A 57,671-nucleotide genomic window follows, 5' to 3' on the forward strand; every position below is an offset into this window, starting at 1 on the left:
CGAAAACCTGGATCAGAGATGAGCGGCGTACCTGCATCGGAGACCAGCGCAACGGCTCGTCCAGCGCCCAATGCTTCCAAAATTTTGGGAAGTTGCCTGTGAGCATTGTGCTCATGATAGGTCATCATCTGCGTGCGGATGCCATAACGCTGTAACAAAACACCCGTCACACGAGTATCCTCGCAGGCAATAAGATCACAAGCAGCCAAAGTTTCCAGCGCACGGATTGTGATGTCCTGCAGATTGCCGATTGGGGTCGAAACGATGTGCAGTCCCGGTTCAATCCGTTTAGCCGTTAGCGAATGCTCGCCAATGTAGTATTTCCGCTCGGATGCAGCTTCGGAATGATCCATGGTCGCCTCGTGAAAGCTCCAGAATGGAGCAAGTTTTGCACAGTAGAGAGTGCACATCTAACCAACAAACCGCAAAATGACTAATTACAACGGGGAGTTTTTGACAGAATCCTTAAAAAAATCGCGGATTTCCTTGGGTTGAGGCTGTATTAACTGCGATGGATCTGTAGAAATAAACCAAACTAAGGCATATCTCCGAGAAGTGGGGTCCGGTTTTCGGATAAGAGTGTGCGTAAAATAATCGATTAGAGCATGGCGCGGGAACAATCGCGACGAGTTCTAAATTTAAATTGCCGGATTTCGTCCCTTGCAAAATGAGGGATTGATGGAACGGCCTTCGGAATAGATGGGGCATCCATGAGCTTAGGATCAGCCACACTGCGTGGAATGAGCTTCCGCAAACTTGTGACAGGGGCTGCACTTGGCGTCTCCTTCTTGTTGGCTGGCTGTGTTAATTCACCTAACTTCTCATCGGTGAACACTCCTTTTCAGCCTGATTTGAACCCGAACGGCCAGCCGCAGCTGGTTTCAGGCCGTGCCATCGGCAATGGCTCCGTTCGTGTTGGCCTGCTGCTGCCATACTCTGGCGAAGGTCAATCCGCCGCTTCTGTTGCCACTCTTTTCGAAAACTCCGCCAAGCTTGCACTTGAGGATTTTCAGGGAGCTGACATCCAGCTGCTCGTAAAAGACACTGGCGGAACCTCAGAGGGTGCAAGCATTGCTGCTCAGCAGGCGATCAGTGAAGGTGCAGAACTCCTTATCGGTCCGGTTTTTGCCCCAGCTGTTCAGGGTGCTTCCGCTGTTGCGCGTCGCTCTGGTGTTCCAATCGTTGCATTCTCCTCTGATATCAATGCGGCAAAGCAGGGCACGTACCTGCTCAGCTACCTGCCAGTATCTGACGTGAACCGCATTGTGTCTTATGCAGCAGAACAAGAGCGTGGCTCCTATTCTGCACTGTTGCCAAACAATGCCTATGGTGCGGTGGCTGAAGCTGCATTCCGTCAGGCTGTTGGGCAAACAAATGGCCGTATCATCACCATTGAGCGCTACATCCCGGGCAATGCTGAAGACATCCGCGCTCGCGTTGCCAGCCTGAGCCGCTCTATTTCGCAGGTGGACACTCTGTTTGTTCCTGAAGGGGGCGGTGTTCCTCCATTTGTGATGCAGGTGATGACCGAAATGGGTGCAAGCCTTGGTGAAGTGAAGATGATCGGCAGTGGTCAATGGAACACACCGGACATCCTCCAGTCTCCTGTCATGGTTGGCAGTTGGTTCCCGGGTCCGGATAACCAGAGCTTCGAGCGTCTCGCGACCCGTTACCGCGAAACCTATGGCTCTCAACCACCGCGCAATGCGTCCTTGGCTTATGATGCAACAATTCTGGCCGCTGGGCTGGTCCGCTCCGCTGGACCTGATCGCTTCTCTGACCGTGTGTTGACCAATCGTGATGGTTTCCTCGGCATTGATGGTATCTTCCGCTTCCAGCAAGATGGCCTGAATGACCGTGGACTTGCGGTTTATGCTGTTTCTGGCAAGAGGACTGCCGAACCAATTGCTCCGGCACCTCGCAGCTTCTCTGGCCAATTCTAGGCTCCGAAACTTTTGATGTTGAAAGCCTCGCTCGCAAGAGCGGGGCTTTTTTGCGTGTGGCCCTGAAAAATGGCTTCAATTGCACCTGTTATCTTGGGGCTGTGGTGATCGAAAAAGCCTAATCTGCATTGGCAAAATCGCCATTAGAGGCAAGGAGCCATGCAGGAACTACGCTTTCATCATGTCGGTATTCCAACCAGCGAAAAGCTGCCGGAAACGCACCACAACAAAACCCTTAAACTCACTGCAACAGGCTATTTTGAGGGTCCCTATGCCATTGAGTGGATGAACTTTGATGATGACAACCCACTCCCCGAGATAATCAAGACAACCCCTCATGTTGCCTATGTGGTTGATGACCTTACCGAAGCTTTGCAAGGTAAGAACGTTATTTTGTCTCCGGAAAGTCCGGCCAAAGGCGTTTGGGTCGCTTTCATTTTGGAGGGTAGAAACCTCATCGAACTCATGCAATTCGATAAACCCGAAGAGGAAATTTGGCCTCATCCCGGAAAATTCAGGATCTGAAGGCGCTGCACTGTTACCGCGATTTACTCAATGGGACGAAAGGCCTTTAGGAAACTAATGAAATCTGGAGCGAAAACGGATAGAAATACCTCAGGAAATGAGTTGGCGGGCCTGATGGTGATCAAGCCTGCGCAAAAGGTGGTTTTAAAATGCTTTCAGACAAGCGCATTCTCCTCATCATCACAGGCGGTATTGCAGCCTATAAATCGCTGGATCTGATCCGCCGCCTGCAAGAGCGAGGCGCGAAAGTTCGGGCAATTCTGACCAACGGTGGCTCCCAGTTCATCACACCGCTTGCTGTTGGTGCGTTGACGGGCGACACAGTCTTCACCGAGCTGTTTGACAGAGAAGCCGAGCACGATGTCGGCCACATCCGCTTGTCGCGAGAGGCGGATCTTGTCGTCGTCGCCCCAGCCACCGCAAATATCATGGCAAAGATGGCGCACGGGCTGGCTGACGATCTGGCCTCCTGCGTATTGCTGGCCAATGACAAACCGGTCCTCGTTGCTCCTGCTATGAACTCCAAAATGTGGAGCCACCCGGCCACCCAGCGCAACGTTGCTCAGTTGAAAGCGGATGGCCTGAATTTTGTTGGCCCCAATGCGGGTGAGATGGCGGAAAAAGGCGAAGCAGGCTATGGCCGCGTGTCCGAACCGCTGGAAATTGTTGCCGCGATTGAAGATCTCCTTTCTCCCAAAGAACAGCCCCTGAAGGGCAAACGCATTGTCATCACAGCTGGTCCAACCCATGAGCCAATTGATCCAGTGCGTTACATCGCCAATCGGTCCTCCGGCAAACAGGGCTATGCTATTGCAGAAGCCGCCGCGAACGCTGGAGCGCAAGTGACGCTTGTCTCTGGCCCGACAGTCCTGTCAGACCCGAAAGGCGTTGAGACAATTCGCGTAGAGTCTGCAAGCGCTATGCTGGCCGCAGTTGAATGTGCCTTACCAGCTGACATCGCGATCATGGCTGCAGCCGTAGCAGACTGGCGGGTTGCTCACGATAGCAACCAGAAAATCAAGAAAGACGGAACAGGCTTGCCACCAGCTCTGAGCCTTGTCGAAAATCCGGATATTTTGAAAACAGTAGGGCACTTGCAAGGCAAACGACCGAAGCTAGTGGTTGGTTTTGCTGCCGAAACAAATGACCTGATCAACAACGCCCGCGGAAAGCTGGAGCGTAAAGGTGCTGATTTGATTGTAGCAAATGATGTCAGCCCAGAGAATAACGTCATGGGCGGCGACAACAACACCGTCCGTCTCGTGACCCATAACGGCGTGGAAGATTGGCCGAAAATGGGTAAGGACGAAGTCGCTCGCCAGCTTGTCAAAAAGATTGCAGAGCTGGCTTAACCCATTCGCCAAACTGTCTCGTTAGAAGGCCGGTAAGTTCGTACCGGCCTTTTTTCTGTTTAGGCCGAAACCTGTTCGCTCTCGTGTTCTGCACTCAAAAGCGGTTTACCGAGGATCATGTCTGAAGCCTTTTCGGCAATCATGATTGTCGGCGCATTCGTATTGCCTGAGATCAGCGAAGGCATCACAGAAGCATCAATCACTCGCAGGCCTTCCAGTCCGTGCACTTTCAGGTCCGGCCCGACGACCGACATTTCATCTGTGCCCATTTTGCAAGTGCCAACAGGATGATAGATCGTCTCCGCCCTCTCCCGCACCGCTTGCTTGATACTGCGCTCATCACGACCAAATTCGTAGAGCATGTCCTCCCGGTAGTCAGAAAGCTCTGGCCCCTCCAAGATATCTCGCGTCATGCGGACACCCTTCACCAACACATCCATGTCTTCCGGATCTGTCAGATATTTCGGGTCAATACGCGGTGCATCCATCGGATTTGCTGAATTGAGCCCAACTTCCCCGGTTGATTTTGGCCGCAAAACGCAAACGTGACAGCCAAACCCGTATCCACCGTAGAGCTTTCGACCATGGTCATCGATGATGGAGATGACGAAATGTAGTTGAACGTCAGGCCTGTCTAGTTCCGGGTTGGTCTTCAAAAAAGCCCCACCCTCTGCTGCCGGAGAAGCAATTATGCCAGAGCCGTCTTTCCGCCAGCGCAGTATCTCCTTGATCAGCTGAATGCCCGGCTTCAATCCCAATCCCAGCATATCCGTTTTATTGGAGCGATAGCTTATGGTGTAATCCAGATGATCCTGCAGGTTCTTACCCACACCAGGCAGGTCATGCAGGACCGGAATGTTGTGTTTCGCCAGCTCGTCCGCTGGCCCAATGCCAGAAAGCATGAGCAACTGCGGAGACTGGAAAGCACCGGCTGAGACAATAACCTCACGTCCAGCTTTCACCGTCGCAAGTTTACCCTTCTGGCTGTATTCAACACCAACGGCTTTCTTGCCTTCAAACAACACCCGAGTACTGCGGGCATGGGTAATCACGGTCAGATTGGGGCGATCCATAACGGGATGAAGGTAGGCAGCAGCAGCCGAACAGCGCTCGCCTTTTTTATCATCCTCATGGAACTGCGTGACTTGATAAAGCCCAACGCCCTCTTGATCACCGCTGTTAAAGTCATTGTTGCGTTTAATCTGTCTGCCTTCAGCTGCAGCTAAAAAGGCATGCGATATTGGAAGAGGCGAACGTTGCTCGGAAACGTGTAAAGGCCCATCGGCCCCATGCATTCCGCTTTCACCGCGCTGATTACATTCAGATTTTTTGAAGTAGGGCAGCACATCATCAAAGGACCACCCTTCAGCACCCTGCTCCACCCAACCATCATAATCCTGTTTTTGGCCGCGGATATAAAGTTGCGCGTTGATTGCGCTGGAGCCACCCAAAGCCTTGCCGCGTGGATGGAATGTGGTCCTGTCGTTCAGCTCTGTTTGTGGAACCGAGTTAAAAGCCCAATTGTTGATGGCAAAGGGCTTTGCCGAAACCATCGCTGCAATACCAAGGGGTGCTCTTACCAAAACGGACTTTCCTTCACCACCAGCCTCAAGCAGGCAAACGGTTACTGAAGGGTCTTCTGTAAGTCGGGCTGCAAGCACACACCCTGCTGAGCCGCCTCCAACAATCACATAATCAAAATCCATTGCGCCCCTCCCCAGAAACACACCACACGCCCGAAAGCCCTCAACTCTCTCGGAAATGAAACAGCAAAAATGTCTAAAACACTTTTCTCTCGCCCCAATACGGACAAGCTGTTTTATGTTTCAATGTTAGTGAGCCTTTCCCCAAACGGAAACCTGAACATTCTGGTGAGTATGTTATGCGCTAAACTTCTCTGAGGGCGTTCTTTGAAAATAACATTTGAACGCAGAGGCTTGCTGAGGTTCTTCCCCAGTTTATCCCCTGCGCAGGTTTCTCTGGTTCGGGTCAGTCAGATCGTGCAGTCTGTTCGCCGCAGCCTGCGCAAATCGCAAAATCACCGCTTTACGGGTTGCAGCAGAAAGCTTGTGTTCCGGAGCTTCGCGAATGATTTCTGCCATGTAGTCATCAGCCAGAATGAAGCCGGTTTCTTCGGGAAAGATCTCTTGCGGGACATCCGCGCTGGTAGCGAAAAACAGCCGGTCGCAATAATCGCGGTACTCATGCCATTTATTGTCTGCTTTGAAGTCCTCAATGGATGACTTGATCTCGATAATCCAAATCTCGGACTTCTTGCCAAGAACCACCAGATCAGCCCGACGGCCTGACGCCAATGTGATCTCTGGCAGGCTCGTATGACCCAGCACTCGCAAATAGCGTTGCACCCCACGCTGGATTTTCAACGCACGTTCGGACTGACGGCCATCGACCAGCGGATCATCCAGTTGAACGCGATTTGAGCCCTTCACAAATTCCATGAAATCGTTCCCACTTTGTTCTTGGTGATACTATCAAGCTGTCTGACAATTTCAATCCAAGATTAGATCAGGGCTTCACTGAGTTTCAGGCAAAACGAAATCCAGCTTTGCTGCCAACTGCAACATCCGTTCATCAATCGGAAACTGTGCAGCGCAGTCAGCAAGGGCTTCCCGAGCTTTCCTGTGCTCAGAGCAGCTTAAATACAACTCTGCTGCACCTATCAAAAAACTCTTGCGCCAACGCTTTGGTGTCGTCTTCAACACGGCATCACGTTGCAAGGTACTATGCCACTCCTGAAGCAGTTCAGCACCCTCTTGAGGCTTTCCTTGCAACGCAAGATGTTCGGCCTTTAGCAACCCATAGCCCGGATTTGTAGAGAGTGCTCTCGATACATCTGGCAGATGCATCACTCTGCCTTCTGCGAGCGCTTGCCCCAGACGAACAAACTCCGCGCAGTCAGCAAGGTTTGGCGTGATAAGGAGACCTCGCGCCCTAAGCAGCTCAGCAACATCGCGCTGAAACGTCTTGATCAGCTGGCGAATAATGTTGAGAGAGTAGAGCTGATCATGCAACGCATGCGGCCCTGCAACCCCATAACAGAACCGGTTTGCACAATGCGGCAATCGCTGCGCGGCAAGGTATCCGTTCGTATCGACCCAATCGAATAGCCCGAAGAAGAGGTGAACGGGATACTTCATACTCTCTGATAGAAGCGCCAGCAGATCTGCCTTATCAGGAGCAGAAGGTGTCAGGTATGCAGCGCTCTGCGTGCCAACCACACCCAGCTCCAGCTCCGGTGAAAACGCATAAATCTCACCGTCCTGACGCCGCAGGCCGGTCACCAACGCCCCATAAGCCCCCATAGATGCGCCGTAATAGATGACGCGCTCCGGGTTCTCTTGCGCAATCGCTTCGTCAATCGCACGGTCAATGCCTTGTTGAGCACTTAGGTACCATTGTGAATGGATATCATTCAGAAAAACACAGGAATGCTGTGTCTTTGCAAACAAGCGCTCCAGCCCGAATTTACCAGAGGGTATCCGGACCTGAGAGAAAACAACCAGTAACACACCGCTGCGACCACCGGATTGGAACTTTACTTCCAATCCGTGAGATACACTCTGCACTGTCGTAAGCCCCTGCATTGAGCGGAGGCTTAAGGCTTCTTGCGCTTGAGATAAACGCCACCACCGGAAGCAGGCGCTGAAGATGTGTCAGATGACTTGCTTGGCGACCGGCGTGGAGGTGCTTTTTTACTCGGCTTGGCAGAAGATTTGCCCTTTGGCTTTTGAGCGAACTTACCGCCGCCCGGGCCTTTCCGCTGCCCACCAAGCTTCTGTTTTTTGCCCGCTAATTGCGCATTGCTGCGTGCACTTTTCGGCTCGCGATCTGATGGGAAGAAGGTGTATCCATCCATCTCGGGGATCTTCTTACTGATCAGCTTCTGAACAGCACGCAGCATGCCGCGATCTTCTGGCAAACAGAACGTAATCGCGTTTCCGCTCTTACCCGCACGCGCCGTGCGGCCAATGCGGTGCACGTAGTTCTCGGTCGCATTCGGCATGTCAAAGTTGATCACATGCGAAATGTCTGAAACGTCAATCCCGCGGGCTGCAACATCAGTCGCAACAAGGGTTTTCAGCTTACCGCCCTTGAATTTGTCCAGCGTCTTCTGGCGTTCTGCCTGAGACATGTCACCATGAATAGCTTCTGCTGGCACACCGTCTGCGTTTAGCCGGGCAGCTAGTCGCGCACTGCCTTTTTTGGTGAGCGTAAACACAAGAGCGCGCTCGCACTCTTCCGTTTCAAGAAGCGTCTTCAGCAAAGGATACTTGGCGTTATCTTCCAGATGCGCGATCTTCTGAATTACAGCTTCTACTGTTGTTGCTGGTGGCGCAGTGCTCACCTCAACAGGATCGCTTAGGAAGCGACCAGCAAACTCACGAATTTCTGCAGGCATAGTCGCTGAGAACAGCAGTGTCTGCCGTTTTTCCGGCAGCAGATAAGCAATCTCTTCCAGTTCTGCGATAAAGCCGAGATCCAGCATTTGGTCCGCTTCATCGAGAACGAAAATCTCCAACTCATCAAAGCTGACGCCGTTTTTGCGGTGCAAGTCGAGCAGTCGACCAGGTGTCGCCACAAGCACATCCAGACCACGCTGCAAAGCACGGAACTGCGGAGGAAATGGCACACCGCCAACAACGCAGCTGGAGTACATTTTGGTGCGGCCTGAATAGGCTTTGATGTTCTTTGAAATCTGATCCGCCAGCTCGCGAGTTGGCGTCAGAATAAGGCTGCGCACGCTCTTTGGCGCTGCGCGATACCGGCTCTCAAGCAAGCGCTGAAGAAGCGGCACTGCGAAAGCTGCGGTTTTACCCGTTCCGGTCTGAGCAAGACCAAGCAGGTCCTTGCCATCCAGAATGTATGGAATAGCGTTTTCCTGAATAGGTGTTGGCTCGTCATAACCTTTAGATTTCAGGGCGATCTGAAATGGTTTTGCAACGCCAAGTTTGTCGAAGTCGGTCAAAAGTGATCTTTCGAATGAGCAGAGTGTCCGAAGCCGGTTCTGCTGATTTCATCATGTGTTTTTTGCGCGTCCCGGAAAAGTAGAAACCGTTTTTCGATTTAGGATGCGCACAAAACAAGCTTGAAGAAGTTTGCCTTCGAGAAATCCAGCACAAAAGCAGGCAGCTTCAATTAATTCTACTGGAATAGTCTCTGAGGCTCGGTTTGATCGGGCTATTAACATAGACCCGCCACATTATGCTAGAATTATTGCAGGAGAGCATAATATTCTGGTTGTCCCGACAAGAAAAGGACGACAAATTTGGTTAGAGCAGTCCAGCTACTTGCATGTTTCATGTTCTTCTTTATGTATGGGGACCAAGAATAATGACGCTGCTTTTATGGCCCACATCCTATAAATGGCCTGCTGCTAATAACATTAAAGATTAGGGTTCGAGCTTTGATTGATGCAAATTTTGAAGACTTAGAAGAAAACGCTGAGGAAGCTTCGCGGCTTCTTGCTAACATGGCGCATCCCAAGCGCTTGATGGTGTTGTGTCGACTGGTACAGAGCGAATGTACTGTAGGTGAACTTGCAGAAGCTGTTAATCTTAGTCAGTCTGCGCTGTCTCAACACCTTGCCAAGATGCGTGCCAGCAATCTGGTTTCCACCCGTCGTAGCGCCCAGACAATCTATTATTCTCTGGCAAGTGCCGAAGTGGAATCCGTTCTGCAAACTCTCTACGGCCTGTATTGCGCTCCTCAGGAAAAAGCCTAGCAGGGCCTGCTTTAAGGCCCGGCAATGACCACAGAGCTACCATCCCACCTGCGCTTCTCTTCTGCATTCGGTAGCTGGTTGAACATGTGAAGATCCACTGGAATTTCATCTTCAGACTTCAGACCTGAAAACTCACCAAACAGACGGACGGTTTCTTCGTCCAGCGCACCGCCGATATACAGATTGGAAATATCTCCGCTCACATCGGAGAGCTTGAACCGGGTTTCCCAGAGCCAGAACACCTGTCTGTGGTCCTGATCGCTTTCATAAACCATCGTCAGCGCAGGCAGAAAGCCTGCATTAGTGTGTGGTACCGGAGGCAATTCGCCAGCAGGTGTCTCGCCTTTCAGGTATCCAGTCGCCGTTGGAACAGACCATTCCGGAGCCTTGCGCCAACCCAGGTCTGTCAATTGTTTTTCCAACTGTTCCGGCGTGCCGGACCATTGCAGTGTTATCGGCTCTTCCAGTTCACCCGTAATGGATACACGCTTGGCAGGCAGCAAACGCCAGTCCTGCAAGCGCCAGCTGGATTTTTGGATCACAACGGATTCACTGCGCGGCTCATAAGCCTCAGCAGTTGTCTTATAATTGGTGCTGATGTGCCAGACGGAAGCAATCGCCAGTGCACTCAGCGAAATGATCGTCAGCGCAGTTCTGCCAACTTTCTCGTTGTGAATGTGCCCAAACACGAATGAGAAGAAGAAGACCGTACCGGAGCCAAACAAGAGACCAGCCAGCACGTCAGAAAGCCAGTGCGCGCCAAGATAAACTCGTGAGAACCCGATCAGGATCGCAAAGGTTGCCGCCACAGAATAGATGATCGTCTTGCTCAGACGGGAACGATCATGAGCCACCAGAACCGCAATCACCCCGATCAGAACCGTATTGATCGTTGCGTGCCCCGATGGAAATGAAAATGCGTCCGCTCCAGAGTACAGCTCAATCGGACGATCGCGGCCAATCAATGCCTTGGTGATCACCACAAAGATAGAGGAGCTGACAATCGCGATGACAAAGCCTGTCGCTCTGCGCCATGCCTTCCGCCCAAACAGATAAAGCCCAACAGCCAGCGTCACGGTTGCAGTGACATGACCATCGCCCATCATGGTGATCATAACCATGACCTTATCGATGACTGGCGTCCGGGCGATCTGGAAGAAGTTGCTGATCGCAAGATCAGCCCGCGCCATCGGCATTCCCGGCGCCACAGCACCTGTAAACCAGATGAAACCGGGCAGCGTCACAAGCAGGAAGAACGCAGAGACCAGCATTCCCACACTACGTGGGTTTTCAGGGTCATACGTCCGTGCAACCCATTGGCTGAAGCGATCAGGACGGCGGGCAAACCAATTGACAGTTGCCTGATGAGATCCGCCAACGATTGGCAGAATAAACATGATCAGCCAGCGGATCAGGGCCACGGCAATCAAAAGAACCAGCAGCAAGCCACCAAGAATAATCGCCAGACGCGTATTGAACTCGCCAATCGCAAACAGAGCAGAGCCAGCCATCACACCCGGTATCAGATGGATCGCAGCCCAAGCGAAAGCAGATGTCACGTTGAAGAACGTAAAGCGGCCAAAACTCATGTCCGCCATACCGGCAATTCCAGGTACCACAGACTTCACACCCGGCACAAAACGGCCAATGAAGATGCTCTTACCGCCATGTTTGGCAAAATAGTCTTCACCGCGCTGCAGCCAATCCGGATACCTGCTTAATGGCCAGATGGTGCGCACTTTGTCTTTGTAAAAGTAGCCAAACCAGTAGGAAAACGCGTCGCCCGTTACGGCGCCTGCGGTTGTCCATAAAAAGATGCTCAGAAAGGGCAGCTCGCCAAGGCCAATAAGCGTTCCGGCGCCCACAAGAACAACCGTGCTTGGAAACACCAGTCCAATCAGAAAGAGCGCTTCGCCCATTGCGACGATAAAACAGATAAGGCCAGCGAACGCTGGGTTTGCTGCAATGAAATCAACAATGTGGTTGAGGAATGTGGTGACGAAATCGACGTTCACTGAAAAGTCTCTAGCTCTTTCATAAATGACTTAGATCGCTGGGTGACTGCTTGAAATGTATACATAGTGCCAAGGTGACCAAAATAAGGTCTGCATTCTGTTACATTTATATGCAGGCATCTGGCGCTTTGAAAGGGAAATAACAAGCCCTAATCCCTTCAAAAAGCATAATAGTCCCACTAATCAGACCCATACGTTAATTCTGGTGACGAAAAACATCGTTTAGCTCTTTAAGCAATAATACAGAATGGCTATTCTTGGCAGCAAAGCCGAATGAGCAAAAATAACATTTTACGCCATGCCCCAGATGCGAAGGTCACTTGCATGTTTCAGTCTGCAAACATTCCTCAGACAGTTAGCAAAGAGCTGCTTCAAAAAAGACTGCCTGAACTCCGTGAGGAATTGTTGGAAGTTCAGCATAAGCTGAGAGAGAACAAAGCTTTTGCAACGATCATTTTGCTCGCTGGCGTAGACGGCTCGGGTAAAGGCGCGGCGATCTCCCGTTTGTATGAGTGGATGGACACCCGTTATCTGTTCTGCAACGCCTACCATGAAGAGCGTAGCGAGTCTGAAAGCGCTCGGCCAAACTACTGGCGCTACTGGCGTGATCTGCCAGCACGGGGCGAAACCTCCATTGTGTTTGGCTCCTGGTATCAGGAACCTTTGCGTGATGCGGTTATGGGCAAGATTGACGACGCAGAGCTGGAGCGCCAGCTGTCAGCCATCAACCGCTTTGAAAAAATGCTGGCTTACGAGAACATTCTCCTTCTCAAGTTCTGGTTCACTCTTCCAAAGGCAGAGCAGCAGGAACGCCTGCATGATATCGAAGCCAAAGGCAAAAAAGGCCGTAACTTCATTGAGGAATGGTCTGGCTCAGAGCACTATCGCGCCGCGCAGACGGCTGGCGAAAAGGCATCCCTGCAAACCAGCACCGGCTATGCTCCTTGGTTTGTGATCCCCTCTCAGGATCCGGATGTTCGCGATCTCGCACTGGCTGAAACCATCGCACAATCCATGAAGAAGAAGCTGGAAAGCGGCAACGGCAATCCGGTTTCAGCTCCGGCTGTGGTCACGACCCTGTCGCAGGCCAATGCGGTGGATGCGATAGACCTGACAGCAACCATCTCCAAAGAAGACTACAAGGCAGAGCTTGAAGAGCTTCAGGACAAGATGGCGTACCTGACAGATCGCAAGCGTTTCAAAAAGTTCGGTCTAATCTCCGTCTTCCAGGGCAACGATGCAGCTGGCAAAGGTGGTTCAATCCGCCGCCTCACCCGCTCCATGGACCCACGAAACTACAAGGTGCACCCAATCGCAGCCCCTTCCGTTGAAGAAAAGCTGCACCCGTACCTCTGGCGTTTCTGGCGCCGCTTGCCGAAAAAGGGCCACAGCGCCATCTTTGACCGCTCCTGGTATGAGCGGGTTCTTGTTGAACGCGTCGAAGGCTTCTGCTCCGAAGCGGACTGGATGCGCGCCTACAACGAAATCAACGCCTTCGAAAAAGAGCTGACGGATTCCGGCTTCGTCCTCTGCAAGTTTTGGCTTGCGATTTCGGAAGAAGAGCAACTGCGCCGCTTCAAAGCCCGCGAAGAAACCGCCTACAAGAACTACAAAATCACCGAGGAAGACTGGCGTAATCGCCTCAAATGGAACGAATACGCCATCGCAGCTGGTGACATGGTGGACCGCACCTCCACCCGCTATGCGCCATGGACGTTGATCTCTTCCGAGGACAAGCGCTACGCCCGCATTCAGGTGCTTAGAACCACCGTCAATGCCCTCGAAAAGGCGATGAAGAAGAAGGACAAGGAGAGCTAACTCAGCGTCCTTCGTCTTCGACACTCCGCAACAGCTCCTGTCACACTTCGTTTTGTGACAGGACTTCAGCAGAAATCAGGTCAACCTCCTGGCCACCTCGCCAGACATTGATCGCAGCTTCAATCTTCAGCGACTTCTTCACGCCGTCATAGTCAGCAACCTGCTGCTGTTGTTCCTCGAAGAATGGTCCATCGAAGTCCATGGAAATGTCCTTCTCCATGTAGGCCTCAATGCGCAGATCATCTGGCCCCGGCTTGCTGATATCAAACCGCATGTCCTGATTGTTGGACATACACATCACCGCGTCAGAGAGCAGCGGAAACAGCCCTTGATGGCAAACTGCAAAGATGGCGGCACGTTCCTGCGAAGAGAACTGATCAAAGAAGCTCATGTCTTCAATCGGTTTTGAATCGAACGTAAAAGTTCGCTCCTGTCTGCGGTCAAAGTCCTTTTGAAACTGTATGCCCTGCTGCTCGGGGATCTTGATCCCTTCCAGCATGATGTCGTTTTTCAGGTTAGCTTCCACGCGGTCTTCATCAGGACTGCGCACATCAAATTCCAGCTTGAAATCCAAAACGCTGTAGCTGCGATAATGGGAACTGTCATAGACTTTGAAATTGTCCTGATAGTTCGCACCAGCCAGTTCGCGCAGTTGCTCAAAGGCTTTGACCTTGTTTTGGTCCGTCACACTCGGAGAATACAGATCAAACGTCAGTTTCTTCGCTGTTACGCGGTCCGTCCCGCAAAACCAGTCAACAATCTTGTCCCAGAGCCGCGTTGCCGGATTCCCAACATGGTCTCTGTCCGAGGCTCCCTTGATGTTCTCAAGATCCCCCGCTGAGATGTGCGGATTAATTTGCGGTGTGCTCAAAGCAACTGAAGATGACATGTTCCACCCTCCTGAATGCGGTCAACTGGTCATGCAGGGCATTATAAGCCTGACACCAAGGTTGTGCAGGAGGTTGCAGAGTTGCGCTGTTCTGAATGGCACTGGAACAACAAAAACATGCACTAAAAGCACCACATGGCAGCCCATGCAGTGTTGAAGCTAAGGTTCCCAAACTTGGGATGAGCAAGGCGAGCAGGCAGTGCCTGCGCTACTTGTTTAAATATGAGTCTTCGGCAGTGGCTGCTCGCCTCGCCCGGGCTTTCTTGTAATGAACAACGTCGCCTCTTTGCCTGTAAGGCACTATAGCCGGTTTCCCGGAAAGACAATGGCTTATCCAATCAGGTTTCCCTAACCGAACAGTTCCTCCGTCTTTGACAAACGCATCTGCAAAAGCAGGTTTTACTGCCGGTACATTTGCACTTGTCGCCGCGTGATACCCTACAAACTTGGGCCCTTCCCCTCAAACCATGCGGTCACGTTTGAAGTTCGGTTCACCGGACCACCAGAAAGATGCGTTACCTCTTCTGATAGCCCCGCCCAACCCACGCCTCACTGACGGACGGTCCGCCAGCAGCCCGTTGCGTGGGCATGTCTCTCAGAATATGGGAGAAAACTGGGAGGGGAATAAGTTTTAGGGATCACTCGGTTTTGCTCAGAGTGCCTGCTTAGGCATTAAGGCCTTTCATGCCCTCAGGAGTATACCGCTCGCCCACAACAGGAATGCGAGCAATTTCGGCTTCCAGTACTTGCACCTCATCTGAAGTCAGCTCAATCTCAGTGGCAGCAGCGTTCTCTTCCAGATACTTCAGTCTCTTCGTGCCCGGAATTGGCACGATATCGTTTCCCTTTGCCAACAACCAGGCGAGGGAGAGCTGCGCAGGTGTACATTTCTTCTGGTGTGCGGTCGCTGTAATCATTTTCGCGATACCCTCGTTGATGAGCAGGGCTTCTTTCGAAAATCTAGGTAGATTGGCGCGAAAATCGCCCTCTTCAAACTCCGTTTTCGAGTTGAAACTGCCCGTCAAAAATCCTCGCCCCAGCGGGGAATAAGGGACAAATCCAATGCCAAGCTCACGGCATGCAGGCAGGATTGCGCTTTCGACATCACGGGACCACAGCGAGTATTCTGTCTGCACAGCTGCAATTGGATGAACCGCATGAGCCCGGCGCAAGGTCTTCTCGTTGATCTCACAAAGCCCGATATTGCCGATCTTTCCTTCATCAACCAACTGTGAAAGCTCGCCCATCACATCCTCAACGGGTTGTTCCGGGTTAACGCGATGAACGTAGTAAAGATCAATGTAATCAACGCCCAAACGCTTCAGAGAGGCCTCACAGGCCTGCCGTGCGTATTGCCGACTATTCTCGATTGTCCGCTTGTATTCGCCGGGTTTCCGATTGATGCCGAATTTCGTTGCGATTTTGAGAGGCGCTTTCGTTTCCTTCAAAAACCGACCAATCAACTCCTCATTGTGATGAGGGCCATACATGTCAGCCGTATCGAAGAAATCTATGCCCAGCTCAACGGCTCGTGCCATCACACCCAAGGACACGCTGTCATCGTGTGAGCCATAAAACTCACTCATCCCCATGCAGCCCAGACCAAGCGCTGAGACGTTAAGTTTAGATCCAAGTTGGCGAGTTTTCATCAGAAGCTTCCTTGTGTTGCTGCTGAATACTTGCCATGTTTCAAAAATGGAAAATACGAGTAGAAATGGAAAGCTGATTTCCGAATTTGGAAATGAAGTTCTGCGTGACCTTGTATGGGATGACACCAAAGCCTTTCTGGCTGTCGCCAGAACAGGAACACTCAGCGCGGCTGCTCAACACCTACAGATCGGTGTGGCGACGCTGTCGAGAAAGATTGATCGTCTCGAAGAAACGCTGAAAATCCCTTTGTTCGTCAGGCACCAGTCCGGCTATCAGCTCACGGAGGATGGCCGTGAGCTGCTGGCAAAAGCAGAAGCGCTAGAAGCCGCAGCCGCAGCATTTTCTTCCGGCGCAAAGGCTCAGGCCGGCATTTCCGGAAAACTGCGCCTTGCCACAGCTGAAAACCTCGCCACTCACCTGATTTTGCCTGCACTGCCCGAGCTGTGCACCAGCTATCCGGACCTGCATATCGAAATTCTGACCGACGTAAGCTCAGTGAACCTGCACCGCCGTGATGCAGACCTCGCCATACGGATGGTAAAACCGGAAAGCGGCAATGTCACACTTCGCCGCTTGGGAACACTCGGCTTCGGCCTTTATGCAAGCAAAGAATATCTGCTCAAGCGAACAGAACTCGAAAAGCCTGAGAGCTATGAGGACGATGACTGCATATCCTGGAGTGAAGCGCAGGCTCACCTTGCCGCAGCACAATGGATTCGACGTGCTTTAAAAGGCCGCGAGCCCGCAGTTTTAACCTCATCACTCGCGACGCAAGTGGTCGCTGCCAACGCCGGGCTCGGTCTTGCGGTTCTCCCTCACTTCCTTGCAGCAGAAGCCGGGCTTGTCTGCGTAGAAGCCAACATCGGCGTTGATCAACAAATTTATCTGGTCATGCACTCTGATCTCGCCCACTCCCCCCGAATGCGCGTTATGGCAGACTTCCTCGCCAACCTGATCATCAAAAACCGAGCCAGATTAAGCGGCCCACCTCAGTAGACCGCTCTTCTTAAACCACATTCCGCTCAATCAGCGGATTGTTTGCGGTCAGGCGCTCAACACCAAGCTCGGAAAGGTCCAGCATCTCGTAGCGTCCTGTTACGATATGTTCGGCAAGGCCGCGTCCCACCGCAGGGCTTTGCTGAAGGCCGTGACCGGAGAAGCCCAGCGCGATGTAAAAGTCTTCAATGCCGGGCACCGGACCGGTAAATGCGTTGTGATCAAACAGGTTCACATCATAATGTCCTGCCCACGCCGCACCGGGCTTGATGGCTTCAAATGCAGGAATACGATTGGCGAGTGTTGGCCAAAGGTGTTCCTCAAAGAAGGAATAATCAACATCATAGTCGAAGGAATCCGGGTCTTGCTCTTCATCTGGTGAGCTGCCGCAGATAAAGCCTGTCCCTTCAGGGCGTACATAGGTTCCATTTGGATCAACCAGCAACGGCAGACCCGAAACCTCATCGCGGCATTCAAAGGTGAAAATCATGCGCTTTTTGGAGTGCACAGGCGCTTCAAAACCTGCTTCCATGCAAATCTGAGTACCACCTGACGCGCCTGCAGCGTTCACCACAACACCAGCTTCCACCTGTTCTCCGTTGGAGAGTGTCAAAATCCAGCTGCCTCCCATGATCTTTTCAAGATGAACCACTTGATACGGCTCATAAGGCACGTTCAGGGAGCGCGCTTTGCGGCGGAAAGCCTGCATCAGGCCATAGCCGTCAAACCAGCCTTCGCCAGAAAGACCGTGACAGCCAGCAGAAAGATCAGAGACGTTGAGCCACGGAAATTTGGCTTTCAGCGCATCAGAATCCAAAAACCCAATATCCGCACCCATCTTCTGTTGAAGCGCGTGGTTCTCTTCCAAAATGCTGCGCTTGTCTGGCGTTGCGAGAAATAGATAACCGCCCTCAACCAGATCAATGCGTGGCTGTTCGCCGTCAACTTCCAGAAGACTGCCAATATCGCGCAGGAAATCGATGCCGTAGAGCGAAATGTCGATGTTCACGGCAGAGGAGAACTGTTGGCGAATAGAAGCGGCAGAAAGCGCCGAAGCGCAATGTTGGTAAGACGGGTCTTTCTCAAAGACCGCAATGCTACCCTTGAAGTCGTCGCGTTGTGCAAGATGGTACGCCACCGATGACCCGATGACAGCCCCCCCAATAATAGCAACATCCACTGAAGCTATCGCCATAGTCACACCTGAATACTGAGAAATGAAAAAGGTAAGAACCGACGCCCGAAACAATTAGGCGGGTATTTGCGAGCGCCGGTCTAAAAGGGAGGCGAAACGCCTCCCAAGAGCATCATGCGTAATCTCAAAAAAAGGCCTCCCAGCACTTTCACGAGATTACGATGCTGATCAGGGCTTAAAAGAAAGCCTGAAGGCCAGTCTGCGCACGACCCAGAATAAGGGCGTGAACGTCATGTGTACCTTCATAAGTGTTGACGGTCTCAAGGTTTTGAGCATGGCGCATCACCATAAACTCCTCAGAGATGCCGTTACCACCGTGCATGTCACGTGCCTGACGCGCAATATCCAGCGCCTTGCCGCAGTTGTTGCGCTTCACAATGGAAATCATCTCAGGAGCAACGCGGCCTTCGTCAAACAGACGACCAACACGCAGGGAAGCCTGAAGACCGAGGGTAATCTCGGTCTGCATGTCTGCCAGCTTCTTCTGGAACAGCTGTGTCTGTGCCAGAGGACGGTTGAACTGCTTGCGGTCCATGCCGTACTGGCGAGCACGCATCCAGCAATCTTCCGCAGCGCCCAGCGCACCCCAGGAGATGCCATAGCGAGCGCGGTTCAGACAGCCGAACGGACCTTTCAGGCCAGAAACGTTAGGCAGCAGCGCATCTTCACCCACTTCAACGTTGTCCATCACGATTTCACCGGTGATGGAAGCACGCAGAGACAGCTTGCCTTCGATCTTAGGGGCGGAAAGACCTTCCATACCCTTTTCAAGAACGAAACCGCGGATCTGGTTGTCATGCGCTTCAGACTTCGCCCAAACCACAAACACGTCTGCGATTGGGGAATTGGAAATCCACATCTTGGAACCAGTGATGCGGTATCCGCTCTCGGTCTTCACAGCGCGGGTGCGCATGCCAGCTGGGTCAGACCCTGCATCCGGCTCGGTCAGACCAAAACAGCCAACGTATTCGCCAGAAGCAAGCTTCGGCAGATACTTCATGCGCTGCTCTTCAGAGCCGTAGGCGTAGATTGGGTACATCACCAAGGAGGACTGCACACTCATCATGGAGCGGTAGCCACTGTCCACACGCTCAACTTCGCGGGCAACAAGGCCGTAGGCCACGTAAGACGCACCTGAACCACCGTATTGCTCTGGAAGGGTCACGCCAAGCAGACCCTGTTCCCCCATCTCGTTAAAGATGGAGCGATCAGTCTTCTCTTCGCGGTAGGCTTCCATCACACGTGGCAGAAGCTTTTCCTGAGCGTAGGCACGCGCGCTTTCCATGATGAGGACTTCGTCTTCATTCAACTGGTCGCGCATGAGGAACGGGTCTTCCCAATTAAAGACGCCTCCGCCGGTTGGATCACTACTCATGCTCAAAATTCCTTATTCAACGTCAAACTTCACACCCTGCGCCAATGGAAGAGCGCCAGAGTAGTTGATGGTATTGGTCGCGCGGCGCATGTATGCCTTCCAGGCATCAGAGCCAGCTTCACGACCACCACCAGTTTCTTTCTCACCACCGAATGCGCCGCCAATTTCAGCACCGGATGGGCCAATATTGACGTTTGCAATGCCGCAATCAGAGCCAACAACAGAAACGAAGGTTTCAGCTTCACCCATGTCTTTGGTGAAGACGGAAGAAGACAGACCAGCACCAACACCGTTCTGAATTTCAATCGCTTCATCAAAGTCGCTGTAGCGAACGACGTAGAGGATCGGAGCAAAAGTCTCTTCCAGTACAGGACCAACCTGACCTGGCATTTCAACAACAGCAGGCTGAACGTAATAGGCATCCGGATACTCGTCCGCCATCACGCGCTGGCCACCATGCACGGTGCCGCCAGCTGCCCTCGCAGCTTCTAGAGACTTCTGCATGTTGTCATAAGCGTCTTTGTCGATGAGCGGACCGATCAGCGTGCCTTCTTCGGTCGGAATGCCGATCTTCACAGAGGCATACGCCTTGATAAGACGTGGGATCAGCGCATCATAAACGCTGTCATGTGTGATCAGACGGCGAAGAGTAGTACAACGCTGACCGCAAGTACCCATTGCAGAGAAGGCCACGCCGCGCAGGGTCAGGTCCAGATCAGCAGATGGGGTCACGATCGCTGCGTTGTTGCCGCCCAGCTCAAGGATGGACTTGCCGAAGCGCTGTGCAACACGTGGACCAACCTGACGACCCATGCGAGTGGAACCGGTTGCGGAGATAACAGGCACGCGCTTGTCGTCGACCAGCGTCTCACCGATTTCACGACCACCTACAATAACTTCCAGCAAGCCCTTCGGCGCATCATCACCAAACTTGGCAACCGCACGCTCAAACAGCGCAGCACACGCCATTGCTGTCAGAGGAGATTTCTCAGATGGCTTCCAAACAACGGAGTCACCACAAACAAATGCCAGTGCTGCGTTCCAGGACCAGACCGCGACTGGGAAGTTGAACGCGGAGATCACACCAATAACACCGGATGAGTGCCAGGTTTCCATCATACGGTGACCCGGACGCTCGGTCGCGATGGTCAGACCGTACAGCTGACGCGAAAGCCCAACTGCAAAATCGCAGATGTCGATCATTTCCTGAACTTCACCCAGACCTTCAGAGGTGATCTTGCCTGCTTCCAGGCTCACCAGCTTACCAAGGTCATCTTTATAAGTGCGAAGCTCTTCACCCAGCAGGCGAACCAGTTCGCCACGACGAGGGGCTGGCAGCTTGCGCCACTCTTTGAAAGCATCGTGAGCACGACCAATCGCAGCGGTGGTTTCCGCGGCGCTGTCTTCTTTGATCATCGCCAGCGTTTCACCGGAGTTTGGAGAAGTTGCAGCAAGTGTGCCCCCTTCCAAAGCAGCGCGGGCTACACCCATACGCTCCATGAGTTCAATTGTTTCTTTTGCGAATTGCGCGGTATCCAGACCTACGGTCATTGAAGCCCCCAAAGAGTGAGAAACAGTCAGTTCGAAATTTGAGCAGAGTTTCTCTTGTCCTGTTCACGGGTAAAAGCTACGTCTTTTCCATTATTCATTCGCATATGGAATGACTGATAATTTCGCTTGGATCTTGCGCTAGTGAGAAAACTGCTTAAAATCAGTAGGATAATAATGGGTATCGGCCTATTTGAGATTCTGTTTTAAGAAGGAGATGATGCCAGATAGAACGAAATTTAATCGTGTTGGGTGTGCTTAACCTCGCGATTTCAGGAGTTTCGAGCTGTTCACGGCATCATGAGAGGTCAGGATGAAGCGTGGTTTTATCCCCCCGATAGACTGTTTGATCGCATTCGAAAGCGCAGCGCGGCACGGCAGTTTCACGCGTGCAGCTGAAGAATTGTTCCTGACGCAAGGCGCAGTCAGCAAACAGGTGCGCCTTTTGGAAGGTCGCTTGGGTGTTGAGCTGTTCAAACGGATTCGCCAGCGCATTGTTCTGACGGATGCCGGGCGTATCTACCTGCATGACATCCGCGGCACGCTGGAAAAGATGACCAGCGCGACCCGTCAGGTGATGTCCTTTGCGGGCAGTGAGGATGTGCTCAACGTCGCCGTCCTCCCAACCTTCGGCACCCGTTGGCTCGCCCGCCGCCTCCCCCGTTTCCACGAGCGCTACCCGGAAGCCAGCTTCAACCTCTCCGTCCGTCTGCGCCCCTTCGATTTCTCGGTAGAACCGTTTGATGGAGCGATCCATTACGGAGAACCTGTCTGGGCAGGAGCCATCGCAGAGCCGCTGTTTCAGGAAGAAGTCATTCCAGTCGCCTCCAGAGCATTCCGCGACAGACACAGCCTGCGCACACCGGAGGACCTGATCGACGTTATGCGCCTGCACCAGTCAACACGGCCAGATGGATGGCAAAAATGGTTCTCTCTGGCAGGTGTAGAAACAGATGGCGCCTTTCAGGGCCCGCGTTTCGATCAGTTCACCATGATCTCACAGGCTGCTGCTTCTGGCCTGGGCGTTGCGCTGGTGCCAAAGTTCTTTATTGAGGAAGAGCTCGCCGCAGGCACACTGGTCCGCCTGTTTGACATCAGCCTGAAACTCTCCTCCGCCTACCACTTCGTCTACCCCGAAAACCGCACCCTGCGCCCAGTCGTAAAATCCTTCAAAGCATGGCTCCAGGAAGAAGCCCACGAACAGCAACTGGACCGAGAGACGTTGTTGCCACAGTAGGGAGTGGCCTAAACCGCCTTTAGATAGATTGTGAGTCGGTTTGTGAGTTATCAGTTTGCTACTGATGTGAAACAGATATGATCTCGGCCAATCCAAATTGAGATAGGTCTTCTCCAGAAATATAATACATCTGATTAGGAGGCGTTTTTCGAACCTGTTCTAAAAGGAAGCTGGGCGTACCCAGAATCTTTAGTTGTGAAATAAACTCTTCAGTTGCGATTTTTCCATAGAAGCTCCCCATTTGGCTATCTAGGCTTGCTGCTGTGCTAGCCTGATGAAAACCAAACCGGGCGTCAGGAGAAACATAGAGTTCTGAAGCTGACAATGCGATCAAAACACAAGCACTTGCGCAGTGAGATTTGACGAGCACTTCAATGCCCTTGTCGTTTATAAAGGCACCAATCCTTTCTGCGCTTGTGATGTCTCCTCCACCACTACGCAACTCTATTGAATGAATTGGGGCTTTTGAGTGGGCCATCTTGAGAGTATCAAATGTCTTAGAGCCAATTTCGCCATAAAGCACAGCACTGCCTTTGTTCTGAACAGAAACAACAACACCTTTCAACTGAGCAGGCGCTTGGGCAATTTGTAATGAAGCTTCAAAATTGAAGATAGTGCCCAACGCTGCACCACCTTGTAGAATCAGTAGTATCAGGAGGAAGAGATCATTCAATGAATGAGGTGCTTTAATATTACCTGATTGATTTATAGAACTGGCAATTACTATTGACGCAGTAATTAAGAAAAAGAAGCAACAGGCTGCGGTTAAGCCCACGTGGCCCCAAAAGACATCGTTAGCAAGATAGCTATAACCTTGTGTCATAAACCACGCTACTACGCCGCTAACAAAAGATGCTAATGCGAAGAGCGTTTTTAGTACTCTATATTTCATAAACGCTTATAGCTGCTCCATAGCGCGCACCATGGTCAAGATTAGGAAAAACAGGCCGATACCGATCACATTGAGAATGTATTGCCCAATTCCGCTGGGGCGATGCCAAGCAGTATATTTTTCTGTATCCCAACTTGTTGTTTTATTTGACTTTAGTCTTTGATAGGAGCCCCACATAGTAAACAGGGCGACTATTGGAATTCCGAGTCCCAACCCTCTGAGTAAAACGTTGAAGTCACGTTTTAAGCCATCCCAAAACCCAAGAAGTTGGCCATCGGTCCGAGTTATTTTTATCCCAAATATAAATTTTCCAAGAGTAGTGCCACTGACGCCGATTAAACTTCCACCCAATACAGAGGCAGCACTTGCGGTAAACATTAAATCTATCAGACGGCCTCCAGGACCATCAAACAATGAGAAGAACTCATCAGCTGCAGCAGGCGCAATAGCGTAAAAAACAAAAGCCAATAGCATGACTAAAACAACGCCGTTAAAGGTCGTGTCAAATAGCCGGGCTGCATATCTTCTCCAAGGTGTAGGCGGGTTCGCAAGCCATCCCTTGGGGGCAGTGCCTACTTCTGATTGTGATGATTCTTCATGAAGGGGTGCATGCAAAGTTGGAAACAGGTTTTCCGACGCTGGGCGAAGTTTTAGAATCTGGTCGGTATTTACTTCTGTATCATCTAAACTTAGGTTCTGCTCAATTGTTGCCGAAGTACCTTCATTATCGAGAATTTGACCAGCAGATGTCCAATCATCGCCATTGGTAGAGCGAACAAGCGTACTCTCCGTTATCAAACCGTTCTGCCGAAGTATGCGAAGATTACGGACATCAAACGGCCCTACTTCATGCTTGCCGTCATGATAATAATACACTGAACCTCTCCCGTGCTTCCTAGTGTAGACTATAGCTATCTGCTAGAAAGTTGGGAAGAACTGCTTGTGTTAAAGAGTGATATCTATTCTAGGTTGTGGATACGTATTTTGATGCAAAATGTGTCGTAAATCGCTTCGTAGTTGTCTTGCCGCTTCTGTCCATCCACTTCTACCCCAGCTCATAACTCGCAAAGCTGTAGATCTTGTCGAGGGGGAGGTTGGGGTCTTGGCCCTTATACATTCTGGCGGTAGCGAACACGGGTGATAGGTCGTAGCGCTCTGCCAGTTCCACGGCTTGTTCATTAGGCAAAGGCAGATCAATGTTGATCATCTGCCCTTTGGCGCTACCAGCAAGGGCGCGGAACAGCAGGTCAGCCCCTTCTGGAGTTTCAGCGGCCATTGGGCCGATACGATACCCATCACGGGCCGCACGGATTACGCCATAACCGCGAACAATTCCCTCTTCAACCAGATATAGGCCCCGGCGCATAGGGTTCATTGGCTCCATCCAGCGTTCCAGAAAGGCGGAGCGCTCTGCGGGAAAGTAGTTGCGGTCATATTCTATAATGCTCGGCAAAATGCCCTTGCCAATGATGGAAATCCGCTGATCCATAGGCATGGTGACATCAGATAGACCGCTGTAACGCATATTCTGATGAACGAGCCTGAAGCCGGACTTCGCGTAATTGTCTTGCTCTTCCACCACGCCATCAAGGCCAATCGTCCGTCCTTCTAGCCGTTTCATGGCGGCATTCCATATAACGGCCCCGAGGCCCTGCCTGCGAAACTCCGGATGACAGATGTAAAAGCCGAGAAAGCCATAGGCCTCACCGTATTGAACGGCAGACACCATAGAAACCAGCTGATTGTTTAGATAGCAGCCAAGAAAACCACCGGGATCCGCTGCATAATAGGATGGAGCATCATCTTCACCTGGATTCCACCCCTCTTGGGCGGCCCAATCCAGCATGGTCAGAATGCCATCTTCATCCATAACGCGAATTTCAGTGTCCAGCGGAGCCATCGGAAGCCTCTTTCATCAACCCGGCAAAGTTATGTGTAAACTAACGTAAGAGAGTCAGCGTAGCGCAGTATGGTTAAAGAGGAGATGAAAGGCTTTCATCTAATTGGACCATGCGGAAACCGCGGACTGCAGAACTTTATGAGGAAAAGAAACCGGACGCGATAAAATGCAGATGGAGCCACGGAAAAATCCGATAATCTGACGCACAAACCGCATACATGGGTAGGAGACGTCGCGATGAAGGTTCATGGTAAAGCATACCGTTCCATTTGGCCGCTGGAAGCTGGAAAATCTGTCGGGATCATCGACCAGACCTGCCTCCCCCATCGTTTTGTCGAGGTTGAACTGCGTAATCTGGAAGATGCAGCAGTTTCCATCAAGGACATGTGGGTTCGAGGCGCCCCACTGATTGGCGCAACAGCCGCCTTTGGTGTTGCACTGGAAATGGCGCGGGACCCAAGCGATGCAGCGCTAAGCAATGCGTGGCAGGTGCTCCATGCAACCCGCCCCACCGCAATCAACCTGCGCTGGGCGTTGAATGACATGCAAGGCCTGCTCTCAGAGCTGCCATTGGAGCAAAGAGCGGCAGCTGCGTGGAAGCGGGCCGTCGAGATTTCTGATGAAGATGTGGCCTGCAACGAGTCCATCGGCAAGCACGGCCTCAAGCTGATTGAAGAGATCGCCGCGCAAAAGAAACCGGGCGAGACCATCAACATCCTGACTCACTGCAATGCGGGCTGGCTGGCGACCGTGGACTGGGGGACAGCCACCTCTCCGATCTATCAGGCCCACAACAAAGGTATCAAGGTCCATGTCTGGGTTGATGAAACCCGTCCGCGCAATCAGGGCGCTGGCCTGACTGCATGGGAGCTGGGAGAGCACGGCGTTCCTCATACGTTGCTTGTCGACAATGCAGGTGGCCACCTCATGCAACATGGCATGGTGGATCTTTGCATCGTGGGAACGGATAGAACAACTGCACACGGCGATGTCTGCAACAAAATCGGCACCTACCTAAAAGCGCTGGCAGCCCATGACAATGGCGTCCCATTCTACGTGGCTCTGCCTTCCTCAACCATCGACTGGACCGTCGCTGATGGCCTGAAGGAAATTCCGATTGAAGAGCGTGGCGGCGAAGAGGTCGCGTGGATCTCGGGCGAAAACGCGGAGGGCAAGGTTGAGAAGGTGCGCATTTGCCCGCCAGAGACCCCTTTGTCCAACTTCGCGTTTGATGTGACGCCATCAAAATACGTCACCGCCCTGATCACTGAGCGCGGTGCCTGTGCAGCAAGCAAAGAAGGGCTCGCAGCGCTGTTTCCAGAGCGGGCAAACACAGACGCCTGATAGAACTAAGACAAACGGATACCTTGCCGCTAAGCCATCACTCTTCAATGTTAGGGCAGAAATCCAAGTTGATTTTATTGGGAGGGACATATGTCCTACGAGAATATTCTGGTTGAGACACGCGGCAAGATTGGCCTGATTACGCTAAATCGCCCGAAAGTATTGAATGCATTGAACAGCGACCTGATCGCTGAGCTTGATGAAGCACTGAACGTATTTGATCGTGACCCTGAAATTGGCGCGACAGTCATCACCGGCTCCGAGAAAGCCTTCGCGGCGGGCGCTGACATTAAAGTGATGGCAGAATACGACTATCCGCAGACCTATCTGATGGACTTCATCACCAGTTGGGATCAGATCGCGCAAAAGCGTAAACCAATCATCGCAGCAGTCGCAGGCTTCGCGCTGGGCGGCGGATGTGAGCTTGCCATGATGTGTGATTTCATTTTGGCAGCAGAATCTGCGCAATTCGGTCAGCCAGAGATCAAACTTGGCGTTATGCCAGGTGCAGGTGGTACACAGAGATTAACAAGGCTTGTTGGCAAGTCAAAAGCAATGGAAATGTGCTTGACAGGCCGTATGATGGATGCATTAGAGGCTGAGCGCGCCGGTCTGGTTTCTCGTGTTATCGCAAATGAAGATCTGGTCGCTGAAGCAATCAAAGCTGCTGAAAAGATTGCAAGTTTCTCGACTCCAATTGTTATGATGACGAAGGAAAGTGTAAACCGTTCTTACGAAGTAACACTTGCTGAAGGCATTCGTTTTGAGCGTCGTTTGTTCCATTCTATGTTTGCAACCAGCGATCAAAAAGAAGGTATGAAGGCATTCATAGAAAAGAGAAAACCTGAATTCGAAGACGGATAAGCCGTTTTTAGGCAGGTCTACACCTTTTTTCGTTGACGAGGCTCAGACTCCCAACTATAAGCGCTCCACAACCAGAGGCGGATTTTGTTCGTCACTGAATTCGTTTGATCGGGGCGGCTTTGGGCGGTCTCGTTCGCGATTTGAAAACAGTTCTTACTGACAGATCAGGACAGAGCCCATGGCCAACACTCCTTCGGCCAAGAAGGCGGCACGTAAAATTGCTCGCCAGACGGCCACTAATAAGGCTCGCCGTAGCCGCGTACGTACATACGTTCGTAAAGTGGAAGAAGCAATTGTCGCGGGTGACCAGACAGCTGCTAACGAAGCATTCAAAGTTGCACAGCCTGAGATCATGCGTGCATCTACTAAAGGCGTTATGCATGCGAACACTGCGTCTCGCAAAGTATCCCGCATGAATGCCCGCATTAAGGCACTCGGCGCCTAATCCAATTTTTTTGGACTAAAAAAGCCCGGTCGTATGGCCGGGCTTTTTTGTTAGCTGGATAAGCTTACCCTAGGATAAAACTGGGGCATTTTCACGGCGGATAGCCTGTGGACTAGTCTCGGAGCCTGTCAAGGAAAATCCTTAAAAAACAATGGATTGGCTCTAGGTTAAAATTGTCACAGTTGAAATGAGCAGATTCTTGGTGAGTCAAGAGATGGCCGGATAAATTTTTTTTATTCGCTTCCCAGGCCCACCATTAACCAAGCGCATATCGAGAAAGTTGTTGAGTTCACTGCTTTTTGCCGAACTTAGCCGTTGACGACATATGAGCTTGACCTTGCGTCACAGAAAGGGCATTTGCGTTTTGTAAACTTTCCGCTATTGCGGGACCAAAATCGGCTGTGTATGGTCAAGAAGAAGTCGGGTTGCTACCCGATCCCAGCATACAAGTTAGAAGAATCGAACCAGGGTCGGGCAAAGCTGGTCAGATGGCGTAAAGTCTAGGCGTTGCATTTTATAGTAATTGCAATTTAGACTACTAGAGTTGTTGCGTCATTTTGCTGCTATTGTTGCTTTTCCTTCTGATTTTTCTTGAATTTCGATTTTGAGTCTTTTTATAGTGGCTTACTCATTTGGGTGAGCAAACGTAATGCGTCTAGGTTAGTAAATGGAAGTATCTATGCATGAGTCCTATGCAGGTGATCGAAGCGTAACGGAAGTTTTCGAGAGCCTTAAAGCTGATGGTTCTGCAATTCTTGTAGATGTAAGAACCAACGCTGAATGGACCTTCGTAGGCATTCCGGATCTTTCCAAATTGGAGAAGGAAGTCATCCTTGCTGAATGGCAGGGTTTCCCATCCAATGGCCCTCATGAGGGCTTTGCGAGTCAACTTTCTGACGCATTGACGCAAAAAGGACTTGACCAAAACGCTGCAATCTTCTTTTTGTGCCGCTCTGGAGTTCGGAGTAAGGCAGCAGCGATCGCGATGACAGCCCTTGGCTACAAAAACTGCTACAACGTGGCAGACGGCTTTGAAGGCGGTCATGATGCTGAAGGTCATCGAGGCTCGGTTTCTGGGTGGAAGGCTCAAGGTCTTCCGTGGAGCCAAGGATAGCTCCCAAGAAATATTAGAATTTAGCAACGGTGTGTGGGCGCCACACCGATGTGATGTTTTTGTCTAATGGCAACGAAATAAAAAAGCGTCTGGTTCAACAAAGCTCGAAATGAGCGCAATAGATTTGATGGTTGAGTATCTGTGGCGGAATACTCAACGGCTGCAAGGAGGCGAGCATGCACGTTCAGGAAGCTCCAGGGCCGGAGCAATGGGATCGCGTTAAGAAACGTCTACGTGTTGAGCTGGGTGAAGATGTATTCTCCAGCTGGTTTGCACGTGTAGACATGGAAGGGCACACCAACGGCACCGTTCGTTTGTCTGTTCCTACGCGGTTTTTGAAGCAATGGATTCAGTCTCATTATTCAGAGCGTCTGATGGGACTTTGGAAAAATGAATGTGATGACATTCATAAGATCGAGCTCACCGTTCGCGGTGCCGTTCGTCCCCGTCCTGCAGCGGCTAAGCCAGCTGCACGCCCAGCACTGGGTGGCAAGACTGATATGCGCCCAATTCAGGTAAATGATCCTGTTGGTCTGCGCGCAACGTCCCCAATGCCATCCATGATGGGCGGTCGAGGTGGTCGTTCCGACCTTTCCTCTAAAGACGTGCTCGAAGGGGCATCCCTCGATCCGAAATACGTCTTCGAAAGTTTTGTTGAAGGTGAATCCAACGTTCTGGCTCTTGCAGCAGCAAAGCAAGTTGCAGGCGGCGGTGTCGTAACCTTTAACCCGCTTTACCTCCATGCTTCTGTAGGTCTTGGTAAGACCCACTTGATGCAGGCGATTGCAAATCAGGCCCGTATGGCTGGTCGCCGTGTTCTGTACCTCACCGCAGAGCATTTCATGTACCGCTTCGTTGCCGCGCTTCAGGCGCAGTCTGCAATGTCCTTCAAGGAAACTTTGCGTTCTATCGATCTTCTTTTGATCGATGACATGCAGTTCCTTCACGGCAAGCAGGTGCAGCAGGAGTTCTGCCACACTCTTAATGCATTGATTGATGGTGCTCGTCAGGTTGTTGTTGCAGCTGACCGCGCTCCGGCTGAATTGGAAAGCCTGGATGATCGCGTTCGCTCCCGCCTGGCAGGTGGTCTGGTCGTAAATATCTCCGAACCAGATTTCCAGCTTCGTCGCGCTATCATTGAAGATCGTATGCGTGCTCAGCAGCGCTCATACCCGAACTTCACTGTGCCGGAGGCCGTTCTGGACTACGTTGCTCGTAACGTAACCTCTTCAGGTCGTGACCTGGAAGGTGCTCTGAACCGTCTCGTTGCGCATAATCAGCTGACAAACTCTCCGGTAACTCTGGAAATGGCTGAAATCACTCTGCGTGATCTCATCCGTGCAGCTGAACCACGCCGCGTTAAAATCGAAGACATTCAGCGCGTTGTGTCAAAACATTATAACGTCACAAAAGCAGATCTGCTTTCTGCACGCCGGACACGCACCATCGTGCGTCCTCGTCAAATCGCTATGTATCTCGCTAAGATGATGACCCCACGTTCTCTGCCAGAGATCGGTCGTCGCTTCGGCAATCGTGACCACACAACAGTACTTCATGCAGTTCGTAAAATCGAAGAGCTCTCCAAGGCAGATAACGGTCTTGCGCAGGAGCTGGAGCTGCTGAAGCGTATGTTGGACGCCTAGAGCGCATTCCATTTGATTGGCTTCAATCAAATGATCTGAATGAGCTCAAGGAAAGAACTTAGAGCACGATGCGTGAATGCAACGTGCTCTAATAAGCGTCCTCTACACGGAGCCATCTGGACTCCTTGCAGGAATTTGGTGATTATTGGGGCGCTGCTTGCAGCGCCCCTCTTGCATTTTGCGAGCTAAACGTGCAGTTTGAACGACCCTGCACGAGGTTAAACTCGGCATAGTGGGCAAGTGCAGACCAAGTGGGCCTCTGCACTGAAACTGGGCAATTTGTATTAGTAATTCGCGGAGTTCGCTGCACCGGCGCGATGCTCCGCCCAGAAGAATGGACGTTTCGCATGAAAGTGACACTTGAGCGGACCGAGCTTTTGAAGTCTCTGACCCACGTACACCGTGTGGTGGAACGGCGGAACACCATTCCGATCCTCTCCAACGTGATGCTGCAGGCTGAAGGTGGCAACCTCAAGCTTAAGGCAACCGATTTGGATCTTGAGGTCGTGGAAAGCATCGCGGCAATGGTCGAAACGCCAGGTGGAACCACAGTGCCAGCTCACATGATCTACGAGATCGTGCGCAAGCTGCCAGATGGTTCTCAGGTTGTTTTGGAAACGTCTGGTGATGACAGCACTATGGAAATTCGCGCCGGGCGCTCCCGCTTCGCGCTGCAGATCCTGCCAGTCACCGACTTTCCTGACCTGACTGCAGGTGAGTTCACTCACAGCTTCACCATGACCGCCGGCGGCATCCGCAAGTTGATCAACAGCACTCAGTTTGCGATCTCTACGGAAGAAACCCGCTACTACCTCAATGGTATCTACATGCACTCTCTGGATATCGGAGAAGGCCTGCGTTTCCGCGCTGTCGCAACGGACGGACACCGCCTCGCTCAGGCTGAGCTTGAGGCGCCGGAAGGCTCCGAGGGTATGCCTGGTATCATTGTGCCGCGTAAAACCGTTGGCGAAATTCAGAAGCTGCTGGATGATCCGGAAGTTGAGATCAAAGTTGAGATCTCTGAAACCAAGATCCGTTTCACCATTGGTGACATCATCCTGACCTCAAAACTCATCGACGGAACCTTCCCGGATTATGAGCGCGTCATTCCAAAAGGAAACGACAAGGAACTGCGCGTTGATCGTGATGCCTTCAAGGAAGCAGTTGATCGCGTATCCACCATCGCATCTGATCGTGGCCGTGCAGTCAAAATGTCCCTGAGCGAAGGCAAGATCGTTCTGACGGTCACCAACCCGGACTCTGGTTCTGCGACTGAAGAAGTTGCAGTTGAGTACGACAACGAAGAATTCGAGATCGGCTTCAATTCCAAGTACCTGTTGGATATCGCAGCTCAGTTGGAAGCAGATTCTGCTCTCTTTACGCTTGCAGATTCCGGTTCTCCGACCCTCGTTCGCGATGAAGGCAGTGATGAAGCGCTTTATGTGCTGATGCCAATGCGCGTTTAAATGTTTTGCCCTCGGTCCTAAGCCGGGGGCATTTTTTCTTCTGCTACATATTCCCGAAAAATGGCGGCCAATTTTCGGATGAGAATATGCTCAAAATTCATGTAACCAAAGAGAGCCTGAATGTCGGATCCAGTGCCTGTGGCGCTTACTCGCCTCGCGCTAACGGATTTTCGAAACTACAACGCAACAAGCGTTGAGTTGAACAGCCGAATGGTCGCTTTTGTTGGCGATAACGGCGCAGGCAAAACCAATATTCTCGAAGCAATCTCCTTTCTCTCCGCTGGTCGAGGTCTCCGCCGCGCAACCCTTGGTGATATCGCCCGGGCCGATGGATCTGGCGGCTGGGCTGTCAGCGCGATTTTGGATGGAGAATTTGGTGAGACCCGCATCGGCACAGGTTTAACTGCCGGAGAACCGGGACGCCGCGTCCGCATTGACGGTGAAGAAGCTCGTTCTTCCGAAGCTCTCCTGGAATACCTTCGTGTGTTGTGGCTGGTCCCGTCCATGGATGGCCTGTTTACGGGCTCAGCTTCTGATCGACGCAAATTTCTCGATCGTCTGGTCCTCTCCCTCAATCCGTCTCATGGCAGAATGGTTGCAAGCTTTGAAAAAGCTTTGCGCCAGCGAAACCGCCTGCTGTCTGAGGGCGGAACACCCGAATATCTGGATGCCATCGAAGCGCAGGTTGCTGAACTGGGCACCGCTGTCGCTCTGGCTCGTAGTGAAACCGTGAGTTTGCTGGCCAAAACACTGGAAGCACAAAAGCAGCTCGGCCTCCCCTTCCCGTCCGCAGAAATCCACCTGCAAGGCGCGTTTGAAACCGCGACCATCGGCATGAGCGCTTCAGATCGGGAAGATTGCTATCGGGATTTGCTGGTGGAAGGCCGCTTCCGCGACCGTGCCGCAGGGCGTACTCTGGATGGTCCGCACCGCTCTGACCTCTACGTGGTCCATAGCGAAAAGCAAATGCCTGCCGCGCAAGCTTCAACTGGAGAGCAAAAAGCGCTGTTGATTGGCTTGGTTCTGGCACATGCAGACCTCACCTCATCAATCTCCGGCATGACCCCGATCCTGCTGCTGGATGAAGTCGCCGCCCATCTGGATCCGGGCCGCCGCGAAGCTCTCTTTACACGGCTAGAAGTTCTGGGTGGTCAGGTTTTCATGACTGGCACCGATGAAAACCTCTTCAAAGATCTGCCAAGTGCGGCACAGATTTTCGAGGTTGCAAACGGTGGTATTGCGCTAAGCTGAAAGTGTCATCATTGAGCTGGCTTGAAGGCAAGCCGCTTTTATCTCGCTTGTCAGAGAAATATCCTTGTGATTAGTCTTGGGCGGTATTCTGGAAAAGCAGAGACAAGCTTTCCGATGAGAATACGCGAACTGCGTTAAGCGCCTTATCTCTGACCTAAGTGATCCCCATGGACTTGCAAATTCTCCTCGTATTTGGGGCAACTCTGTTTGTTGTTGCCATCACACCGGGCCCTGCGATTACAGCACTGGTTTCGCGTACACTCGGTTTTGGGTTGCAAGGGACACTCACATTTGTCTCTGGCATGCTGATTGGCAGCATGTGTCTGTTTATTCTGGCAATCCTGGGCCTCGCAAAACTGGCGAGTACTTATGTACTGGCGTTCACCATCGTTAAATATGCAGGCGCTGCCTATTTGCTGTTTCTGGCTTGGAAGCTCTGGCTTGCCAGTGGTCTCCAGACAGCGCAGGCAACTGAAGGCACCGCCGCCATAACGCCAAACACCAAAAGCAATGCCAAAACACTGGTCTCCGGCATGCTGATCACGCTTTCCAACCCTAAAGGCTTGCTGTTTTATGCGGCTTTGATGCCAAGCGTGGTGCCCATGGAAACCATCACGACCATTGGCTTGGTTGAGTTGATGTTTGTTACGCTTGCCGTGTTGTCACTGGTCTTTACAATCTATATTGGTGTGACCGTACGGGCACGAAGCCTCCTGACCTCAGAAAAAGCCGTGACACGATTGAATAAGAGCGCGAGTGTTGCAATGTTTGGCACCGCTGCCGCAATCGTGGCGCGATAAGAAGAGCAATAAAATGGAATTGGCAGTTCTTTTGTTTTTTGCAGGAACCTTGTTCGCTGCAGCCATCACACCGGGTCCCGGTATCGCCGCTTTGCTTGCCCGTATTTTCGGACAAGGCATGCGTGGCACACCTATGTTCGTTGTCGGCATGATCTTTGGCGATCTGTTTTGGTTTACGCTCGCAATCATGGGGCTGGCAGCCATCGCAACCAACTACGCGATTATTTTCATGGCGCTCAAATGGGTTGGAGCCGCCTATCTGCTATACGTCGCCTGGGGGATGTGGAACTCAAAGGGCGTAGCTCCAACGCAAGATGGTGATGCAGCTGTAGAGGCATCCTCACGTTTTACAGCCTTGCTTGCTGGTCTCTCAATGAACCTGTCCAACCCAAAGGTCGTGATCTTTTATATGGCGCTGATGCCGAACATCGTACCCATGGATAAGATCAACCTGCTGGCTTATTGGGAACTGGCAGCAACCATGGCCAGTGTGTTGTTCATCGTCTTCGGCATCTATGCCTATCTGGCGGTCTCTGCAAAGAAGCTGATTTCGTCGCAAAAAGCATTCCAGCGGCTGAACCGAAGTTCCAGCGTGGTAATGGTCGGCGTGGCAGCAACCATGGTCACCCGCTGAGCAATCAGCCTTTTAATACGGCGCTTGCGGAAGACTGCGACGCCGTAAACTGAAAGTGCTTGTCACCACGAAAGAACCGCTGCAGATTTATGGATGTAACCAGCCTTGCCCTGTTCGGTGGCACGCTTTTCACATTAGCGATCATTCCCGGCCCTGCCGTTTTTGCAATCATCGCCCGCGCTATGAGCTTTGGCAGCAGCGGTGCAGTGCTGTTCTGTTTGGGGCTGTTGAGCGGTGATCTGCTCTGGTTCTCCATGGCTGCACTGGGATTAGCAGCAATTGCCAGCAGTTTTTCCGGAGCCTTCGTGGCTTTGCAGTGGTTAGGTGCTGCGTATCTCACCTATTTAGCCTGGGGCATCTGGAAGAGCGTATATGCAGCTCCTTCCGAGGATGACAGCAACTCAATCCCACCACAATCTTCTGCGAAGACATCCTTGTTTGCTGGGCTATTGTTCAACCTGTCAAACCCCAAGGCAATCATGTTCTACCTCGCGCTGATGCCCAATTTGGTCAGCGTTGAGGAAATGAGCCTGCTGGGCTTTGTTGAACTCGCCGCTGTGCTGTCAGCCATCTTACTGATCATCAACGGTGCCTATTCATTTCTGGCAGTCAAATTTTGCCAGTTCTTGAGGTCAGAAAAGACGATGTACCTGATTAGTCGACTGGCTTCTTTGGGACTTCTCGGCATCGCAGTACTGATGATTACACGGTAGCAATATCACCGATAAGTCGTTTCAATTTTCAGAAAATGCCAGGCACAAAAATGAAAACTTGGGGTGCTAATCGTGCAAGCAAATCCATGGGATGCACGCTAAGGAAATTATCCCCCCTTAAAAATAGTGTTTATGCAATATTTCCCTTGGTTTACGAGCGCTTAAACTCCCAGATTGCTTGAACCATTTGCCCAACCAATTATAACATGAACCCTAATGAAAACCGTTGTGTGAAGTGATTCGAATGAGCGAAACGTCGACCCCTGAAAATGGCGGACCTGAGCAGGAAAATGGCGCAGGTGAATACGGTGCAGATTCCATCAAAGTGCTGAAAGGCCTGGATGCTGTACGTAAACGCCCCGGCATGTATATCGGTGATACCGATGATGGCTCGGGCCTGCACCATATGGTCTATGAGGTTGTCGACAACTCCATCGATGAAGCGCTGGCCGGTCATGCTGATTATGTGACCGTTACGTTGAATGCTGATGGTTCTGTCTCGGTAACCGATAACGGACGCGGTATTCCGGTAGACATTCACTCGGAAGAGGGAATTTCTGCGGCTGAAGTTATTATGACCCAGCTCCACGCTGGTGGTAAGTTTGACAGCAACTCCTACAAAGTATCCGGCGGTCTGCACGGTGTGGGTGTTTCTGTGGTGAACGCACTGTCCACCACATTGGAGCTGCGTGTATTCCGCAATGACAAAGAGCACTTCCTTCGCTTCCATCACGGTGAAGCTGAAGCTCCTTTGAAAGTTGTCGGCGACGCTCCGGGTAAATCCGGTACTGAGGTGACCTTCACTCCATCTCCTCAAACCTTCACTAAAATTGAGTTTGATTACGACACCCTTGAGCACCGCCTACGCGAGCTGGCTTTCCTCAACTCCGGTGCCCGTATCATCCTGACAGATAATCGTGGTGTTGAGCCTCGCGTTGAAGAGCTCTACTACGAAGGTGGTCTGGAAGCTTTCGTTCGTTATCTGGACCGAGCCAAGCACCCACTCATCGAAGAGCCTGTTACAATGATTGCCGAAAAAGACGGCATCACTGTAGAAGTGGCGATGTGGTGGAACTCCAGTTATCACGAAAACGTTCTGTGCTTCACAAACAACATCCCACAGCGTGATGGTGGTACGCACCTTGCTGGTTTCCGCGCCGCTCTGACACGTCAGTTGACCGGCTACGCAGATTCATCAGGGATCCTGAAGCGTGAGAAAGTAAACCCAACTGGCGAAGATTGCCGCGAAGGTCTGTCCTGCGTGCTTTCTGTGAAAGTGCCGGACCCTAAGTTCTCCTCCCAGACAAAAGACAAGCTGGTTTCTTCAGAAGTCCGTCCGGTGGTTGAGAACCTCGTTGGTGAAGCGCTTTCTACATGGCTGGAAGAAAATCCGGCACCGGCAAAGTCCATTGTTTCCAAAGTGGTGGAAGCTGCGAGCGCTCGCGAAGCTGCTCGTAAAGCTCGCGAGCTCACACGCCGTAAAGGCGCACTGGATATCGCATCTCTACCCGGTAAGCTGGCCGATTGTCAGGAGCGCGATGCTTCTAAAGCTGAACTCTTCATAGTGGAGGGTGATTCCGCGGGTGGCTCTGCCAAACAGGGCCGTGACAGATCAAATCAGGCTGTGCTGCCGCTGAAGGGTAAGATCCTGAATGTCGAACGCGCACGTTTTGATAAAATGATCTCCTCGCAGGAAATCGGCACGCTGATCACTGCATTGGGAACAGGTATCGGCAACGAGGAATTCAACCTCGAAAAGCTCCGTTACCATAAGATCATCATCATGACCGATGCGGACGTCGACGGTGCGCACATTCGTACGCTGCTGTTGACCTTCCTCTTCCGTCAGATGCCTGATCTGATCGAAAATGGCTACGTCTACATCGCTCAGCCTCCGCTTTATAAGGTTACGCGCGGCAAGTCCGAGCAGTACCTGAAAGATGAAGCGGCCTTTGAAGAATACCTGATCGGCAGTGGTCTGGATGAGACGTCACTCAGCCTTGCAAGCGGCGAAGTGCGTATGGGCGAAGACCTTCGCAGCGTCGTGAACGAGGCGCGTGAAATCTCCGACGTTCTCAACGGCCTGCATTCCCGCTACAACAAAGCTGTTGTCGAGCAGGCTGCAATTGCCGGTGCGCTGAACTCCGACAACCTGCACAACCACGAAAAAGCGCAGGAAGCTGCTGCTTACATCGCGCGTCGCCTGGACATTCTGGCTGACGAGTTTGAGCGTGGTTGGGAAGGCGAAGCAACTGAAGAGGGTGATCTCATCTTCAGCCGTGTTGTTCGCGGCGTGAAAGAAGTCACCACGATTGATGCTGCCCTACTGGCTTCTGCAGATGCGCGTCGCCTCGACAGCTACTTCAAGCATCTGGATGAGGTCTATCACAAGGCCGCATCTTTGGTGCGTAAAGACAAGTCTGTCGAAATTCGCGGCCCTCAAGCCCTTCTGGAGGCTGTTTACGCGCAAGGGCGTCGTGGCATCTCCATGCAGCGCTATAAGGGTCTGGGCGAGATGAACCCAGAACAGCTCTGGGAAACCACGCTGGACCCGAATGTACGCTCTTTGCTGCAGGTGAAGATCAAGGAAGCTGACGCAGCTGATGACATCTTTACCAAGCTGATGGGCGATGAAGTTGAGCCACGCCGCGACTTCATTCAAACCAACGCTCTCTCCGTTGCCAACCTCGACGTCTAAGCAACGCGTAAGCATAAGAAACAACAAAAGCCGGATGCTTCTGCACTCCGGCTTTTGTTATGCCCAGCTCCAGCTTAAGGCTGGCGACGGTCTAAATGGAAAGACTAAGGAAGGTGTGCTCTGACATCCAGCGGTCAAACAGGAAGCTTACATGCCCACGCGCAGCGTTTGCAGCTTCTTCAGGCGTGCCATTGCAATGCGTTTCGATGATCGCAATATGCTTTTCATGAATGTCAGCACCATTGAGTGGAATGTCTCGGTGAGAGAGCGTCACACGATGCATATGGAGCGCACAACGTTCCAGAATTGGCTCTAGTCCGCGCAAGTTTGCCTGACGGAACAGGGTTGCATGGAAGAGGCGGTCATAAGCGCTGCAAAGAAACACCTCGTTGTCATCGGCTGCCTGACACATAGCATCCAGAATTTCGAAGAGCCGGTCGCGCGTCTCGCCTGAAATGTTGGAGGCAATCATTCGTCCGGCTTGCTCTTCCAGCTGCATGCGGATTTTGACAATCTCGACAGCTTCAGCGCGGCTGATACCCGCAACGCGAGTACCTTTGTAATCGTGCCGTACCACCAAGCCGGACTGCTGAAGTTTAAGCAAGGCCTCACGTACAGTTCCCTGCGCGCAATCACACGCATCAGCTACCGTCTGTTCGGCAATTGCTTCACCAGGCTTAAGAGCACCAACGATGATCTGTTCTTCCAGATAAAGATAGACAGCGTCACTTTTACGATTGCTGGTGGATGACCAGGGAGAAATTCCAAAGCGAGAAACGAGCGAGCGGTCCGAGATCGAGTGCAGCATGACAGAAAGCGCTTTTTTTTGGATAGAGACGAATCCGAGAGCACATTACACTAAATAGCTTCGGATTTCTCATCACAGGAACACCATAAGCACGTATAGCGTGTAAACTATGTTACGTGCAATTGTAAAATATAGTTCCTTAGGGGTAGGGCGTATTGTTGCGCCCTTCATTGTAACTATTATTTAATCGAATAAAAAGACACAATTTCAAAGCTATAAATTCTAATTAATTGGCAGTCTTGAAGAGTTTCAACCAACGGAACAGGAAATATAGCAGACAAAAATAAATTAATTTAGCCAGCTAATTTGTCCACAAAAGAAGGAGCACATAGAGGCGATTATGTGCTCCTATCCAAAACTATGCGATCAGGATTCTGGTTTGATCATCACAGTTCCAGAAGCGTAGGCGTAAATTTTGCCTTCTTCGTCGACGATTTCTCCGGCAGAGATCCCGGTCTGGCGCGTCATGCTGACCACGCGGCCTTCAGCGTAAAGAACCTGCCCTACCTTAATGGGACGTATGTACTTGACGTTGAGTTCTGAGGTGCCGCGGAAATTGAAGGCGTCTTTGAGCTTGGTCTGAACCGCAAGAGAAAGAACGGAATCCAGCGCTGTCGCAGCATAGCCGCCATGCACTGTACCGCCCGGGTTGAGATGATCATTCGTTGGCATGCATTTAAAACGAACCAGACCATCCTCAATGCAATCAAGGTCTACATTCATGGTTTCCGCCATTGGCGGACGATTGCCCGCTTTCTGCATGGCTTTCAGGAACTCCAGTCCTGACATCACTTTTACGTCCATCTTTTCAATCCGTCCTATTGAAAATCTTTGAGATAAAGGCGTAATCCTGCAAGTGATTGCTGGTGTTCAGTCAGATTACGCAATGAAAACAATGCTCAAATGAATTTGAGCGCCCAGCTTAAAGCCGGGTGAGAAGCGCCTTGAGATCGTCCCTCTCACGATCACTCAGCTCCGCAAGAAATCTGGCGTTCGCGTCTTCGGTTAAACTGTCAAGAATTTCGGAAACTTCCTGACCTTGCTTGGTGAGGAAAATATGCTGGGTCCGTCGGTCTTCCGGGCTTGCTTTGCGCTCCAGATACCCGGCGGGGCATAGCCGGTCCAGCACACCGGTAAGTGTTGCATTGTCCAGTTCGGCAGCCTTGCCCAGTTGAGACGTTGTGCATCCGTCTTGAACAGCAAGGGCTTGCAACACAATAGATTGGACCGGTGTGAGCCCCAGTTCTTCCAGTTGCTTCTTGTAAAACCGCGCACCACTTCTGGCGCTGCGGGAAAGCAGATAAAAAATGCAATTATCTAAGCGCATCACAGACACTCCATAAATTTTGCATACAAATAGTTTGCACACAAAATATAGCGGCGCAATTGATACTTTGGACGGGGGAGAAAGGAAGCTACAGCAAGTTGCAGCTTCCAGTCAGGAAGGCTTTAAGCGACTTCGCGGGTCTCGGTCAGGATGACTTCAAAGCCTTCAAAGTGTGGGCCACCCAGATAGAAGTTCATGCGGGTGCCAGCGCCTTTATGAGCAGATGCAAACGCTTCAGACTTCGTCCAGCCGACAAAATTCTCATAGGTATCCCAGGTGGTATGGGATGCATAAAGGGTATGGTCTTCAGCTGTCTCGCCTTTGAGCATACGAAATTCGATGTAGCCGGGAACGGAGCTCAGGTGACGCTCACGATTTTTCCAAACGGTTTCAAACTCTTCTTCTTTGCCCCGCACCACGCGGAAACGGTTCATTGCGATGTACACGCCGGAACTCCTTAGCCAATTAGTACATGAGCCTTTCCAGTCAAAAGCTCAGCAAAGTTTCAGGTCTTCAGAGCCACTCTCAAAACACATACCACAATAGGAATGGGAGGGGTATGCGGAGGCTGGCTAGCGATTTAAACCGCTTGGCTGGCAAAATGGTCTTAACGATGCGCCATTTAAAGGCTCTCGATCCGCGTATGTAGAAAAATATGAATTTAATAGTCAAGTATTATTTCTTATATTTGCCTGTCTTCCTTCCTAGCTCAATTTAGAGATTGACCCGATATATAAATATGAGTATTTCACTCATGTTATTTTGAAAGATAGCGTTTTACGAACTGGGCGAATTTGGGAAGCCAGAAGCCACTCATGCCCGAAGGAATGAAATACCTCCTCTCAAATGGGTGCTACCATGCGTGTTCTAACCAGAGCCCTCGATTCATTTTCTCTCATGCTTCCTTATGTGGCCGCAGCGCTCCTGAGCTTGTTCTTTGGAATGTTTATCGGTCAGGTCCAGGCTGAGGGCACACAAAATGATCAGCGTATTATCTCGATTGGCTCATCTCTGACAGAAATTGTCTACGCACTGGAAGCTCAGGATCGGTTGGCGGCTGTCGACACCACAAGTCTCTATCCCGAGGAGGCAACAAAGCTTCCCAACGTGGGTTACATGAGAGCTCTCAGCGCAGAAGGCGTGCTCGCAACCAACCCAGATCATATCCTCATGATGGAAGGTTCAGGCCCATCAACAGCGGTTGATGTCCTCAAAGCTGCCTCTATCAAGCTGACGGAAGTGAAAGAGGTTTATTCCCCGGAAGGTATTCTTGAGAAGATTGATGTAGTCGGAACCGCATTGCAGCTTCCAGAGGAAACAAAAGCGCTGAAAGCGAAGGTCAAAGCAGATCTTGATGAGGCAATAGCCTACGCACATCTGCAAGCAAAACCGCTCAAAGTTGTCTTTGTCATCTCTGAAGGAGGTGGAAAACCGCTGGTCGCAGGCCGCGAAACAGGGGCTCATGCCGTAATCGGACTGGCTGGCGCAACCAATGTGTTTGCAAACCTGCGCGGCTACAAACCAGTCTCCAAAGAAGCGCTGATTGCAGCGGCTCCTGATGTTGTGATGATGATGTCTCGTCCGGGCTCAAGCGACCAATCAAAAATTCTCAAAGAACCAGGTTTCAACCTCACCCCTGCGGGCCTAAACGGCAATCTCATCGTCATGGATGGCGTCTATCTCCTCGGCTTTGGCCCTCGCACAGCGCAAGCCCTTCGAGATCTGAGCGATCGCTTTGTGAAAATCGCAGCTAAATCTGACGTAAAATCGTGAGGTCAGGCGGCCATGAGTGAGATGACACTGTCTGAGGCGTTCAAGTCACCAGTAACCCATGCAAAAACAAGCAGAGAAATCTGCCAGCAGTACGCAGTTAAGGCACTAACCCTGTTGCTTTTGGTTGTCTGCTTCGTGTCGTTGGCCGTGGGGCCGACAGAGGTTTCCGTCTCACACATATTCGGCGCGATTGATTACTGGCTCTTCGGTGATGAAACCGCACTCACGCTCCGAGACAAAGTCATTCTGATGGATATTCGTATGCCAAGAACGGTACTCGGATGTCTGGTTGGCGCCTCTCTTGCTGCTTCCGGTGCGATGATGCAAGGCTTGTTCCGAAACCCCCTTGCTGATCCGGGTTTGGTGGGAGTTTCATCGGGCGCTGCCCTCGCCGCAGTCTGCGTGATCACTCTGTCTTCCGGTTTGCCTGCATGGATTTTGGATGACTATTCGGTCTACCTCCTTCCGTGGGGCGCTTTTGTTGGCGGTGCTGCAACAACCGCCCTGCTCTACAAAGTCGCAACCCGTCGAGGTCAAACCTCCATCGCGACCATGCTGCTGGCTGGCATTGCGCTTGGCGCATTATCTGGTGCTGTCACAGGGTTTCTCGTTTTCGGTAGCACAGACGAAGAACTCAGAGACCTGACATTCTGGGGCATGGGCGGACTGGGAAGTTCCACGTGGCCAAGAGTTTGGTCCACACTTCCGTTTGCTCTGGCTGTGCTCGCTTCTCTCCCATTCATCGCAAAAGGTTTGAATGCATTTCTGTTGGGTGAGGCTGAAGCCTTTCATCTGGGGTTCAACACACAGCACCTCAAACGTTTGATTATTATTCTGGTTGCGGGTGCAACCGGAGCCTCTGTTGCGGCGGCTGGTGCAATTGGCTTTGTCGGGATTGTTGTGCCCCACGTCTTAAGACTGCTCATTGGACCAGACCACCGCTTCCTCCTGCCATCCTGCGCATTGCTCGGTGCATCCTTACTGGTTGCCGCTGATGTTGTTGCCAGAACGGTGGTCGCGCCTGCTGAACTGCCAATCGGCATCATCACAGCAATCATTGGCGCACCTGTGTTCCTTTCCATCCTGCTTGGCCGCAAAAACCAAGTCCAATTGTGAGGATCCCAGATGCTTGAGGCAATAAACATCACGGTAAGCATTGGCACAAAAAAACTTCTCCGAGACATCTACTTCCGCAGTTGTCCGGGAGAACTGACGGTAATCATCGGCCCCAATGGCGCCGGTAAGTCGACGCTTCTCAAATGCCTGACGGGTGATTTGTCGCCATCGGAAGGCGACGTAATGCTGGATGGAACGTCTATCTGGTCAGTCCCCGCAGTCGAGCTTGCAAGCCGCCGGGCGGTGTTGCCTCAAAGCTCGCAGCTGTCCTTTCCGTTCTCTGTTGAAGAGGTTGTTATGCTGGGTCTGGTCTCCGGCAGTCACGGCCTAAGCGCAAAGCAACTACGCCCGCGTGTTCTGGAAGCTCTGGATCGTGTCGGTCTCACGTCCTACCTGAATAGGTACTATCAGGAACTGTCTGGCGGCGAAAAACAGCGTGTTCATTTGGCCCGTGTGCTTTGTCAGGTTTGGGAACCAAGACAAAATAGCCGTGCCAACTATCTGTTTCTGGATGAACCGACCGCGAGTTTGGATCTAAAGCACCAGATCGACGTACTGGAGACAGGCCGCAAATACGCGAATGAAGGTGGCGGTGTTATCGCAGTCCTTCATGATATCGATCTGGCCTGCGTCTATGCCGACAAGATCTTTGTGCTGGACCACGGCAATCTGGTTGCGCACGGCACGCCGCAGGATGTTGTAACAACCGACCTACTCCGCTCGGTCTACCATCTTGATGACCGCATGCTGGAAACCAAGTGGGGTCATCTGGCAAAGGGCCGGAACCTCGGCAAATCCTGGTCAGAGCTACGTCCGTCCTAAGTACAGCATAATCACGCTTTGCGGCCTGCGTTCCTGGATGGGCAACCCAGGCCGTTTGCTGTTCTGACTATACAAAAACAGAGCAAGCGCCCTTAAAGATCGTCCCGCCGCTTAAGGCGCTCTTTCTCGATCTTCTCTTCTTCTTCACGAATGAGATTAAGCGGGTGGAGGGAAAACTCCCCTTTGATCGGTGCTTTGCGCCTGAGAACCCTATAGCGGGCAGACCACCTGTTTTTCACGGCAAGAAACAAAAGAGCAATGGACGTAGAGCACAGAGCCAAAGCCATGCTGATAGCGATCGTGGCCATAGCTTCCTCCCAGAATGAACTAGTCACCATTCTTATTTTGGGGGCAAATGCCGGTCACTAAAATCAGCAATGTATGCGGGTAGAATTTTAGGGATTGCTTAGGCACTTTGAGTCGGAAGCCTGATAGTGCGTTCAGCACCTGTGATATCCGCATAATTCACAATAATGTGTAGGTACATATCCTAAAGTAATACAAGCCAAATAAGGCAAATAAGGCACCTTAAACGCCAATAAAATACCAAAGATCTTTCTAAATCAATAGAATCGTTAAGCCGCGGAAATACTGAGAGAAAACAGAATCATCAGATTCTAAAAACGGTATTCTGTGATGTAAAACATTGAATCGCAGAGATTTTTTTAAATTCGTCTGTAATAAATACTCCATTTTTCTTTCGAAATTTGGCCCCAATTTCCAGAAAAATCAGCCTCGTCGAACGCGGAAGCGATCAGATGCACTGCAAACAATGCGCTGTTGGAAACGCAAAGATCAAAATTGCAGTCAGATCGCATCAGCGTTCGTTTTTAACGAGAGCGGCTCGGTGAGCCTTCCGGACCTTAGCAATTCGGCTTGCTCCTTTAATTTCGGAGTTGTCTGGGACCTCTCAATAAAAACTGAGGGAATACAATGGACTATCGTGGCACATATGACGAATTCCGTGACGCATTGCGGGCTTTCGAATCCGGTTGGGATCGCGAAAGATACAACGACGGCAGAATTCAGGATTGGCAGCTCACTGAATGGGCAGGCGGTCCGGTGCAAGACTTCTTTCCAGAGTATGACAGTTGGGGGGATCTGAACGACGACCAATGGAGTGCGATGTCTTATCGCTCCACCAACTCACTTGGGTTCGTCGGCTACCAGTTCGGTGAAGCTCTGCTTATCGATCTGGGCTACTATGATGATGATGTCTTTTACGGCAACGGCGCATCCACTAACACTTGGGATGGCACCTGGACCGGTAAAAACGGCGTCGACTCACTAGAAGAGTTTATGACTCCTGAAGCACAGGAAGTTGCCATTCAGGAAGCATTTGGCTTCAATCTCCAGATTATCGAAAACGGATTGTCCAACAGCGGCCAGTCACTGGACGACTTTATTGGACAGGATTTCACCTACGAGCAGAACGGTCAGGATGTCAGCGTAACCCTCACACTGACGGGTATTTTGGCTGCTGCCCACTTGCGTGGCGCATACGGTACACTTGCTCTCCTGCAGGGCGGCAACGTTTCTCAGGATGAATACGGTACCTCTATTCTGCAGTATGTTGAGCAGTTTGGCGGCTTTGAAAGCCCAACTGTTGATGAAGCAATCGACTACTTCCAGGATCGTCTGACTGGTGAAGAAGGCCTGAACGGCACTCTGCCAGGCGTTGGTGTTCCAAAAGAAGATGCCGATGTGGTCGTCACATGGTCCTATGGTGAACAGGAAGTCGTCAACGACTTCGATACAGAAGATGGCGTGATCTTCGTTGACTGGATCAGTGCTGACCAGCTTGAAGTAACCGAAACACCAGACGGTGTGCTCTTCTCTATTCCGTCCAATGGCGGGCAGACGCTGCTCCTGGCCGGCGTTGCACTTGCTGACCTGACACTGGCAAACTTCTCCATTCAGGATGCATCAGCAGCTGAATTGATCAGAGACCTTGTTGGCGGAAACACTCAGCCTGAAGAACCAACCGATCCTGTTGATCCGGTAGACCCTGTGGATCCGGTTGATCCCGTTGAACCGGTAGATCCTGTCGACCCGGTTGATCCAGGTGATGGTGACGATGGTCATGGTCATCCAGGCGATGGCGATGATGGGCATGGTGGCCATACTGGCGACATGTATATGCTCGGTCTGGACAGTGAGTCTCAGGTCATCGCAGACTTCGATCCATCCTCTGACATGATCCATATTCTGGAAGGTGTGACTGGCGAACAGTTTGAAATCTTCGAGGAAAGCGGCGACGCACTCGGACAAACAGTCCGCATTGTGATCACTGATCAGTTCGGTAACATCATGTCCACCACCATCTTCCAGGGTGTGACACTCTCCGATCTGTCTTTGGCAAACTTCTCTGTCGCAGACCAGTCTGCGTTCAACGAAGTTGTCTCTGCCATTGGTGAGACCGTTGAAGTACCAGACCCAAGTCAGGGCGGCGGATACGAGCTTGTTTACGACAACGACGGTTCAAACCCACCAACAGTCACCGGCACGACCGATGAAGGTGGTTCCAAGTTCCGCGCTGACGTAAACGCAGATGATATCGTTGGCTTTGACCCTGATCGGGACGAGCTGGACTTCGGCGGAACATCTGTTCACGGCCTCATCGTGACCAAGTCTCCTGCCGGTGAAATTGTTCTCGACAGCCCGTGGAGCTCTTCTGCACAAATCGTGCAGGGCGTCACCTTCCAGGATGTCGACATCTCAGACTTCGGAGTGGTCGGTAATGAACACCTCCGTCAAGATCTTGGTGGCGTGGTCTCTTGGGAACAAGGCGTGGGCCCTCGCGAAGACGACACAGTCTACATCCGGTCTCATGAGTACGGCGTACACGAAGTTATCTCTGACTTTGACCCATCATCCATGAAGATCAGCTTCCTGTACTACGGTACACGTGAGCGTCTGAGCGTTGAAGAAACCGATGACGGCCTGTTGATCTCTACTCTGCCAAGTGGTCAGAGCTTCCTGTTCGAAGGCATTTCTCTTGATGATCTGGTTCCAGGTCAGCTGGAATTCCACTTCGATCAGGTTATGGAAGATAACCTTGAAGTTCCATTCGGCTTTGATCAGGGTGACGTAACCCTCGTTAGCCGTGAAGGCCTGTTGACTCCGGAAGCGCCAGCTGGCGACACAACGGATGGCCACCAGACCAGACCGGGTGACTTCGGACCAACTGATCCGGTTGACCCAGTCGACCCAACTGATCCAGATCCGGACCCAGTTGACCCGGTTGATCCAGTCGATCCGGTTGACCCAGTTGATCCGGGTACAGGCACTCCAGGTCAGGTTCCTGGTGATGGAGTGGTCGTGTTCACATGGGCTTGGGGTGAAAACAGCGTTATCACCGACTTCAACCCAGCGGAACATAAGATTAGCATTGGTTGGATCAGTGCAGACCAGATTAGCTTTACAGAATCTGAAGACGGTCTCGTGATCTCCCTGCCTTCAAATGGTGGACAAACCCTCCTGCTGGAAGGTGTGTTCCTTGAGGATCTGAATGCCGATAACTTCGACATCAAAGATCCATCTACATTGCAGGAAATCCTTGATCTGCTCAGCGGTGAAGGTTCACAGCCACCTGTCGACCCAACTCCGGATCCAGATCCAACTCCGGACCCAGACCCAACCCCAGATCCTGACCCGGTCGATCCTGTAGATCCAGTGGATCCGGGCGATGGTTCACCTCGTGAGTTCACACTGGATTGGCAGTGGGGCAAGCAGGAAGAAGTCGCAAACTTCAATCCGGAACAGGATACCGTGAACATCGGTTGGATTGGCGGCGGCCAGTTCGAAGTGGAACAGACCGACAATGGTGTGTTGTTCACTCTGCCGGGTAACGGTGGTCGGTCACTTCTGCTGGTTGGCATTGTCGTAGCTGATCTGACAGCAAACAGCATCATCGCAAATGATGCAGCTGCTCAGGCTAAGATTGATGACTTCCTGTCAAATGCTGAAAATCTGGCAGATGTGGGAACTCAGTCCGAAGCTGAAAGTGTAGACTCTACCTACATTCCAGAGGCTCCTGAAGCATCAACCACTGCACAGGAAGCAGCTGCTTCCAATGACAGAGATGATGATGCGGTTGCCGCTTCTGCTCAGGAAGCTGAACAGGAAACTGGACCTCGTGAAGCTCAGAATGCTCCTGAACCAGCTCTTGCAGCTGCGGCCAATGGCAACGGAGCAATCGGAGGCGATACCGTTCAGATCAATTGGGATTGGGCATCAGAAGAAGTCATAACAAACTTCGACCCTGCTACCGACACCATTGATTTCGGTAATCTGAATGCATCACAGGTTCAGATCACGGAAGAGAACAACAGTGTTGTGATCGAGGTTCTGGATAACGGTGGTCACACCTACACCTTGAACGGCATCAGCGTAGAAGACCTCTCTGCGGAGAACTTCGAAGCTGACGACTTCAACACCATCGTAACTGAAGAAGGCGGTGTTGTAGATCAGATGCATTCGGTCAATCAGGACGATAACTTGATCTGATCGATGAGCTAACGAAAAGAACTGCTCCCTCCCGGTCATTACCGGGAGGGGGTTTCTTGCTTTAATTCCCGAAGCAATTGAGAGAAAAGCTTATGCCCGGCAGCCAACGACAGAAAGAATCTGTAATCACCAGTGCATTCAGATCTCTAAGGTCCGCACTGGTTGGAATTGGTGGCGTCAGCATGCTGTTGAATATTTTGATGCTGACAGGACCACTCTTTATGCTGCAGGTCTATGACCGCGTGCTGGCGAGTGGGTCGGTCCCAACGCTTGTCGTTTTAGCAACCCTTGTTGGCGTCCTTTTCCTTTTCTATGGAATTCTGGAAACACTTCGCAGTCGTGTTTTGTCCCGTCTTGGGCAACGTGTAGATGCCCAGCTTTCTGGTGTTTCCTACGAAATCTCAACGAGCCTACCACTTATTCTCGGCCCCAAAGGTGCAAAGATGCGCCCGGTTCAGGATCTGGATCAGGTGCGCAGTTTCCTTTCAGGCCCAGGCCCTGCTGCCATCTTCGACTTGCCGTGGATGCCACTTTATTTCGGTATCGTGTACCTCTTCCATCCCTATCTTGGCATGATGGCAATCGGTGGCGCATTGATCATTTGTGCGCTCGTTGGAGTGAATGAACTTACCTCCCGCAGACCTTCAAGCGAGGCTGCAGCCGAAACAAACCGCCGCTCTGCTATCGTTGAAGCCAGTCGCTCCAATGCTGAAGTCATTCAGGCTATGGGCATGATGGAGACGATGAAGAACAGATGGCACAAGGGCAATGATGCCTACTTGGTCAAGCAGCGCAAAGCGGGTGACCGAGCTGCCTTTTTCTCAACAGCCGTCAAAACCTTCCGCTTCATCTTGCAGTCCGCCATGCTTGGCATGGGCGCATGGCTGGTTATCCAGCAGGAGGTCACCTCTGGTGTCATGATTGCCTCTTCAATCATGTCTTCCCGTGCCTTGGCTCCTGTTGAGCAAGCCGTTTCCCAATGGAAAGGCTTTCTGGCTGCGCGACAAGGCCTCACCCGTTTGCGCAAGGTAGTCGAAAATAAAGATGACACCAACAACGTGATGGAGTTGCCCCTTCCGCATCAGAAAGTTGATCTGGACAGTGTGGCATGCGGTCCGGTTGGTATCCGTCAACCAATCGTGCAAGGCATCTCGTTTAGTCTTGCAGCTGGCGAAGGCCTTGGCGTGATTGGTAAGTCCGGTTCTGGCAAGTCAACATTGTCCCGCTCGATTGTCGGCATCACCAATGCGCTGACAGGGTCAATCCGGTTTGATGGCTCAGAGCTTGATCAATGGACGTCGGAGCGCATCGGTGAATTTGTGGGCTTCTTGCCGCAGGACATTCAATTGTTTGATGGCACGGTTGCGGAGAACATTTCCCGCTTCAAGGAAGATGTAAATCCTGATGACGTCATCGAAGCTGCGAAAATTGCCAGTATCCATGAGTTCATCACAGGCCTGCCGAATGGTTACAACACGATTATCGGTAGTGGTGGTTATGCCTTATCTGGCGGCCAGCGTCAGCGCATCGCCCTCGCCCGTGCCATGTATGGTGAGCCTTTCCTCATCGTTCTGGATGAGCCTAACTCCAACCTGGATTCTGAAGGTGAAGCCTGCCTGACCCATGCGATCAAGCTGATGCGGGGCCGAGGTAAGATCGTCATTGTCATTGCCCACCGCCCAAGTGCGATTGCGGCGGTTAATAAGGTACTCGTGCTCAATGATGGCCGACAAGCTGCCTTTGGTCCGCGAGATGAGGTTATGAAGCAACTTGTAACCCCGGTTCAAACTCAGCAAGTCCCGCAAAAAGCAGCAATTAAAGCTCCTGCCAAACGAGGAGCAGCATAATGTATAATCATTCTGAAAGTGACAAGCAGATCAAGAGTAGCATTAGATTCCATCTGATCTGCGCTGGTCTTCTGGTTGTTATCCTTGTTGGAGGCGTAGGCCTCTGGGGCGGCCTGATGGAAATCCGCGGCGCAATTATTGCTCCCGGTACCATTGTCGTTGAGACCAACACCAAGAATGTGCAGCACATGGAAGGCGGAATTGTCCGCTCCATCATGGTGACTGATGGGGATACCGTTGATGCGGGAGACACCCTGCTCCGCCTTGATGACACGGTGACCCGCGCCAACCTTGCTGTCGTGACCAAACAGCTCGACAATCTTTACTCGCAGGAAGCCCGTTTGATCGCAGAACGTGATGGAGAAAAAGAGATACTCTTCTCAACACGAGCCACAGATGATGCACATTCTCAGGTCCTGAACACCATTCAGGAAGGGCAACGCCGGATGATGGTTGCGAAGACCAAGAACCTGCGTGGCCGACAGGACCAGATGCGTGCTCAGATTCAGCAGTATAGAAAGCAAATTGATGGACTGTCTCAACAAAGAGATGCCAAAGAAATCGAGATCAGCCTGATCGATGGCGAACTGGAAGACCTCAACAAGCTGCTGGCCAAAAGACTGGTCACAGAGTCACGTGTCACAGCTCTCAAGCGCGAAAAAACCAAGCTTCAGGGTGAATATGGGGACTTCATAGCTCAGGTCGCTAAGACAGAAGAAGCCATCGCGGAACGCAATATTCAGATCATGCAGATCGAAGAAGATGTACTGACAAAGACACTGGAACAGCTTCAGCAAGTCCGGGCAGAGGTTGCTCAGCTTGAAGAAAAGAAGATTGCTGCACAGGACCAGCTGATGCGCATGGAAATCAAATCACCTCAGTCTGGCACAGTGCACGACCTGACCATTCACACCATCGGTGGTGTTATCGCTCCCGGTGAGGTGTTGATGCAAGTTGTGCCACGTGAAGACGTTCTGGTGATTGAAGCGCAGGTGCAGCCAATCGATGTGGATCAGTTGACACCCAATCAGGAAGCAACGATCCGCCTGCCAAGCTTTGATCAACGCACAACACCCGAGCTGACAGCTCAGGTGAAGACGATCTCACCTGATCTTTTGGAAGACCCCAAAACCGGTCTCAGCTTCTATATGGCTGAGCTGACAATCTCAGAAGATCAGCTGGACAAACTGGGTGGTAAAAATCTGGTGCCGGGTATGCCGGTTGAGGCGTTCATTCAGACAGAAAACCGCACGGTGATCTCATACATCATGAAGCCAATGGTCGATCAGATCGCCCACGCAATGCGTGAGTAGGGACGCCGTGTATCGCCGAAAAGTGGAAACCGGTTTTCGGATAAAGATACGCGACCAAAAGCCCCTACTCTGCTCATTCAAAATGATGGTTGAGGCTGTTTACCAGCCAGCCTCAACATCACCCATCTCTACATAGATGCTCTTAACCTGAGAGTACTGATCCAGCGCCCACTGACCATTCTCACGTCCAATACCGGAGTTCTTGAAGCCACCAAATGGCATCTCGACCGGGGTCAGATTGTAGTTGTTGATCCAGCAAGTGCCAGCTTCCAACTGATCAATCACACGGTAAGCACGCTGAATGTCTTTGGTGAACACAGCAGCAGCCAAACCAAACTCGGTGTTGTTGGCGCGGCGGATCACATCAGCTTCATCATCAAAGTCCAGCACACACATCACAGGACCAAAGATCTCTTCGCAAGCAATGCGCATGTCGTCTTTGACTTCAGTGAAGATGGTTGGCTCAACAAACAGTCCACGACCAAGGCCAGCCACCTGCGGACGTCCACCACCGGCATAGAGAACTGCACCTTCGCTCTGGCCAATCGCGATGTAGTCCATCACTTTTTCAAGCTGAGCTTTGGAGACAAGCGGGCCAAGCTGTGTGTCTTCATTCAGCGGATCACCAATAAGGATCTTCTCGGTCCGCTCTTTCAGACGCTTCAGGAACTCATCTTTGATGGAAGAGTGCACGAACACGCGTGTGCCGTTGGAGCAAATCTGACCGGTGGAATAGAAGTTAGCATTCATCGCTGCAGCAACGGCATTGTCGATGTCACTGTCTTCAAAGATCACTACCGGAGATTTGCCACCCAGCTCAAGGCTCATGTGCTTCAGCTGAGAAGCTGCTTTTTCAGCAACCTTCATACCGGTTGGCACGGAACCCGTCAGGGAAACCTTGGCAATTTCAGGATGCGACACCAGAGAAGCCGCAGCTTCACGGTTTGCCTGCACCACGTTGAACACACCATCCGGCAAGCCAGCTTCACGGAAGATCTCTGCAAGCTTCAGCGCAGACAGGCAAGTCACTTCAGATGGTTTGAAGATCATCGCATTACCAGCAGCCAGCGCCGGAGCAGCTTTCCATGCAGCAATCTGGATTGGGTAGTTCCAAGCGCCAATGCCAAGGCAAATGCCCAGTGGCTCGCGCTTGGTCAAAGCATAAGAGCCACCCAGATCAATGTGCTCGCCGTTAGAGGTAGCTGCAACGCTTGCAAAATATTCCAGCGCTTCAGCACCGGAAGCAGCATCAGCCACCAGAGTTTCCTGCAGCGGCTTACCCGTATCAAGCGTTTCCAGCTCGGAAAGTTCACGGTTGCGCTCACGCATCAGGTCAGCAGCCTTACGCAGAACGCGGGAGCGTTCAGCAGGTGCCATGGAACGCCAGATCGCAAAGCCCGTCCGTGCGGATGCAACAGCTTTGGTGATGATTGCCGGTGTTGCGGAGTGAACCCGCGCAATCACTTCCTGTGTTGCAGGGTAAAGGCTGAGGATCTCCTCACCCATCGTGTCTTCAACGTAAGTGCCGCCAATAAAGTGAGAGCCACCAGGCTGCGCACGCAGGGATGCATTTGTCAGGTTATCTGTTTTCGTCATTTCTTAATCCAACACTTACCGTTGTTCGTTCTGCCAGTTCGGGTGAACCCACGCCTGCTTATCACTGGCAGGAAGCATACCTTTGCCGAGAATATGGTCTGCAGCCTTCTCACCAACCATGATGGAAGGTGCATTGAGGTTTCCGTTCGTAATCTGCGGGAAGATGGAGCTATCCGCAACGCGCAAACCGTCAACACCAATCACACGACATTCGCTGTCAACCACAGCACTTTCGTCATTCGCGTCACCCATCTTACAGGTGCCGCACGGATGGAACGCGCTCTCGACATGTTCTTTGATGAAAGCATTCAGTTGATCGTCGCTTTCAACGTCTTTGCCTGGCTGGATTTCCTTGCCGCGGAACGGATCAAACGCCTGCTGAGCAAAGAGCTCACGTGTCAGGCGAATGCACTGGCGGAAATCGTCCCAATCGTCTTCATGGCTCATGTAGTTGAACAGCACATTCGGCTTGTCCATTGGGTCCGCAGATTGCAGCGTCACTGCACCGCGAGACTTGGAGCGCATCGGGCCAACATGAACCTGATAGCCATGGCCTTCAGCAGCCGCCTGCCCGTCATAACGAACCGCAAACGGCAGGAAGTGGAACTGAATGTCAGGGTACATTACACCCGCTTTGGAGCGAATAAATCCACAGGTCTCAAAGTGGTTGGTGGTGCCCAGACCAGATTTTGCCAGCTGCCACTGAGCTCCGATCACGCCTTTGGAGATCAGATTCCAGTGTTTGTAGAGCGTAATCGGCTGAGTACACGCCTGCTGAATATAGAGTTCCAGATGATCCTGAAGGTTCGCACCAACACCCTTGCGATCTGCAATCACATCAATGCCCAGAGCGGACAGAGCAGCTGCATCACCAATGCCGGAATGCATCAGAAGCTTTGGAGAGTTGATGGAAGACGCAGAAACGACCACTTCGCGGGAGCATCTGACCTGATGTACCTGCCCGCCACGCATATACTCAACGCCAACAGCACGTTTGTCTTCCATGAGAATGCGATTAACGTGCGCGCCGGAGATGATCTCCAGATTCTCGCGGCCTTTGATGGGCCAGAGATAAGCGTTGGAGGCGGACCAGCGACGGCCATTGTGCACCGTCATCTCCATATCGCCAAAGCCTTCCTGACGATAACCGTTGTAGTCGTCAGTTTTGGCGTAACCAGCCTCTTCACCAGCCTGCACAAAGGCATCGTAAAGCGGGCTCCAGCGTGTACCGCGAGAGACGTAGAGCGGGCCGGACTTTCCGCGCCAGTCTCCGTCGACCTCAGTGTTCTCAAGGCGCTGGAAGTAAGGCAAAACGTCTTGGTAACCCCAGCCTTTCGCTCCCATCTCCTCCCAGCTGTCAAAGTCGCAGGCATTGCCGCGCACATAGACCATACCGTTGATGGAGGAAGAGCCGCCAATCACCTTACCACGTGGCAAAGCAAGCTTACGCCCATCCAGATGCGGCTCGGGCGCACTCTCATAGCCCCAATCGTAACGGGACATGTTCATCGGATAGGACAAGGCAGCGGGCATCTGGATAAACGGACCGATATCCGTACCACCAAACTCCAGCAAAACCACCTTGTTTTGGGGATCTTCAGAAAGACGGTTTGCCAGGGCGCATCCAGCAGAGCCGGCGCCTACAATAATGAAATCTGCAGTCATTGTATTCTCTTGGGCTTGAAGCCGTATTCCAGTTATTATTGTGTAGTTTCTGTCGTTTCAAAGCTGTCGAAACATTTCTTCACGTAGTCCTGAACCAGCATTGTTGCCGGTGACCCGTCAGGTCGGTTTGTCGTCAGTACGCATTGCAGCCAGAGCCCGTCAATCATCGCAGCTGTACCTTCTGCCGCTGTAATCGCCGTCTCACGATCTGTGACGCGGTGGTATTCCGCAGTGAGGTTCGAGATCAGCCGTCGGTGGTAGATCTGAAGCAACCGGCGCGTTCCCGGTTCCGTTCGTGCCACTACATAAAACGCAAACCACGCCGAGATAACGGAGGGCTGAAACTGCTCATCGCTGAAGTTGGTATGGATGATCGCGTCGATCCGCTCCATAGGGGTTTTCGTCTTCAGCAAGCGCTTGCGGGACTGCTTGCTCAAGTCCGTCAGCAAAAAGCTCATGGTCGCGTTGAAGACAGCTGCCTTCGAGCCAAAGTAGTGATGTGGCAGACCCGTCGAAACGCCGGCATTCTTGGCAATATCTGCCATTGTCGTCGCTGCGTATCCCTTTTCATGGATCGCTTTGATCGTTGCCATAATTATCGAGGTTTTGCGTTCCTCTTCCATTCCGACCTTAGGCATTTGCGCCGAACTCACTCCAAGATTATTTTTATTGAACGTTCAATCAATAAAAATAGTTCTTAGAACATTTCGGAGCTTTTGAAAAGTATTGCACTCAGATTTATCGTAATTAATATCTGACGGAGAGGTTGCCTTTAGTCCATCGGGTGTTTATTAGCTTTAGTGAACGAAGGAATTTGAAAATTTAATTGTCGCCTTGATAGTGTTTGGGACATGTTTTCTACACAATTCTACGGCTCTATTAAATAAATATTGAAATTGGGGAGATTTACATGAGTGTTGCTAGTGGCCTGATAAAGAAACTTTCTACTTCTGCTTCAGTACTATTACTAATCACTGGGTCAGCTCTCGCCGCAGAAGCGGAAGCCTGTAAAACTGTACGCTTCTCCGACGTGGGCTGGACAGACATCACCGCAACCACCGCCACAGCAACGTCTGTGCTGGACGCGATCGGTTACGAAACAGACGTAAAAGTACTTTCCGTTCCAGTCACTTATGCGTCTCTCGCAAACAACGATATTGATGTATTTCTCGGCAATTGGATGCCGACAATGGAAGCTGATATCGCGAAATATCGTGAAGCTGGCACCGTTGATACTGTTCAAACCAACCTGACTGGCGCCAAGTATACTTTGGCTGTTCCTAAGTATACCTATGACAAGGGTTTGAAGGACTTTGCGGACATCGCAAAATTCTCTGGAGACCTTGATGGCGAGATCTACGGCATTGAAGCAGGCAACGACGGTAACCGTCTGATCCTCGATATGATCGAGAAAAACGCGTTCGGTCTCGACAAATTCGACCTCGTCGAATCATCTGAAGCTGGCATGCTGTCCCAGGTCGCGCGTAAAACCCGCAAGAACCAGGACATCGTCTTCCTCGGTTGGGCTCCGCACCCAATGAACTCCAATTTTGAGCTGAAGTACCTCACCGGTGGTGACGAGTTCTTCGGTCCAAACTTCGGCGGCGCTGACGTTCTGACCAACACCCGCGCAGGTTACTCTGCTGAGTGCGCGAACATGGGCAAATTCCTTCAGAACCTCACCTTCTCCCTGCAGATGGAGAACGAGATCATGAACGGCATTCTGAACGACGGTGAAGAGCCAACAGACGCAGCAAAAGCATGGATCAAGAAGAACCCTGAGGCTCTTGATAAATGGCTTGCTGGCGTAACTACTTTTGACGGTAAAGACGGTCTTGCTGCTGCAAAGACTGCATTCGGCCTCTAAGGGTCATTACCGAGCATGAATTGAGAGGCGGATGCGATATACTCGCAGTCCGCCTCTTAGCGCATTATTCCAGAACACTCCGGCACCTGGAATAACCATTGCGCACTGGGGCAAGCTGCTTGTCGGTACCAATAATTTTGTATCCTGCCCTACAAATGAAATGACGTTAACGCGTTGACACACAATAACAAAATCTGAGGTTTCCCGTGGAGTGGCTAACAGAGCACAAACTACCCATCGGCAAATGGGCCAAGTGGGGAGTTGACTGGCTCACCGACAATGCAAGTGGCTTTTTCGATGCGATTTCCGTTGCAATCGAATGGCTCATCGACAGTGTACTATGGGTTCTACAAGCCCCTCACCCGCTCGGCATTGTGGTCATTGCCACAGCTTTGGCCTTTGTGGTCAGAAGATCCTTCGTCTTTTCAGCGTTTGTTGCGGTGAGCCTGCTGCTCATCATCAACCAGGGCTATTGGGATGAAACCACAGAAACGCTGGCGCTGATCCTCAGCTCCACCTTTATCTGTATGTTGATTGGTATTCCGGTCGGCGTTTACTCCGCGCATCACCCTAAGTTCTTCTCATGGGTACGGCCTGTGCTGGATTTGATGCAAACAATTCCAACGTTTGTGTACCTGATCCCCGCCCTGATCCTGTTCGGACTGGGTGTCGTTCCAGGTCTGATTTCAACTGTCGTCTTTGCCTTGCCCGCATCCATTCGCCTGACCCAGATTGGTGTTGCCTCCACGCCGCAACATCTGCTGGAAGCTGGTGAAGCTTTTGGCGCGACCTATTGGCAGAAGCTCTTTAAGATTGAGCTGCCATATGCGTTGCCAAACATCATGGCTGGCCTGACGCAAACCATCATGTTGTCACTGTCCATGGTTGTGATCGCTGCCCTTGTTGGTGCGGATGGCCTTGGTGTTCCAACACTTCGTGCGTTGAACACAGTGAACATCGCAAAAGGATTTGAGGTTG

Annotated in this window: 48 protein-coding genes (2 of these 48 cut by a window edge); 26 read left to right on the forward strand and 22 right to left on the reverse strand. The window is 51.7% G+C overall.

Annotation, left to right across the window (positions count from 1 at the left end; all coding sequences use genetic code 11):
• Window positions 1-353, reverse strand: partial view of a 16S rRNA (cytidine(1402)-2'-O)-methyltransferase gene (gene rsmI / locus PsAD46_RS01845; RefSeq protein ID WP_063306022.1) — the 5' portion only. Its footprint begins 568 nt before the window's first position; the window shows 353 of its 921 coding nt (coding positions 1-353); the start codon lies at window positions 351-353; the stop codon falls past the left edge of the window.
• Between the two features lie 357 nt (window positions 354-710).
• Here rsmI and PsAD46_RS01850 point away from each other — a divergent pair, with 357 nt between their 5' ends.
• From PsAD46_RS01850 to coaBC, 3 genes are all read left to right on the forward strand, one after another.
• Entirely contained in the window at window positions 711-1,943 is a 1,233-nt protein-coding gene (locus PsAD46_RS01850) for a penicillin-binding protein activator (RefSeq protein WP_063303338.1), read from the forward strand.
• Between the two features lie 159 nt (window positions 1,944-2,102).
• Window positions 2,103-2,468, forward strand: a complete 366-nt coding sequence (locus PsAD46_RS01855; RefSeq protein WP_057463154.1) for a hypothetical protein — start codon at window positions 2,103-2,105, stop codon at window positions 2,466-2,468.
• 149 nt (window positions 2,469-2,617) lie between these two features.
• Window positions 2,618-3,820 carry a bifunctional phosphopantothenoylcysteine decarboxylase/phosphopantothenate--cysteine ligase CoaBC gene (coaBC, locus tag PsAD46_RS01860; protein ID WP_063306023.1) on the forward strand — a complete coding sequence of 401 codons (1,203 nt, stop codon included), beginning with the start codon at window positions 2,618-2,620 and terminating at the stop codon, window positions 3,818-3,820.
• A gap of 59 nt (window positions 3,821-3,879) precedes the next feature.
• Here coaBC and PsAD46_RS01865 read toward each other — a convergent pair whose 3' ends face one another.
• The 4 genes from PsAD46_RS01865 to PsAD46_RS01880 form a co-directional block, all read right to left on the reverse strand.
• Window positions 3,880-5,526 (reverse strand): GMC family oxidoreductase N-terminal domain-containing protein, encoded by a 1,647-nt coding sequence (locus tag PsAD46_RS01865; RefSeq protein WP_063306024.1) that lies wholly within the window; start codon window positions 5,524-5,526, stop codon window positions 3,880-3,882.
• A gap of 252 nt (window positions 5,527-5,778) precedes the next feature.
• A complete protein-coding gene (locus PsAD46_RS01870; RefSeq protein ID WP_057463151.1) occupies window positions 5,779-6,279 on the reverse strand; it encodes an MmcB family DNA repair protein in 501 nt (166 codons plus the stop codon).
• A 75-nt stretch (window positions 6,280-6,354) separates the two neighbouring features.
• Complete coding sequence (locus PsAD46_RS01875; RefSeq protein WP_208981627.1) at window positions 6,355-7,407, reverse strand: hypothetical protein; 1,053 nt, start codon at window positions 7,405-7,407, stop codon at window positions 6,355-6,357.
• 29 nt (window positions 7,408-7,436) lie between these two features.
• Window positions 7,437-8,807 (reverse strand): DEAD/DEAH box helicase, encoded by a 1,371-nt coding sequence (locus PsAD46_RS01880; protein WP_063303334.1) that lies wholly within the window; start codon window positions 8,805-8,807, stop codon window positions 7,437-7,439.
• A gap of 438 nt (window positions 8,808-9,245) precedes the next feature.
• Between PsAD46_RS01880 and PsAD46_RS01885 the strand changes: the two genes are divergently transcribed.
• A complete protein-coding gene (locus tag PsAD46_RS01885; protein ID WP_057463148.1) occupies window positions 9,246-9,563 on the forward strand; it encodes a metalloregulator ArsR/SmtB family transcription factor in 318 nt (105 codons plus the stop codon).
• 11 nt (window positions 9,564-9,574) lie between these two features.
• On the opposite strand, the gene PsAD46_RS01890 is transcribed toward PsAD46_RS01885, so the two are convergent.
• Window positions 9,575-11,578: a bifunctional DedA family/phosphatase PAP2 family protein gene (locus PsAD46_RS01890; RefSeq protein ID WP_063303333.1), complete on the reverse strand. Its 2,004-nt coding sequence runs from the start codon at window positions 11,576-11,578 to the stop codon at window positions 9,575-9,577.
• A gap of 324 nt (window positions 11,579-11,902) precedes the next feature.
• Here PsAD46_RS01890 and pap point away from each other — a divergent pair, with 324 nt between their 5' ends.
• Entirely contained in the window at window positions 11,903-13,396 is a 1,494-nt protein-coding gene (gene pap / locus PsAD46_RS01895; protein WP_057463258.1) for a polyphosphate:AMP phosphotransferase, read from the forward strand.
• Between the two features lie 40 nt (window positions 13,397-13,436).
• On the opposite strand, the gene PsAD46_RS01900 is transcribed toward pap, so the two are convergent.
• Together PsAD46_RS01900 and PsAD46_RS01905 are read right to left on the reverse strand one after the other, a co-directional pair.
• Window positions 13,437-14,285 (reverse strand): hypothetical protein, encoded by an 849-nt coding sequence (locus PsAD46_RS01900; RefSeq protein WP_063306025.1) that lies wholly within the window; start codon window positions 14,283-14,285, stop codon window positions 13,437-13,439.
• Between the two features lie 665 nt (window positions 14,286-14,950).
• Window positions 14,951-15,934, reverse strand: coding sequence for an aldo/keto reductase (locus tag PsAD46_RS01905; RefSeq protein WP_063306026.1), 984 nt, complete (start codon window positions 15,932-15,934; stop codon window positions 14,951-14,953).
• A gap of 46 nt (window positions 15,935-15,980) precedes the next feature.
• Here PsAD46_RS01905 and PsAD46_RS01910 point away from each other — a divergent pair, with 46 nt between their 5' ends.
• On the forward strand, window positions 15,981-16,931 hold the full coding sequence (locus tag PsAD46_RS01910; protein ID WP_063306183.1) for a LysR family transcriptional regulator: 951 nt from the start codon (window positions 15,981-15,983) through the stop codon (window positions 16,929-16,931).
• 10 nt (window positions 16,932-16,941) lie between these two features.
• Here the strand turns inward: PsAD46_RS01910 and PsAD46_RS01915 are convergent, their stop codons facing one another.
• The 3 genes from PsAD46_RS01915 to PsAD46_RS01925 form a co-directional block, all read right to left on the reverse strand.
• Entirely contained in the window at window positions 16,942-18,126 is a 1,185-nt protein-coding gene (locus tag PsAD46_RS01915; protein WP_063306027.1) for an FAD-binding oxidoreductase, read from the reverse strand.
• 175 nt (window positions 18,127-18,301) lie between these two features.
• The gene (locus PsAD46_RS01920; protein ID WP_057463143.1) at window positions 18,302-19,501 is read right to left on the reverse strand and encodes an acyl-CoA dehydrogenase; all 1,200 of its coding nucleotides are present in this window, start codon (window positions 19,499-19,501) and stop codon (window positions 18,302-18,304) included.
• Window positions 19,502-19,513: 12 nt separating this feature from the next.
• Complete coding sequence (locus tag PsAD46_RS01925; protein WP_063294350.1) at window positions 19,514-21,052, reverse strand: aldehyde dehydrogenase family protein; 1,539 nt, start codon at window positions 21,050-21,052, stop codon at window positions 19,514-19,516.
• A gap of 310 nt (window positions 21,053-21,362) precedes the next feature.
• Here PsAD46_RS01925 and PsAD46_RS01930 point away from each other — a divergent pair, with 310 nt between their 5' ends.
• Window positions 21,363-22,286 (forward strand): LysR substrate-binding domain-containing protein, encoded by a 924-nt coding sequence (locus PsAD46_RS01930; protein ID WP_063294349.1) that lies wholly within the window; start codon window positions 21,363-21,365, stop codon window positions 22,284-22,286.
• Between the two features lie 58 nt (window positions 22,287-22,344).
• On the opposite strand, the gene PsAD46_RS01935 is transcribed toward PsAD46_RS01930, so the two are convergent.
• From PsAD46_RS01935 to PsAD46_RS01945, 3 genes are all read right to left on the reverse strand, one after another.
• On the reverse strand, window positions 22,345-23,178 hold the full coding sequence (locus tag PsAD46_RS01935; protein ID WP_063294348.1) for a hypothetical protein: 834 nt from the start codon (window positions 23,176-23,178) through the stop codon (window positions 22,345-22,347).
• Window positions 23,179-23,184: 6 nt separating this feature from the next.
• Window positions 23,185-24,054, reverse strand: a complete 870-nt coding sequence (locus PsAD46_RS01940; protein WP_063294347.1) for an RDD family protein — start codon at window positions 24,052-24,054, stop codon at window positions 23,185-23,187.
• A gap of 169 nt (window positions 24,055-24,223) precedes the next feature.
• A complete protein-coding gene (locus PsAD46_RS01945; RefSeq protein ID WP_063294346.1) occupies window positions 24,224-25,078 on the reverse strand; it encodes a GNAT family N-acetyltransferase in 855 nt (284 codons plus the stop codon).
• A gap of 237 nt (window positions 25,079-25,315) precedes the next feature.
• Here PsAD46_RS01945 and mtnA point away from each other — a divergent pair, with 237 nt between their 5' ends.
• From mtnA to gyrB, 11 genes are all read left to right on the forward strand, one after another.
• Entirely contained in the window at window positions 25,316-26,422 is a 1,107-nt protein-coding gene (gene mtnA / locus PsAD46_RS01950) for an S-methyl-5-thioribose-1-phosphate isomerase (RefSeq protein ID WP_063306028.1), read from the forward strand.
• Window positions 26,423-26,512: 90 nt separating this feature from the next.
• Window positions 26,513-27,286, forward strand: coding sequence for an enoyl-CoA hydratase (locus tag PsAD46_RS01955; protein ID WP_063300367.1), 774 nt, complete (start codon window positions 26,513-26,515; stop codon window positions 27,284-27,286).
• A gap of 178 nt (window positions 27,287-27,464) precedes the next feature.
• Complete coding sequence (gene rpsT / locus PsAD46_RS01960; RefSeq protein WP_057463136.1) at window positions 27,465-27,731, forward strand: 30S ribosomal protein S20; 267 nt, start codon at window positions 27,465-27,467, stop codon at window positions 27,729-27,731.
• Between the two features lie 679 nt (window positions 27,732-28,410).
• Entirely contained in the window at window positions 28,411-28,845 is a 435-nt protein-coding gene (locus tag PsAD46_RS01965; RefSeq protein ID WP_057463135.1) for a rhodanese-like domain-containing protein, read from the forward strand.
• A gap of 176 nt (window positions 28,846-29,021) precedes the next feature.
• Entirely contained in the window at window positions 29,022-30,488 is a 1,467-nt protein-coding gene (gene dnaA / locus PsAD46_RS01970; RefSeq protein ID WP_057463134.1) for a chromosomal replication initiator protein DnaA, read from the forward strand.
• A gap of 347 nt (window positions 30,489-30,835) precedes the next feature.
• Window positions 30,836-31,954, forward strand: a complete 1,119-nt coding sequence (gene dnaN, locus PsAD46_RS01975; RefSeq protein WP_063286480.1) for a DNA polymerase III subunit beta — start codon at window positions 30,836-30,838, stop codon at window positions 31,952-31,954.
• Between the two features lie 120 nt (window positions 31,955-32,074).
• Window positions 32,075-33,205 carry a DNA replication/repair protein RecF gene (gene recF / locus PsAD46_RS01980; RefSeq protein ID WP_063294344.1) on the forward strand — a complete coding sequence of 377 codons (1,131 nt, stop codon included), beginning with the start codon at window positions 32,075-32,077 and terminating at the stop codon, window positions 33,203-33,205.
• A 167-nt stretch (window positions 33,206-33,372) separates the two neighbouring features.
• Window positions 33,373-34,005, forward strand: a complete 633-nt coding sequence (locus PsAD46_RS01985) for a LysE family translocator (RefSeq protein ID WP_063294343.1) — start codon at window positions 33,373-33,375, stop codon at window positions 34,003-34,005.
• Between the two features lie 13 nt (window positions 34,006-34,018).
• Window positions 34,019-34,639 (forward strand): LysE family translocator, encoded by a 621-nt coding sequence (locus tag PsAD46_RS01990; protein WP_063294715.1) that lies wholly within the window; start codon window positions 34,019-34,021, stop codon window positions 34,637-34,639.
• A gap of 89 nt (window positions 34,640-34,728) precedes the next feature.
• Window positions 34,729-35,352, forward strand: coding sequence for a LysE family translocator (locus PsAD46_RS01995; protein WP_063306029.1), 624 nt, complete (start codon window positions 34,729-34,731; stop codon window positions 35,350-35,352).
• A gap of 244 nt (window positions 35,353-35,596) precedes the next feature.
• The gene (gene gyrB / locus PsAD46_RS02000; RefSeq protein WP_063286294.1) at window positions 35,597-38,050 is read left to right on the forward strand and encodes a DNA topoisomerase (ATP-hydrolyzing) subunit B; all 2,454 of its coding nucleotides are present in this window, start codon (window positions 35,597-35,599) and stop codon (window positions 38,048-38,050) included.
• Between the two features lie 91 nt (window positions 38,051-38,141).
• On the opposite strand, the gene PsAD46_RS02005 is transcribed toward gyrB, so the two are convergent.
• The 4 genes from PsAD46_RS02005 to PsAD46_RS02020 all read right to left on the reverse strand — a co-directional run bounded on the left by PsAD46_RS02005 (window position 38,142) and on the right by PsAD46_RS02020 (window position 40,631).
• On the reverse strand, window positions 38,142-38,858 hold the full coding sequence (locus PsAD46_RS02005) for a GntR family transcriptional regulator (protein WP_057463128.1): 717 nt from the start codon (window positions 38,856-38,858) through the stop codon (window positions 38,142-38,144).
• A 366-nt stretch (window positions 38,859-39,224) separates the two neighbouring features.
• Window positions 39,225-39,662, reverse strand: a complete 438-nt coding sequence (locus PsAD46_RS02010; RefSeq protein WP_057463127.1) for a PaaI family thioesterase — start codon at window positions 39,660-39,662, stop codon at window positions 39,225-39,227.
• A 118-nt stretch (window positions 39,663-39,780) separates the two neighbouring features.
• Window positions 39,781-40,185, reverse strand: a complete 405-nt coding sequence (locus PsAD46_RS02015) for a MarR family transcriptional regulator (protein ID WP_057463126.1) — start codon at window positions 40,183-40,185, stop codon at window positions 39,781-39,783.
• A gap of 122 nt (window positions 40,186-40,307) precedes the next feature.
• Window positions 40,308-40,631, reverse strand: coding sequence for an antibiotic biosynthesis monooxygenase (locus tag PsAD46_RS02020; RefSeq protein ID WP_057463125.1), 324 nt, complete (start codon window positions 40,629-40,631; stop codon window positions 40,308-40,310).
• Window positions 40,632-41,043: 412 nt separating this feature from the next.
• On the opposite strand from PsAD46_RS02020, the gene PsAD46_RS02025 reads away from it, so the two are divergent.
• Genes PsAD46_RS02025 through PsAD46_RS02035 form a run of 3 tightly spaced genes read left to right on the forward strand, consistent with a single transcriptional unit; the run spans window position 41,044 to window position 43,896 of the window.
• Window positions 41,044-41,958, forward strand: coding sequence for an ABC transporter substrate-binding protein (locus PsAD46_RS02025; RefSeq protein ID WP_244273166.1), 915 nt, complete (start codon window positions 41,044-41,046; stop codon window positions 41,956-41,958).
• A gap of 12 nt (window positions 41,959-41,970) precedes the next feature.
• Complete coding sequence (locus PsAD46_RS02030) at window positions 41,971-43,074, forward strand: iron ABC transporter permease (RefSeq protein ID WP_063294340.1); 1,104 nt, start codon at window positions 41,971-41,973, stop codon at window positions 43,072-43,074.
• Window positions 43,075-43,083: 9 nt separating this feature from the next.
• Window positions 43,084-43,896, forward strand: coding sequence for a heme ABC transporter ATP-binding protein (locus tag PsAD46_RS02035; RefSeq protein WP_063294339.1), 813 nt, complete (start codon window positions 43,084-43,086; stop codon window positions 43,894-43,896).
• A 92-nt stretch (window positions 43,897-43,988) separates the two neighbouring features.
• Here the strand turns inward: PsAD46_RS02035 and PsAD46_RS02040 are convergent, their stop codons facing one another.
• Window positions 43,989-44,204, reverse strand: coding sequence for a hypothetical protein (locus PsAD46_RS02040; RefSeq protein WP_063306030.1), 216 nt, complete (start codon window positions 44,202-44,204; stop codon window positions 43,989-43,991).
• A 625-nt stretch (window positions 44,205-44,829) separates the two neighbouring features.
• Here PsAD46_RS02040 and PsAD46_RS02045 point away from each other — a divergent pair.
• From PsAD46_RS02045 to PsAD46_RS02055, 3 genes are all read left to right on the forward strand, one after another.
• Complete coding sequence (locus PsAD46_RS02045) at window positions 44,830-48,405, forward strand: hypothetical protein (protein WP_063306031.1); 3,576 nt, start codon at window positions 44,830-44,832, stop codon at window positions 48,403-48,405.
• A gap of 92 nt (window positions 48,406-48,497) precedes the next feature.
• The gene (locus PsAD46_RS02050) at window positions 48,498-50,252 is read left to right on the forward strand and encodes a type I secretion system permease/ATPase (protein WP_063306032.1); all 1,755 of its coding nucleotides are present in this window, start codon (window positions 48,498-48,500) and stop codon (window positions 50,250-50,252) included.
• Window positions 50,252-51,565, forward strand: a complete 1,314-nt coding sequence (locus PsAD46_RS02055; protein WP_063306033.1) for an HlyD family type I secretion periplasmic adaptor subunit — start codon at window positions 50,252-50,254, stop codon at window positions 51,563-51,565. Before PsAD46_RS02050 ends, PsAD46_RS02055 begins: the two co-directional genes overlap by 1 nt.
• Before the next feature lie 99 nt (window positions 51,566-51,664).
• Here the strand turns inward: PsAD46_RS02055 and betB are convergent, their stop codons facing one another.
• Genes betB through betI form a run of 3 tightly spaced genes read right to left on the reverse strand, consistent with a single transcriptional unit; the run spans window position 51,665 to window position 55,464 of the window.
• Window positions 51,665-53,128 carry a betaine-aldehyde dehydrogenase gene (betB, locus tag PsAD46_RS02060; protein WP_193775898.1) on the reverse strand — a complete coding sequence of 488 codons (1,464 nt, stop codon included), beginning with the start codon at window positions 53,126-53,128 and terminating at the stop codon, window positions 51,665-51,667.
• 48 nt (window positions 53,129-53,176) lie between these two features.
• On the reverse strand, window positions 53,177-54,826 hold the full coding sequence (betA, locus tag PsAD46_RS02065) for a choline dehydrogenase (protein WP_063306034.1): 1,650 nt from the start codon (window positions 54,824-54,826) through the stop codon (window positions 53,177-53,179).
• A gap of 35 nt (window positions 54,827-54,861) precedes the next feature.
• Window positions 54,862-55,464, reverse strand: a complete 603-nt coding sequence (gene betI / locus PsAD46_RS02070; protein ID WP_063306035.1) for a transcriptional regulator BetI — start codon at window positions 55,462-55,464, stop codon at window positions 54,862-54,864.
• A gap of 272 nt (window positions 55,465-55,736) precedes the next feature.
• Here betI and PsAD46_RS02075 point away from each other — a divergent pair, with 272 nt between their 5' ends.
• Window positions 55,737-56,693 carry a choline ABC transporter substrate-binding protein gene (locus tag PsAD46_RS02075; protein ID WP_057463117.1) on the forward strand — a complete coding sequence of 319 codons (957 nt, stop codon included), beginning with the start codon at window positions 55,737-55,739 and terminating at the stop codon, window positions 56,691-56,693.
• A gap of 206 nt (window positions 56,694-56,899) precedes the next feature.
• Window positions 56,900-57,671, forward strand: partial view of a choline ABC transporter permease subunit gene (gene choW / locus PsAD46_RS02080; RefSeq protein ID WP_057463116.1) — the 5' portion only. The gene runs 77 nt beyond the window's last position; 772 of the gene's 849 nt are visible here — the first part of the coding sequence; its start codon is at window positions 56,900-56,902; its stop codon lies beyond the right edge, outside the window.

Origin of the sequence: Pseudovibrio sp. Ad46, assembly GCF_001623065.1 — a bacterium.
Classification (GTDB): Bacteria; Pseudomonadota; Alphaproteobacteria; order Rhizobiales; family Stappiaceae; genus Pseudovibrio.

Bases quoted from the DNA above. Each gene is read 5' to 3' on its own strand.
- PsAD46_RS01850 (WP_063303338.1), top strand. From the start codon at position 711: ATGAGCTTAGGATCAGCCACACTGCGTGGAATGAGCTTCCGCAAACTT.
- PsAD46_RS01855 (WP_057463154.1), top strand. From the start codon at position 2,103: ATGCAGGAACTACGCTTTCATCATGTCGGTATTCCAACCAGCGAAAAG.
- coaBC (WP_063306023.1), top strand. From the start codon at position 2,618: ATGCTTTCAGACAAGCGCATTCTCCTCATCATCACAGGCGGTATTGCA.
- PsAD46_RS01865 (WP_063306024.1), bottom strand. From the start codon at position 5,526: ATGGATTTTGATTATGTGATTGTTGGAGGCGGCTCAGCAGGGTGTGTG.
- PsAD46_RS01870 (WP_057463151.1), bottom strand. From the start codon at position 6,279: ATGGAATTTGTGAAGGGCTCAAATCGCGTTCAACTGGATGATCCGCTG.
- pap (WP_057463258.1), top strand. From the start codon at position 11,903: ATGTTTCAGTCTGCAAACATTCCTCAGACAGTTAGCAAAGAGCTGCTT.
- PsAD46_RS01900 (WP_063306025.1), bottom strand. From the start codon at position 14,285: ATGTCATCTTCAGTTGCTTTGAGCACACCGCAAATTAATCCGCACATC.
- PsAD46_RS01905 (WP_063306026.1), bottom strand. From the start codon at position 15,934: ATGAAAACTCGCCAACTTGGATCTAAACTTAACGTCTCAGCGCTTGGT.
- PsAD46_RS01910 (WP_063306183.1), top strand. From the start codon at position 15,981: ATGGAAAATACGAGTAGAAATGGAAAGCTGATTTCCGAATTTGGAAAT.
- PsAD46_RS01915 (WP_063306027.1), bottom strand. From the start codon at position 18,126: ATGGCGATAGCTTCAGTGGATGTTGCTATTATTGGGGGGGCTGTCATC.
- PsAD46_RS01920 (WP_057463143.1), bottom strand. From the start codon at position 19,501: ATGAGTAGTGATCCAACCGGCGGAGGCGTCTTTAATTGGGAAGACCCG.
- PsAD46_RS01925 (WP_063294350.1), bottom strand. From the start codon at position 21,052: ATGACCGTAGGTCTGGATACCGCGCAATTCGCAAAAGAAACAATTGAA.
- PsAD46_RS01930 (WP_063294349.1), top strand. From the start codon at position 21,363: ATGAAGCGTGGTTTTATCCCCCCGATAGACTGTTTGATCGCATTCGAA.
- PsAD46_RS01935 (WP_063294348.1), bottom strand. From the start codon at position 23,178: ATGAAATATAGAGTACTAAAAACGCTCTTCGCATTAGCATCTTTTGTT.
- PsAD46_RS01945 (WP_063294346.1), bottom strand. From the start codon at position 25,078: ATGGCTCCGCTGGACACTGAAATTCGCGTTATGGATGAAGATGGCATT.
- mtnA (WP_063306028.1), top strand. From the start codon at position 25,316: ATGAAGGTTCATGGTAAAGCATACCGTTCCATTTGGCCGCTGGAAGCT.
- PsAD46_RS01955 (WP_063300367.1), top strand. From the start codon at position 26,513: ATGTCCTACGAGAATATTCTGGTTGAGACACGCGGCAAGATTGGCCTG.
- rpsT (WP_057463136.1), top strand. From the start codon at position 27,465: ATGGCCAACACTCCTTCGGCCAAGAAGGCGGCACGTAAAATTGCTCGC.
- PsAD46_RS01965 (WP_057463135.1), top strand. From the start codon at position 28,411: ATGCATGAGTCCTATGCAGGTGATCGAAGCGTAACGGAAGTTTTCGAG.
- dnaA (WP_057463134.1), top strand. From the start codon at position 29,022: ATGCACGTTCAGGAAGCTCCAGGGCCGGAGCAATGGGATCGCGTTAAG.
- dnaN (WP_063286480.1), top strand. From the start codon at position 30,836: ATGAAAGTGACACTTGAGCGGACCGAGCTTTTGAAGTCTCTGACCCAC.
- recF (WP_063294344.1), top strand. From the start codon at position 32,075: ATGTCGGATCCAGTGCCTGTGGCGCTTACTCGCCTCGCGCTAACGGAT.
- PsAD46_RS01985 (WP_063294343.1), top strand. From the start codon at position 33,373: ATGGACTTGCAAATTCTCCTCGTATTTGGGGCAACTCTGTTTGTTGTT.
- PsAD46_RS01990 (WP_063294715.1), top strand. From the start codon at position 34,019: ATGGAATTGGCAGTTCTTTTGTTTTTTGCAGGAACCTTGTTCGCTGCA.
- PsAD46_RS01995 (WP_063306029.1), top strand. From the start codon at position 34,729: ATGGATGTAACCAGCCTTGCCCTGTTCGGTGGCACGCTTTTCACATTA.
- gyrB (WP_063286294.1), top strand. From the start codon at position 35,597: ATGAGCGAAACGTCGACCCCTGAAAATGGCGGACCTGAGCAGGAAAAT.
- PsAD46_RS02005 (WP_057463128.1), bottom strand. From the start codon at position 38,858: ATGCTGCACTCGATCTCGGACCGCTCGCTCGTTTCTCGCTTTGGAATT.
- PsAD46_RS02010 (WP_057463127.1), bottom strand. From the start codon at position 39,662: ATGGACGTAAAAGTGATGTCAGGACTGGAGTTCCTGAAAGCCATGCAG.
- PsAD46_RS02015 (WP_057463126.1), bottom strand. From the start codon at position 40,185: ATGCGCTTAGATAATTGCATTTTTTATCTGCTTTCCCGCAGCGCCAGA.
- PsAD46_RS02025 (WP_244273166.1), top strand. From the start codon at position 41,044: ATGCGTGTTCTAACCAGAGCCCTCGATTCATTTTCTCTCATGCTTCCT.
- PsAD46_RS02030 (WP_063294340.1), top strand. From the start codon at position 41,971: ATGAGTGAGATGACACTGTCTGAGGCGTTCAAGTCACCAGTAACCCAT.
- PsAD46_RS02035 (WP_063294339.1), top strand. From the start codon at position 43,084: ATGCTTGAGGCAATAAACATCACGGTAAGCATTGGCACAAAAAAACTT.
- PsAD46_RS02040 (WP_063306030.1), bottom strand. From the start codon at position 44,204: ATGGCCACGATCGCTATCAGCATGGCTTTGGCTCTGTGCTCTACGTCC.
- PsAD46_RS02045 (WP_063306031.1), top strand. From the start codon at position 44,830: ATGGACTATCGTGGCACATATGACGAATTCCGTGACGCATTGCGGGCT.
- PsAD46_RS02050 (WP_063306032.1), top strand. From the start codon at position 48,498: ATGCCCGGCAGCCAACGACAGAAAGAATCTGTAATCACCAGTGCATTC.
- PsAD46_RS02055 (WP_063306033.1), top strand. From the start codon at position 50,252: ATGTATAATCATTCTGAAAGTGACAAGCAGATCAAGAGTAGCATTAGA.
- betA (WP_063306034.1), bottom strand. From the start codon at position 54,826: ATGACTGCAGATTTCATTATTGTAGGCGCCGGCTCTGCTGGATGCGCC.
- betI (WP_063306035.1), bottom strand. From the start codon at position 55,464: ATGCCTAAGGTCGGAATGGAAGAGGAACGCAAAACCTCGATAATTATG.
- PsAD46_RS02075 (WP_057463117.1), top strand. From the start codon at position 55,737: ATGAGTGTTGCTAGTGGCCTGATAAAGAAACTTTCTACTTCTGCTTCA.